The 56,103-nt window shown below is 64.8% G+C and carries 49 protein-coding genes, 6 tRNA genes and 2 rRNA genes (2 of these 57 cut by a window edge); 33 read left to right on the top strand and 24 right to left on the bottom strand.

Annotated elements, in window-relative coordinates:
• The 6 genes in view from ACX1NL_RS09875 to thrE are tightly spaced (at most 53 nt apart) and all read right to left on the bottom strand, a layout consistent with a single transcriptional unit that may run on beyond the window.
• Positions 1 to 527: the 5' portion of a CE1 family esterase gene (locus ACX1NL_RS09875; protein WP_458898048.1), read on the bottom strand. It extends 244 nt beyond the left edge of the window; 527 of the gene's 771 nt are visible here — the first part of the coding sequence; it begins with the start codon at positions 525 to 527; its stop codon lies beyond the left edge, outside the window.
• Complete coding sequence (locus ACX1NL_RS09870) at positions 509 to 1,204, bottom strand: trehalose-phosphatase (protein WP_301612945.1); 696 nt, start codon at positions 1,202 to 1,204, stop codon at positions 509 to 511. Before ACX1NL_RS09870 ends, ACX1NL_RS09875 begins: the two co-directional genes overlap by 19 nt.
• Positions 1,201 to 1,584 carry an META domain-containing protein gene (locus tag ACX1NL_RS09865; RefSeq protein ID WP_301612944.1) on the bottom strand — a complete coding sequence of 128 codons (384 nt, stop codon included), beginning with the start codon at positions 1,582 to 1,584 and terminating at the stop codon, positions 1,201 to 1,203. Before ACX1NL_RS09865 ends, ACX1NL_RS09870 begins: the two co-directional genes overlap by 4 nt.
• On the bottom strand, positions 1,581 to 2,858 hold the full coding sequence (locus ACX1NL_RS09860) for an alpha,alpha-trehalose-phosphate synthase (UDP-forming) (RefSeq protein WP_458898047.1): 1,278 nt from the start codon (positions 2,856 to 2,858) through the stop codon (positions 1,581 to 1,583). Before ACX1NL_RS09860 ends, ACX1NL_RS09865 begins: the two co-directional genes overlap by 4 nt.
• Positions 2,859 to 3,209, bottom strand: a complete 351-nt coding sequence (locus ACX1NL_RS09855; protein ID WP_458898046.1) for a hypothetical protein — start codon at positions 3,207 to 3,209, stop codon at positions 2,859 to 2,861.
• Between the two features lie 53 nt (positions 3,210 to 3,262).
• The gene (gene thrE / locus ACX1NL_RS09850) at positions 3,263 to 4,717 is read right to left on the bottom strand and encodes a threonine/serine exporter ThrE (RefSeq protein WP_458898045.1); all 1,455 of its coding nucleotides are present in this window, start codon (positions 4,715 to 4,717) and stop codon (positions 3,263 to 3,265) included.
• Positions 4,718 to 4,783: 66 nt separating this feature from the next.
• On the opposite strand from thrE, the gene ACX1NL_RS09845 reads away from it, so the two are divergent.
• From ACX1NL_RS09845 to ACX1NL_RS09835, 3 genes are all read left to right on the top strand, one after another.
• Positions 4,784 to 4,859, top strand: a tRNA-Thr gene (locus ACX1NL_RS09845).
• A 166-nt stretch (positions 4,860 to 5,025) separates the two neighbouring features.
• On the top strand, positions 5,026 to 5,733 hold the full coding sequence (locus ACX1NL_RS09840) for a response regulator transcription factor (RefSeq protein WP_301612940.1): 708 nt from the start codon (positions 5,026 to 5,028) through the stop codon (positions 5,731 to 5,733).
• A 4-nt stretch (positions 5,734 to 5,737) separates the two neighbouring features.
• Complete coding sequence (locus ACX1NL_RS09835; protein ID WP_458898044.1) at positions 5,738 to 7,114, top strand: sensor histidine kinase; 1,377 nt, start codon at positions 5,738 to 5,740, stop codon at positions 7,112 to 7,114.
• Here the strand turns inward: ACX1NL_RS09835 and ACX1NL_RS09830 are convergent.
• Positions 7,092 to 7,508, bottom strand: coding sequence for an HIT family protein (locus tag ACX1NL_RS09830; protein ID WP_458898043.1), 417 nt, complete (start codon positions 7,506 to 7,508; stop codon positions 7,092 to 7,094). The genes ACX1NL_RS09835 and ACX1NL_RS09830 overlap by 23 nt on opposite strands.
• 31 nt (positions 7,509 to 7,539) lie before the next feature.
• Between ACX1NL_RS09830 and purD the strand changes: the two genes are divergently transcribed.
• Positions 7,540 to 8,787: a phosphoribosylamine--glycine ligase gene (gene purD / locus ACX1NL_RS09825; protein ID WP_458898042.1), complete on the top strand. Its 1,248-nt coding sequence runs from the start codon at positions 7,540 to 7,542 to the stop codon at positions 8,785 to 8,787.
• Positions 8,787 to 10,220 (top strand): adenylosuccinate lyase, encoded by a 1,434-nt coding sequence (gene purB / locus ACX1NL_RS09820; protein ID WP_458898930.1) that lies wholly within the window; start codon positions 8,787 to 8,789, stop codon positions 10,218 to 10,220. The genes purD and purB overlap by 1 nt, the downstream gene beginning before the upstream one ends.
• On the opposite strand, the gene ACX1NL_RS09815 is transcribed toward purB, so the two are convergent.
• Positions 10,221 to 10,748: a hypothetical protein gene (locus ACX1NL_RS09815; protein ID WP_458898041.1), complete on the bottom strand. Its 528-nt coding sequence runs from the start codon at positions 10,746 to 10,748 to the stop codon at positions 10,221 to 10,223.
• Between the two features lie 19 nt (positions 10,749 to 10,767).
• Between ACX1NL_RS09815 and ACX1NL_RS09810 the strand changes: the two genes are divergently transcribed.
• Together ACX1NL_RS09810 and ACX1NL_RS09805 are read left to right on the top strand one after the other, a co-directional pair.
• Complete coding sequence (locus tag ACX1NL_RS09810) at positions 10,768 to 11,664, top strand: phosphoribosylaminoimidazolesuccinocarboxamide synthase (RefSeq protein WP_269951756.1); 897 nt, start codon at positions 10,768 to 10,770, stop codon at positions 11,662 to 11,664.
• Complete coding sequence (locus tag ACX1NL_RS09805) at positions 11,661 to 13,742, top strand: S9 family peptidase (RefSeq protein WP_458898040.1); 2,082 nt, start codon at positions 11,661 to 11,663, stop codon at positions 13,740 to 13,742. The genes ACX1NL_RS09810 and ACX1NL_RS09805 overlap by 4 nt, the downstream gene beginning before the upstream one ends.
• Here the strand turns inward: ACX1NL_RS09805 and ACX1NL_RS09800 are convergent.
• The gene (locus tag ACX1NL_RS09800; RefSeq protein ID WP_458898039.1) at positions 13,739 to 15,214 is read right to left on the bottom strand and encodes a DUF222 domain-containing protein; all 1,476 of its coding nucleotides are present in this window, start codon (positions 15,212 to 15,214) and stop codon (positions 13,739 to 13,741) included. The two genes, ACX1NL_RS09805 and ACX1NL_RS09800, sit on opposite strands and share 4 nt — an antisense overlap.
• A gap of 142 nt (positions 15,215 to 15,356) precedes the next feature.
• On the opposite strand from ACX1NL_RS09800, the gene ACX1NL_RS09795 reads away from it, so the two are divergent.
• Positions 15,357 to 16,031, top strand: a complete 675-nt coding sequence (locus ACX1NL_RS09795; protein ID WP_458898038.1) for a DUF2334 domain-containing protein — start codon at positions 15,357 to 15,359, stop codon at positions 16,029 to 16,031.
• Here the strand turns inward: ACX1NL_RS09795 and ACX1NL_RS09790 are convergent.
• From ACX1NL_RS09790 to ACX1NL_RS09770, 5 genes are all read right to left on the bottom strand, one after another.
• Positions 16,028 to 16,849, bottom strand: coding sequence for a metal ABC transporter permease (locus ACX1NL_RS09790; RefSeq protein WP_458898037.1), 822 nt, complete (start codon positions 16,847 to 16,849; stop codon positions 16,028 to 16,030). The genes ACX1NL_RS09795 and ACX1NL_RS09790 overlap by 4 nt on opposite strands.
• Complete coding sequence (locus ACX1NL_RS09785; protein WP_239307639.1) at positions 16,846 to 17,517, bottom strand: metal ABC transporter ATP-binding protein; 672 nt, start codon at positions 17,515 to 17,517, stop codon at positions 16,846 to 16,848. Before ACX1NL_RS09785 ends, ACX1NL_RS09790 begins: the two co-directional genes overlap by 4 nt.
• Positions 17,518 to 17,528: 11 nt before the next feature.
• Positions 17,529 to 18,431: a metal ABC transporter solute-binding protein, Zn/Mn family gene (locus ACX1NL_RS09780; RefSeq protein WP_458898036.1), complete on the bottom strand. Its 903-nt coding sequence runs from the start codon at positions 18,429 to 18,431 to the stop codon at positions 17,529 to 17,531.
• 109 nt (positions 18,432 to 18,540) lie between these two features.
• On the bottom strand, positions 18,541 to 19,140 hold the full coding sequence (locus ACX1NL_RS09775; protein WP_458898035.1) for a hypothetical protein: 600 nt from the start codon (positions 19,138 to 19,140) through the stop codon (positions 18,541 to 18,543).
• 46 nt (positions 19,141 to 19,186) lie between these two features.
• On the bottom strand, positions 19,187 to 22,522 hold the full coding sequence (locus ACX1NL_RS09770; RefSeq protein ID WP_458898034.1) for an ExeM/NucH family extracellular endonuclease: 3,336 nt from the start codon (positions 22,520 to 22,522) through the stop codon (positions 19,187 to 19,189).
• Between the two features lie 218 nt (positions 22,523 to 22,740).
• On the opposite strand from ACX1NL_RS09770, the gene purS reads away from it, so the two are divergent.
• Genes purS through purL form a run of 3 tightly spaced genes read left to right on the top strand, consistent with a single transcriptional unit; the run spans position 22,741 to position 25,926 of the window.
• The gene (gene purS, locus ACX1NL_RS09765; protein ID WP_074432067.1) at positions 22,741 to 22,971 is read left to right on the top strand and encodes a phosphoribosylformylglycinamidine synthase subunit PurS; all 231 of its coding nucleotides are present in this window, start codon (positions 22,741 to 22,743) and stop codon (positions 22,969 to 22,971) included.
• Complete coding sequence (gene purQ, locus ACX1NL_RS09760) at positions 22,968 to 23,642, top strand: phosphoribosylformylglycinamidine synthase subunit PurQ (protein ID WP_458898033.1); 675 nt, start codon at positions 22,968 to 22,970, stop codon at positions 23,640 to 23,642. The genes purS and purQ overlap by 4 nt, the downstream gene beginning before the upstream one ends.
• 7 nt (positions 23,643 to 23,649) lie before the next feature.
• Complete coding sequence (gene purL, locus ACX1NL_RS09755) at positions 23,650 to 25,926, top strand: phosphoribosylformylglycinamidine synthase subunit PurL (RefSeq protein WP_458898032.1); 2,277 nt, start codon at positions 23,650 to 23,652, stop codon at positions 25,924 to 25,926.
• Between the two features lie 95 nt (positions 25,927 to 26,021).
• On the opposite strand, the gene ACX1NL_RS09750 is transcribed toward purL, so the two are convergent.
• Entirely contained in the window at positions 26,022 to 27,029 is a 1,008-nt protein-coding gene (locus ACX1NL_RS09750; RefSeq protein ID WP_458898031.1) for an acyl-CoA thioesterase, read from the bottom strand.
• A gap of 24 nt (positions 27,030 to 27,053) precedes the next feature.
• On the opposite strand from ACX1NL_RS09750, the gene ACX1NL_RS09745 reads away from it, so the two are divergent.
• The 3 genes from ACX1NL_RS09745 to purM are packed head-to-tail and all read left to right on the top strand — an operon-like array spanning position 27,054 to position 30,035.
• A complete protein-coding gene (locus tag ACX1NL_RS09745; RefSeq protein ID WP_458898030.1) occupies positions 27,054 to 27,434 on the top strand; it encodes a sterol carrier family protein in 381 nt (126 codons plus the stop codon).
• A 24-nt stretch (positions 27,435 to 27,458) separates the two neighbouring features.
• Positions 27,459 to 28,967 carry an amidophosphoribosyltransferase gene (gene purF, locus ACX1NL_RS09740; protein WP_458898029.1) on the top strand — a complete coding sequence of 503 codons (1,509 nt, stop codon included), beginning with the start codon at positions 27,459 to 27,461 and terminating at the stop codon, positions 28,965 to 28,967.
• Positions 28,968 to 30,035, top strand: a complete 1,068-nt coding sequence (gene purM / locus ACX1NL_RS09735; protein WP_458898028.1) for a phosphoribosylformylglycinamidine cyclo-ligase — start codon at positions 28,968 to 28,970, stop codon at positions 30,033 to 30,035.
• Between the two features lie 51 nt (positions 30,036 to 30,086).
• Here purM and ACX1NL_RS09730 read toward each other — a convergent pair whose 3' ends face one another.
• Both ACX1NL_RS09730 and ygfZ read right to left on the bottom strand, forming a co-directional pair.
• Entirely contained in the window at positions 30,087 to 30,287 is a 201-nt protein-coding gene (locus tag ACX1NL_RS09730; RefSeq protein WP_181889030.1) for a DUF3073 domain-containing protein, read from the bottom strand.
• 131 nt (positions 30,288 to 30,418) lie between these two features.
• Positions 30,419 to 31,471 carry a CAF17-like 4Fe-4S cluster assembly/insertion protein YgfZ gene (gene ygfZ, locus ACX1NL_RS09725; RefSeq protein ID WP_458898027.1) on the bottom strand — a complete coding sequence of 351 codons (1,053 nt, stop codon included), beginning with the start codon at positions 31,469 to 31,471 and terminating at the stop codon, positions 30,419 to 30,421.
• 22 nt (positions 31,472 to 31,493) lie between these two features.
• On the opposite strand from ygfZ, the gene ACX1NL_RS09720 reads away from it, so the two are divergent.
• A complete protein-coding gene (locus ACX1NL_RS09720) occupies positions 31,494 to 32,390 on the top strand; it encodes an aminodeoxychorismate lyase (RefSeq protein ID WP_448238864.1) in 897 nt (298 codons plus the stop codon).
• On the opposite strand, the gene ACX1NL_RS09715 is transcribed toward ACX1NL_RS09720, so the two are convergent.
• Together ACX1NL_RS09715 and ACX1NL_RS09710 are read right to left on the bottom strand one after the other, a co-directional pair.
• Positions 32,387 to 33,028, bottom strand: a complete 642-nt coding sequence (locus tag ACX1NL_RS09715; RefSeq protein ID WP_458898026.1) for a heme-binding beta-barrel domain-containing protein — start codon at positions 33,026 to 33,028, stop codon at positions 32,387 to 32,389. The genes ACX1NL_RS09720 and ACX1NL_RS09715 overlap by 4 nt on opposite strands.
• Complete coding sequence (locus ACX1NL_RS09710; protein WP_458898025.1) at positions 33,021 to 33,746, bottom strand: LmeA family phospholipid-binding protein; 726 nt, start codon at positions 33,744 to 33,746, stop codon at positions 33,021 to 33,023. Before ACX1NL_RS09710 ends, ACX1NL_RS09715 begins: the two co-directional genes overlap by 8 nt.
• A 34-nt stretch (positions 33,747 to 33,780) precedes the next feature.
• On the opposite strand from ACX1NL_RS09710, the gene mshD reads away from it, so the two are divergent.
• From mshD to pstB, 5 genes are all read left to right on the top strand, one after another.
• Positions 33,781 to 34,653: a mycothiol synthase gene (mshD, locus tag ACX1NL_RS09705; protein WP_458898024.1), complete on the top strand. Its 873-nt coding sequence runs from the start codon at positions 33,781 to 33,783 to the stop codon at positions 34,651 to 34,653.
• Positions 34,654 to 34,817: 164 nt separating this feature from the next.
• The gene (pstS, locus tag ACX1NL_RS09700; RefSeq protein ID WP_458898023.1) at positions 34,818 to 35,969 is read left to right on the top strand and encodes a phosphate ABC transporter substrate-binding protein PstS; all 1,152 of its coding nucleotides are present in this window, start codon (positions 34,818 to 34,820) and stop codon (positions 35,967 to 35,969) included.
• 152 nt (positions 35,970 to 36,121) lie between these two features.
• Entirely contained in the window at positions 36,122 to 37,192 is a 1,071-nt protein-coding gene (gene pstC, locus ACX1NL_RS09695) for a phosphate ABC transporter permease subunit PstC (RefSeq protein ID WP_458898022.1), read from the top strand.
• A 142-nt stretch (positions 37,193 to 37,334) separates the two neighbouring features.
• On the top strand, positions 37,335 to 38,162 hold the full coding sequence (pstA, locus tag ACX1NL_RS09690; RefSeq protein WP_236883535.1) for a phosphate ABC transporter permease PstA: 828 nt from the start codon (positions 37,335 to 37,337) through the stop codon (positions 38,160 to 38,162).
• A gap of 37 nt (positions 38,163 to 38,199) precedes the next feature.
• A complete protein-coding gene (gene pstB / locus ACX1NL_RS09685) occupies positions 38,200 to 38,976 on the top strand; it encodes a phosphate ABC transporter ATP-binding protein PstB (protein WP_181889021.1) in 777 nt (258 codons plus the stop codon).
• 68 nt (positions 38,977 to 39,044) lie between these two features.
• Here pstB and ACX1NL_RS09680 read toward each other — a convergent pair whose 3' ends face one another.
• Together ACX1NL_RS09680 and dusB are read right to left on the bottom strand one after the other, a co-directional pair.
• On the bottom strand, positions 39,045 to 39,785 hold the full coding sequence (locus tag ACX1NL_RS09680; protein WP_458898021.1) for a phosphate signaling complex PhoU family protein: 741 nt from the start codon (positions 39,783 to 39,785) through the stop codon (positions 39,045 to 39,047).
• A gap of 19 nt (positions 39,786 to 39,804) precedes the next feature.
• Complete coding sequence (dusB, locus tag ACX1NL_RS09675; RefSeq protein WP_239307577.1) at positions 39,805 to 40,965, bottom strand: tRNA dihydrouridine synthase DusB; 1,161 nt, start codon at positions 40,963 to 40,965, stop codon at positions 39,805 to 39,807.
• Positions 40,966 to 41,154: 189 nt separating this feature from the next.
• Between dusB and ACX1NL_RS09670 the strand changes: the two genes are divergently transcribed.
• From ACX1NL_RS09670 to zupT, 3 genes are all read left to right on the top strand, one after another.
• Positions 41,155 to 42,663, top strand: a complete 1,509-nt coding sequence (locus ACX1NL_RS09670; RefSeq protein ID WP_458898020.1) for an acetyl-CoA hydrolase/transferase family protein — start codon at positions 41,155 to 41,157, stop codon at positions 42,661 to 42,663.
• 52 nt (positions 42,664 to 42,715) lie between these two features.
• A tRNA-Lys gene (locus ACX1NL_RS09665) sits at positions 42,716 to 42,788 on the top strand.
• Between the two features lie 75 nt (positions 42,789 to 42,863).
• Positions 42,864 to 43,628: a zinc transporter ZupT gene (zupT, locus tag ACX1NL_RS09660; protein ID WP_239357418.1), complete on the top strand. Its 765-nt coding sequence runs from the start codon at positions 42,864 to 42,866 to the stop codon at positions 43,626 to 43,628.
• 3 nt (positions 43,629 to 43,631) lie between these two features.
• On the opposite strand, the gene ACX1NL_RS09655 is transcribed toward zupT, so the two are convergent.
• Positions 43,632 to 44,219 carry a CG0192 family protein gene (locus ACX1NL_RS09655; protein WP_458898019.1) on the bottom strand — a complete coding sequence of 196 codons (588 nt, stop codon included), beginning with the start codon at positions 44,217 to 44,219 and terminating at the stop codon, positions 43,632 to 43,634.
• A gap of 74 nt (positions 44,220 to 44,293) precedes the next feature.
• Between ACX1NL_RS09655 and ACX1NL_RS09650 the strand changes: the two genes are divergently transcribed.
• The 6 genes from ACX1NL_RS09650 (at position 44,294) to ACX1NL_RS09625 (ending at position 47,467) form a co-directional block, all read left to right on the top strand.
• Positions 44,294 to 44,366 (top strand) — tRNA-Glu (locus ACX1NL_RS09650).
• 1 nt (position 44,367) lies between these two features.
• Positions 44,368 to 44,444, top strand: a tRNA-Asp gene (locus ACX1NL_RS09645).
• A 55-nt stretch (positions 44,445 to 44,499) separates the two neighbouring features.
• On the top strand, positions 44,500 to 46,857 hold the full coding sequence (locus ACX1NL_RS09640) for an ATP-binding cassette domain-containing protein (RefSeq protein ID WP_458898018.1): 2,358 nt from the start codon (positions 44,500 to 44,502) through the stop codon (positions 46,855 to 46,857).
• A gap of 84 nt (positions 46,858 to 46,941) precedes the next feature.
• Positions 46,942 to 47,015: transfer RNA gene (locus ACX1NL_RS09635), tRNA-Asp, on the top strand.
• A 28-nt stretch (positions 47,016 to 47,043) separates the two neighbouring features.
• Positions 47,044 to 47,116, top strand: a tRNA-Phe gene (locus tag ACX1NL_RS09630).
• Positions 47,117 to 47,176: 60 nt separating this feature from the next.
• Positions 47,177 to 47,467 (top strand): GNAT family N-acetyltransferase, encoded by a 291-nt coding sequence (locus tag ACX1NL_RS09625; RefSeq protein WP_181889015.1) that lies wholly within the window; start codon positions 47,177 to 47,179, stop codon positions 47,465 to 47,467.
• Here the strand turns inward: ACX1NL_RS09625 and epsC are convergent, their stop codons facing one another.
• Both epsC and cysK read right to left on the bottom strand, forming a co-directional pair.
• Positions 47,468 to 48,067, bottom strand: a complete 600-nt coding sequence (gene epsC, locus ACX1NL_RS09620) for a serine O-acetyltransferase EpsC (RefSeq protein WP_269512178.1) — start codon at positions 48,065 to 48,067, stop codon at positions 47,468 to 47,470. It abuts the gene before it with no gap.
• Positions 48,068 to 48,409: 342 nt separating this feature from the next.
• Entirely contained in the window at positions 48,410 to 49,351 is a 942-nt protein-coding gene (gene cysK, locus ACX1NL_RS09615; RefSeq protein WP_458898017.1) for a cysteine synthase A, read from the bottom strand.
• Positions 49,352 to 49,618: 267 nt separating this feature from the next.
• On the opposite strand from cysK, the gene ramA reads away from it, so the two are divergent.
• The 4 genes from ramA to ACX1NL_RS09595 form a co-directional block, all read left to right on the top strand.
• Entirely contained in the window at positions 49,619 to 50,461 is an 843-nt protein-coding gene (ramA, locus tag ACX1NL_RS09610) for an acetate metabolism transcriptional regulator RamA (protein WP_181889639.1), read from the top strand.
• A gap of 44 nt (positions 50,462 to 50,505) precedes the next feature.
• Positions 50,506 to 51,756, top strand: a complete 1,251-nt coding sequence (murA, locus tag ACX1NL_RS09605) for a UDP-N-acetylglucosamine 1-carboxyvinyltransferase (RefSeq protein ID WP_239307584.1) — start codon at positions 50,506 to 50,508, stop codon at positions 51,754 to 51,756.
• A gap of 543 nt (positions 51,757 to 52,299) precedes the next feature.
• A 16S ribosomal RNA gene (locus ACX1NL_RS09600) occupies positions 52,300 to 53,817 on the top strand.
• A 404-nt stretch (positions 53,818 to 54,221) separates the two neighbouring features.
• Positions 54,222 to 56,103 (top strand): 23S ribosomal RNA (locus ACX1NL_RS09595); it runs 1,201 nt beyond the window's last position.
• Together the 16S and 23S rRNA genes form the textbook arrangement of a ribosomal RNA operon.

Here is a 56,103-nt window from a genome sequence, read left to right as displayed (position 1 = left end):
GGTCCTCGGTTGTTGCCGCCGATGCCGGCCACGCCGCCGTCGTAAGGCACGAGCTTGTCTTCTGTGCCCTGGACGGCCAGAAGCTTCGTCGGCTGGTAGTTGTCGGCGGTGGTCAGGGTGTTGTCCTCGGTTGGCATCGACGCACCGAAGGTGGCGGCGCCGGTGAGCAGCCCTGGGGCGTCGTAAAGCAGACGCATAATCATTTGCCCACCGTTGGAAAAACCGCAGCCGATCACCGTGTCGGCGCTGTAGTGATCGACGAGTTTCGTGAGGAAGCCGACGTCGTCGATGCGCATGCGGCGCGCATCCTCGCTGAAGCCCGCGCGCAGGTCGTTGAAGTGGTGCTTGATGCCGTCCGGGTAGACCACAGTGGGGCCGAGGCCCTCGAAGGTGCGGTCCGTGAAGTTGCGCAGCACGTTGCCGGACTGCAGCGAGCCGTGGAGAACCAGAAGGAGGGCGTCGGCGTTCCCCGGGATTTCAATCCAGCGGCGCTCGTGGCCCTGGTGGACTAGCGCGTGGCGCTCCATGCTTCCCTTTCGTCGGCGAGTTGGGTGAGCAATTGTGCCATGGCGTCGACATTTGGGACTCGGCGGGTGGCCCGCGATGGCTTTGTTCCAACTTTGATGCCGAGGTCGTGTTCCTCGAGCACCGCCATCGCGTGCTCGTCCGTGTCGTCGTCGCCGGCGAAAATGGTGCGGTCAAATGCCTGCTTGTAGGCGTTGAGCCAGGTGCCCTTCGTGATCTCCACCGCGGAAAACTCCACCACGTTGTGGCCCTGGGTTTTCGGCCGGCCTTGCGTGTCGATGGCGTTCGCCGCGGCGAGGATGGCTTTGGCTGCGGTTGGGTTTTGTACCTTCGCCACGTGGAGGACGCGCTGGTACGGCTTGACCTCCACGTAGGCGCCGTCGGTGGCGAGGGCGTTGAGCCGTTGCTCGATGTGGTCGAGGTAGGCGCGGTCTTGGTCTTCGAGTTGTGGCCCCGGCTCCGCGCCGTGGGAGCCGATGATTGTTACTGGGAGGTCCGCCGGAAGGACCTGCTTGATGCCCTCAATGTGCCGGCCGGTGAGGATGGCCACCTCGGTGTCGCGGATGGCTGCGAGGCGGCGGATGGCGGCCTCTGATTGTGGGTGGATGCGGACCGCGTACGGGTCCGGGTTGAGCTCGGCGAGGGTGCCGTCGAAATCCAGGCAGACGAGGAGCCTCATCGCATCAGCCTTATCGTTTCGCCGGATTCTGCGACGAGGATCATCTCGAAGTCGGCGGGGTGGGAGACCTGGAAGGATGTGCCTTCGGTGAGCAGTTGTGTGAGCTGGTCGTGAGTGTGGCGGGCCCAGCCGGAGCAATCGCCCGGGTCGCTGAGTTTGAGGTCGGTCAGCGTGATGGTGTCTTCGCCCTCGAACGAGCCGGACACGTCAGAGCAGCCGGTGGTGCCGGTGAACCTTTGGTCGTCGATACGCACGCGCGCCACCGAGGCCTCAGTGGCGGGCTGGTCCTCGCTGGTGCGCAGCGAGACAACTTGCCACGTCGGTGCCGGCGCGCAGGCTGCCAGGGCGAATAGCGGCAGGATTGTTAGAGCGCGCTTCACAGCTCCTCCAGGAAAGATTTCGCCCACGCGGCCACATCGTGCTCCATCACCCAGTCATGCATGTGGCGCATGCGCGCCGGATCCGGGTCGGTGGCCGCGAGGATCGCCTCCTTGATGGATTCCAGGTCAAACGGGTTGCACAAATACGCCTGGTTGAGTTCCACGGCGGCGCCCGCGAACTCGGAGAGCACCAACGCGCCGTCCGCGTCCGGGTGGGCCGCCACATACTCCTTCGCCACCAGATTCATGCCGTCCTTGAACGGGGTGACCAGCATGATGTCCGCGGCCGCGTAAAAGGTGCCCAGCTGCTCCTTCGGGACGCTGCGGTGCACATAATGCACGACCGGACGGCCCACCTCGCCGAAGCGGCCGTTGATGCGCCCGATGGCCTCCTCGACCTGCTTGCGGGTGGTGCGGTAATGCTCGATGCGCTCGCGCGACGGGGTCGCGATCTGGATAAACGCGATGTCGTCGAGCTTGCCCTCCTCCAACAGTGACTCGATGGCCAGCAGGCGCTGCAGGATCCCCTTCGTGTAGTCCAGGCGGTCCACGCCGAGCAGCACGTGCTTCGGGCTGCCGACGGCGTCGCGTAACGCTTTGACCTGGTGCTGTGTCGCGGTTGCGATCTCCCCCGAATCGATGGAGATAGGGAATGTGCCGGTGCGGATGTCGTCGGTGAGCAGGCGGAAGTTGTCCTCGTCGGTATGGCGCTGGAAACCGATCAGGTCGCAGCCCTTCAGCCCCTCGAGGATCTCGTCGCGCCACGGCAGCTGCTGGAACAACGCCGGGGCGGGGAAGGGGATGTGCAGGAAGAAACCGATGGTCACGTCCGGGCGGAGCGCCTTGAGCATCCCCGGCACGAGCTGGAGCTGGTAGTCCTGCACCCACACCGTGGCATCTTTGGCGGCGGCCTTCGCGGTCGCCTCCGCGAACTTGCGGTTGACCTCGACGTAGCTGTCCCACCAGGCCTGGTTGTACTCCGGCTGGACAATCAGGTCGTGGTAAAGCGGCCACAGCGCAGAGTTGGAAAAGCCCTCGTAGAAGCCCTCGAAATCATCCTGGTCCAGGGTGACAGGCAGAAGGGAAATGCCGCCGAACTCGAACGGCTCGAGCGTTTCGCCGATGTTGCCGGGCCACCCCACCCAGCAGCCCTCGCGGGCGCGCAAGACCGGGGCGAGGGCAGCGACAAGGCCACCCGGGGAGACTTCGTAGTGGTCTCCCACTTTGTCCACCGGCAGGCGGTTCGCCACGACGACGAACTCGTTGTCCCCCATTTAGGCCTTCTTGGCAGTCTTCTTCGTCGACTTCTTGGTGGCCTTCTTGGTGGTCTTCTTCTTCGTAGCCTTCTTCTTGGTCGACTTTTTCTTGGTGGCCTTCTTTTTAGTCGCCTTCTTCTTGGTGGCCTTCTTCGGTGCCTCCTCCTCAGCCTCCTGTTCCAGCTCCTCGACGTACCGCTTGTACACGAAGCCCTTCGGGGCAACCCCCAGCATGGACATCAGCGTTACGCCGTCCAGGAAATCTTCGGCGTAGGTTGCCACGATCCGACGGGCACCCGAAGCCGTCTGCTCCTCAACAGCGTGCATCGCCTCGGCGGTAGGGCGCGAATCAGTGATCTTGGGTGGCACTACGGTCTCCTCCTAGCATCAGGCGTCAAGGGTTTTCATCCTACGCGATGAACTTATCTGCGTCGCCGCACCCTGAGCAGCTGCTCGAACGTGAAGCGGCCAGCGCGTTTGAACGCTTGGTACGGCACATACAGCTGCGGCCGGCGGATGCGGCGGGCGACCCACTCACCGAACACCACACCCGCGGCCAAAGCCATGCAGGTGCCGATGGCGGTGAACAAGTTCATCATGCCCAGCAGCATCTGTTCGTTCATCAACGCGTACATGCCGCGGTAGATCCACGAGCCGGGCAGGAACGGTGTCACACCCGCCACGGCCGTGATCACCGGGTTGATCAAGAACCGGCGGGAAATCAGGCCGCCGACGAGACCCACCACGATCGCACATGCCGCGGTGGCCGACAGCCTGCCCAGGCCCAACGGAGTGAGCAGGATGTAGTAGCAGGCGGAGCCGAGCGCGGCGGTGACAAACGACAAAATGATCGCCGCGCGCTCCGCGAAACAGCACACCGCAAACGCCGCCGCGGCCATCCCGCCGCCAACCACGGTGAGCAGGGCGTTCGAGTACGCGGCGCTGCCGGGTAGAAGCTCGATCGGCGGCAGCGGCATGCCTACCATCTCCGAGACCGCCACGCCGCTGGCCACGCCAGCCACGATGCCGCCGGTGTTCAGCATGGCCGAGAAGAAGCGGGCGGAGGCGTTTAAGGGCGAGCCGGTGACGCCGTCGAGAAGCGATTGCACAAGCGTCAGACCCGCGAGTAGCACGATGATGCCCGTCGCGATGAGCTGGCTGGGCACAATTGTGTGTCCGATCGACGCGGAGAAGTCGTACGTGATCGCCGCGGGGACGGTGGCGAGGAAGCCGCCGATGACGTTGTGGAAAAACGCGGGCAGGCCGCCGCGCGAGAGCAGCTTGTTGAAGCCCATGATGAGGAACGCCGTCAGGCCGCCGACGGCCATCATTAGTAGGTCGCCGCCCAACAGCATGGCCACGAAGAACCCCATCACCGTCCAGCCAGCGAGGTTGCGGGTGTTGCGGTGGGGGATCGGGGAGGTGTCGATGTCGTTGAGGATGCGTTCGGCCATCTCCGGCGGGGTCGCGCCGGAACGGATCGAGCGGATCAGGCGGTCCACTTCCTGCAGCTTGTGGTAGTTCTCGCTGATCATCGTGACCACGCGGAAGACGTTCACCGGGGTGCGCTGATCCACGCCGATGATCGTGTTGAGCGTGATCGTGTTCACCGTGATCGACACATGCACGTAGTGCAAGCCGTACGAGGAACACACCGTATGGATCTGCTTCGCCGCATCCGCAGACGTCGTCGCGTTCGCAATGAGGATCTCCCCGATGCGCGCCGCAATGTTCATCACCGCCGCGACCTCGGCGGGATCTGCCAGGTTAATGGGCGCGAGGACGGACGGCGGCGGGGACGTGCGGGCCTCGTCAATCGTTGCCACGCGCTGCCGCGAGCCGGAGATCCTGTCCCACAATGAGTTACCTTCTGCCACACGCTCACACTATCGGTTGGCCGGTTGTGTCGCAGGTGCGGGGCGTGTGTAAGATTTTGCTGCACTGCTGGAGTGGCGCAATTGGTAGCGCAACGGTCTTGTAAACCGTAGGTTGCGGGTTCAAGTCCCGTCTCCAGCTCCAATTCTTTTTGTGGGGCTTGTTGTCGGGGAGCCATTTCGGGGGAAGTCCGCGAGAGCCATTCAGTGGACGTACAGGAAACGTGCAGACTTGTGCGGTTTAATCGCTCTATCTTGTTGGCAACGCAGAAATTGCCGCTGAAATGGCAACGAAACGGAAAGTGATTGACATGGCAGACAACTCGCAGAACCTGAAGGTGCTCGTCGTCGACGACGAACCGAACATCGTGGAGCTGTTAACTGTTTCCCTGAAGTTCCAAGGGTTCGAGGTGGAGACCGCAAACTCCGGTGCCGCAGCCATCGAACTCGCGCATTCCTGGAAACCGGACGCCTACATCCTCGACGTGATGATGCCGGAGATGGACGGCTTCGAGCTGCTGAGCAAGCTGCGCGCCGAAGGCTTGGACGCGCCGGTGCTCTTCCTCACCGCCAAGGACGCGGTGGAAGACCGCATCCACGGCCTGACCATCGGCGCGGACGACTACGTGACCAAGCCGTTCTCCCTCGAAGAGGTGATCACCCGCCTGCGCGTGATCCTGCGCCGCGGCAACGTCAGCGAGGACGCCAACGAAGACACCACCCTGCGTTACGCGGACCTGACGCTCAACGACGACACCCACGAGGTGACCAAGGCCGGCGAGATCGTGGAACTGTCGCCCACCGAGTTCAACCTGCTGCGCTACCTCATGCTCAACGCTGAGGTCGTGGTGTCCAAGGCGAAGATCCTGGACAACGTGTGGCACTACGACTTCGGCGGCGACGGCAACGTGGTCGAGTCCTACATCTCGTATCTGCGCCGCAAGGTCGACACCGGCGACGTGCAGCTGATCCACACCGTCCGCGGCGTCGGCTACGTGCTGCGCACCCCGCGCCAGTAGTGCCATGCCGTATTCGGTGTTGACGGCGCCGTCGAAAAAGCCGCTCAAGCGACAGCTTGTGTCGGTGGTGATGGCGGCAGCCACGATCGGCATCGCGCTGAGCTCGGTGCTGATCTACTTTGTCATGCGCCACTTCCTGTTCGACCGCGCAGACGACCAGCTGCGCGAAGGCATGGCAACGTGGGCGCAGCAAACCCCCGCCTGGCAGTTCAATATCCTGAGCCTGCCCAGCGAGTTCAACCAGGCAACGTTGTACCCCGGCCACGACCAACTCGTGCCGCGCAGAGGATCGTTGAACCCGCCGGACTACTCGCAGGTAGAGCGTCTGGACCACCCAACCACCATCCCGTCCGTGAGTGACAAGGCCCAAGGCGTGAAGTGGCGGGCGATGGCGCACCAGCAGTCCGACGGCACTGTGCAGTACGTGGCCAAGTCGCTGGAAACCGAGGCGAAGATGCTACGTGCGCTCGCCTGGGTGGAAGCCGGGGTTGGTGTTTTGGCGCTGTTCGGCATCGGCGTGGCCGCGAACTACATGGTGGCCCGTGCGCTGGCGCCGCTGAAGATCGTGGAGAACACGGCGTTGGCGATTGCGAACGGCGAGACGGACAGCCGTGTGCCCGCCTGGCCGCGCGAAACGGAAGTGGGCAGTCTGTCCTACGCCATGAACACGATGGTGTCCAAGCTGCAGGACTCCCTGGATAACGCCCGCACCCAAGAGGAACAGATGCGCCGCTTTGTCGGGGATGCCTCGCACGAGCTGCGCACACCTCTGACCAGCGTGCGAGGGTACACCGAGCTGTACCGCAAAGGCATGGCGAACGACCCGGACATGGTTCTGGGAAAGATCGACGAAGAGTCCGCCCGCATGCAGCTGCTGGTGGAGGACCTGCTGGCGCTCACCCGCGCCGAAGGCGCGCGCCTAGAGAAGAAACCGATGGACGTGCTGGAGTGGGTGCTGTCCGCAAAGAGCACCGTCGACGCCGCGTTCCCGGACCGCTCCGTGGAGGTCATCACGGACACCCCGGACATCGCGCAGGTCAACGGCGACCCGGACCGGCTGCACCAGGTGCTGGTGAACCTGATCACCAACGCCTACAAGCACGCGGGCCCGGACGCGGAGGTCACCGTGACCATCCGCAAGAACCTCGACCGCGTCGTCATCGACGTCGCCGACAACGGCTGCGGCATGGAGGCCAAGGACGCGGAGCACATCTTCGAGCGCTTCTACCGCGCCGACAGTTCCCGCAACCGCGCCACCGGCGGCTCCGGGCTGGGCCTGGCCATCACCAAGTCCCTCATCGAGGCGCACGACGGCACGGTGAAGGTGGTCACTGCGCCGGGCGAGGGCTCGACGTTTACTATTTCGCTTCCTGCGCTTTAAGGGCTTCTCGGATGGTTTCCGCGGCGGCGTCCATCTTCTCTGCGTCGGTCTCGTCGTGACGCATCGCGGTCGACAGCGTGTAGCCCGACATGTCGTTGGCGGGGAAGACGTGGATGTGTGCGTGCGGCACCTCGAAGCCGGCGATGAGGTAGCCGGCGCGCTCCGCGTTGAACTTCTCCACGATCACCTTGCCGATTTTCTGGGCGACCTCGTTCATGTGCGCCCACAGGTCCGCCGGGATGTCGGTCCACTTGTCGATCTCCTCCACCGGCACAACCAGCGTGTGGCCGTAGGCGACCGGCTCGATGGTGAGGAAGGCGGCGACGGTGTCGTCCTGGTACACGATCCTGCCCGGGATGTCGCCTGCGATGATCTTGCTGAATACGGTGCTCATGCTTCTCGACGCTACCGGTAAATTGGGGCGCATGCGCATCCTTGTCATCGGCTCGGGCGGCCGCGAACACGCCCTACTCAACGCAATGCAAGGCCACGATCTCACGGTCGCACCGGGTAACGCGGGCATGTCCCGCCTAGCGACGGTACGGCCCGTCGACGTTTCCTCCCCCCAGGCCATCGTGGAGCTAGCCCGCGAGATCGACGCGGAGCTTGTGGTGATCGGCCCGGAGGTGCCCCTGGTGGCGGGCGCGGCGGACGCGCTCATCGAGGCGGGTGTGCCGGTGTTCGGTCCGACGAAGGCCGCGGCGCAGCTCGAGGGATCCAAGGCGTTCGCCAAGGACGTGATGGCGGCGGCGGCGGTGCCCACCGCGTCGGCAAAGCGCGTCGAGAAGCCTGAGGGTGTTGAGGCCGCGCTGGACGAGTACGGCCCGCGCTACGTGGTGAAGGACGACGGCCTGGCGGGCGGCAAGGGCGTGGTGGTCACCGAGGACCGCGCCGAGGCGAAAGCGCACGCGGAGGCGGTGATCGGGGCTGGCAACCCGGTGCTGTTCGAGTCCTTCCTGGAAGGCCCCGAGGTTTCACTGTTCTGCCTGGTGGACGGCGAGACGGTGGTGCCGCTGCTGGCCGCCCAGGACCACAAGCGCGCTTACGACAATGACGAGGGCCCCAACACCGGCGGTATGGGCGCCTACGCGCCGCTGCCGTGGCTGCCGGAGGACGGGGTGCAGACCATCGTGGATGCGATTGCGCGCCCGGTGGCGGAAGAGATGGTGCGCCGCGGGACCCCGTACCAGGGCCTGCTGTACGTCGGCGCCGCATGGGGCCCGGAAGGCCCGGCGGTGGTGGAGTTCAACGCCCGCTTCGGCGACCCCGAAACTCAGGCCGTGCTGTCGCTACTGGAGACCCCGCTGGCGGACGTGCTGCTCGCCGTCGCGGAGGGCCGCCTGGACGAGGTCGGGGAACTGCAGTGGCGCGACGGGTTCGCCGCCATGGTGGTGCTGGCCGCCGAGGGCTACCCGCAGGCCGCCAAGACCGGTGGGGTTGTCACCGGCGAGGCGCTGGACGATCCTGCGCGGGTGCTGCACGCCGGCACCGCGTTGGAGGACGGCGAGTATGTTGCCTCCGGCGGCCGCGTGCTCGGCGTCGTCGGGCTGGGCGCGACGCTCGAGGAAGCCGTGGCTGAGGCGTACGAGGTCATTGCTGGGATTGAGCTTCCCGGGGCGTTCTACCGCAAGGACATCGCCCGCCCCGCGATCGAAGGGGCGATCTCCCTATGATGAAAGCCGTGAAGCCGAATAACGCGAATGTTCTGAGTAACCGTTACGCCTCCCCGGAGATGGCCACCCTGTGGGCCCCGGAGCACAAGATCATCCTGGAGCGCCAGCTCTGGATCGCGGTGCTGAAGGCGCAGCAGGAGCTCGGCGTTGCCGTGGAACCGGGAGCGATCGAGGACTACGAGAAGGTCATCGACCAGGTGGACCTGGAGTCCATCGCCTCCCGGGAGAAGATCACCCGCCACGACGTGAAGGCGCGCATCGAGGAGTTCAACGCGCTTGCCGGTCACGAGGAAATCCACAAGGGCATGACCTCGCGCGACCTGACCGAGAACGTGGAGCAGCTCCAGGTGCGCCGCGCCCTCGAGCTCACCCGCGACAAGGCGATCGCGCTGCTGAAGGCCGTGGGCAACCGCGCCGGCGAGTACAAGTCCCTGGTCATGGCGGGCCGCTCCCACAACGTGGCGGCGCAGGCGACCACCCTGGGCAAGCGCTTCGCCTCCGCCGCCGACGAGATCCTGGTCGCGGTGGAGCGCATCGAGGAGCTGCTGGAACGGTACCCGCTGCGCGGCATCAAGGGCCCGATGGGCACCGCGCAGGACATGCTCGACCTGATGGGCGGCGACGAGGAGAAGCTTTCCCGCCTCGAGCAGGGCATCGCGGACGGGCTCGGCTTTGACCGCGTGTTTGATTCGGTGGGGCAGGTCTACCCGCGCTCCCTCGACTTCGACGTCGTGTCCTCGCTGGTGCAGCTGGGCGCGGGCCCGTCCTCGCTGGCCACGACCATTAGGCTCATGGCCGGCAACGAGACCGTCACCGAGGGCTTCAAGGAAGGCCAGGTGGGCTCGTCCGCCATGCCGCACAAGATGAACGCGCGCTCCTGCGAACGTGTCGGCGGCTTCCAGGTGATCCTGCGCGGCTACCTCACGATGGTGGCGGATTTGTCCGGCCAGCAGTGGAACGAGGGCGACGTGTTCTGCTCCGTGGTGCGCCGCGTGGCGCTGCCGGACGCGTTCTTCGCCATCGACGGCCAGCTGGAGACCATGCTCACCGTGCTCGACGAGTTCGGCGCCTTCCCGGCCATGATCAACCGCGAACTGGACCGCTACCTGCCTTTCCTGGCCACCACCCGCATCCTCATGGCGTCCGTGCGCGCCGGCGTGGGCCGCGAGACGGCGCACGAGGTGATCAAGGAAAACGCCGTCGCCATGGCGCTGGACATGCGCGAGCGCGGCGCGGAGCAAAACCTGGTGGAGCGCCTCGCGGACGACGATCGCCTGCCGCTGGATCAGGCCCAGTTGGAGGAGTCGCTTTCGGATCGCCACGCCTTCATCGGCGCGGCCGAGTCCCAGGTGGACCGGGTGCTCGCGAGGGTGCAAAAGCTTGTCGACGCGCATCCGCAGGCCGCCGCCTACACCCCGGGCGACATCCTGTAGCTACTTCCAGGTCAAGGTGGTGTCGCGGCTCTTCAGCTCGACGCCGCGGCCGATGATCCCTGGGTCGGCGCTGCCCGCCCAGGAGGCCACATAGCCGGTGTAGGTGCGGTTTTCCTCCAGCTCGCCGGTGTAGCCGGTGATGTCCCAGTCGCCGCAGTAATTCGGGTCGGCCACGTTGGCGGCCAGGGGGCCGTCGATAGGCAAAAGCTCCGGCAAGGCGACCGTGACATCCATGGGGAACTCGCCGATGGCAACCGGGGTGAAGCTGACCGGGAAGCACACGATGGAGCGGGCGTGTTCGGCGCTGCGGGGCGCGCGGGTGGTGGTGGGCTTGTCCACCGTGACTTCCCACTGCACCGGCACGTGGTAGCGCACGTCCTCGGTGACGATCTTGCCGGTCTGCCCGAAACGGAACGTGGCGCCGTCGCGCGAAGGATAGAAATCCGGCATCTCTCCGCTGAACTCCGAAGGTGCGGTGCACGCTGCGAGAATAAGCGGGAGGAGGACAACGGTAGCGCGGTTTTTCACGGCGCATATACTAGCGCGCATGCGTCCAGAGCTTTCAGATTACTCACACATCTCCGGCGGCAAGGTTCGCGAGATCTACGAGGTGGATGAGCAGACCCTGCTCATGGTCGCGACAGACCGCATCTCCGCCTTCGACTTCTCCCTCGAACCGGCGATCCCGGACAAGGGGCGGATCCTCACCGCCACCTCCATGTTCTTCTTCGACCTGCTTTCCGACGTGCCGAATCACCTCGCCGGCCCGATCGACGACGAGCGCATCCCCGAAGACGTCCTCGGCCGCGCCATGGTGGTGAAGAAGCTGGATATGGTGCCGTTCGAGTGCGTGGCCCGCGGCTACCTCACCGGCTCCGGCAAGAAGGAGTACGACGCCACCGGCCGCATCTGCGGTGTGAAGCTGCCCGAGGGGCTGACCGAGGCGTCCAAGCTGGACGAGCCGATCTTCACCCCCGCCACCAAAGCCGAGCAGGGCGACCACGACATCAACGTCACCTTCGAGCACATGGCAGGAAAACTCGGCGCGGACCTCGCCGAGCGCCTGCGGGACGCCACGCTCGAGGTGTACCGCCGCGCCGCCGACTACGCGGAGACCACGGGCATCATCCTCGCCGACACCAAGCTCGAGTTCGGCCTGGACGAAAACGGCGAGCTCGTGCTCGCCGACGAAGTGCTCACGCCGGATTCTTCCCGCTACTGGCCAGCCGACAGCTACGAAGAAGGTCGCAGCCAGCCCAGCTTTGACAAGCAGTACGTGCGCAACTGGCTCACCGGCCCGAAGTCCGGCTGGGACCAGGAGGAAGGCACCACGCCGCCGGAGCTGCCCGGCTCCGTCGTGGAAGCCACCCGCGACCGCTACATCGAGGCGTACGAGCGGCTTTCCGGCCGCCGCTTCTCCGAGTGGCCGGGGGAGCATGCATGATCCCACCCGTAGCTGACAAACGCCCGATTGTCCGCACGTTCCACGGCCGCGAGTTCGTGGACAACTACGAGTGGCTGCGCGACAAGGACAATCCGGAAGTCCTGGCGCACCTGGAGGCGGAGAACGCGTACACGTCTGAGCGTACTTCCGCCTGGTCCGGGCTGGTGGACGACGTCTACGGCGAGATCAAGTCCCGCGTCAAAGAGACCGACATGTCCGTGCCGCAGCGCCAGGGCAACTGGTGGTACTACGGCCGCACCATCGAAGGCAAGGACTACGGCATCTCCTGCCGCATCCCCACCGCGGAAGACCCGTGGACCCCGCCCGAAGTCACCGAGGACATGCCGGGCGAGCAGGTGCTTCTCGACGTCAACGAGCTCGCCGACGGGCACGAGTTCTTCTCGCTCGGGGCATCGTCCGTGTCCACCTCGGGCCGCCTGCTCGCGTACTCCTTCGACACCGAGGGCAACGAGCGCTTCACCCTGCGGATCAAGAATTTGGATACCGGCGAACTGCTCGACGACGAGCTCGAAGGCATCTTCTACGGCGCGACCTGGGCGGGCGAGAACTACCTGTTCTACGTCCGCTGCGACGACGCCTGGCGGCCCCACCAAATCTGGCGCCACAAGCTGGGCACGCCCGCTGCCGAAGACGTGCTGGTGTACGAGGAGACGGACGAGAAGTTCGGTGTCGGCGTGGGCGCGGACCGTGCCGAGCGGTTCCTCATGATCATCGCGTCGTCCTCGCTGACCTCCGAGTACCGCGTGCTCGACATGGCGGATCCCACCGGCGAGTTCCAGGTGCTGTGGGAGCGCGAGGCCGGCATCGAGTACCACCCGGACTTCTGCGTCGTCGACGGCGAAGAGCAGTGGGTGGTCACGCACAACGCCCACGGAGCGAACTTTTGCGTCGCGACAACACCCGTCGGCGCTGTGCCTCCCCTGCGGGAACTGCCCGTGCTGGTGGAGCACTCCGAAACCGTGCGCGTCGAGGCGATCGACACCTACCGCGACTTCATGCTCATGGCCTACAGGCGCGGCGGGATCCCGCGGCTGGCCGTGGCGTCGCTCGACAGCGGTTTCGGCGAGTTCAAGGAGCTGGAATTCTCCGAGGAGCTCTACACCGTCGGCCTCGGCGGCAACCCGGAGTGGGACGCCCCGGTGGTGCGCATTGGCTACTCCTCCTACACCCAGCCCTCGCAGGTGCTGGACTACACAGTCGCGACTGGCGAGCTGACCCTGCTGAAGGAAAAAGAGATCGAGGGCGGCTACAACCCGGACGAGTACGAGGCCTTCCGCGAGTGGGCAACCGCCCCGGACGGGGAACGGGTGCCGATCTCGGTGGTGCGCCGCAAGGGCGTCGAAGGCCCCGCGCCCGCGCTGCTGTACGGATACGGCTCGTATGAGGCATCCACGGACCCCGGGTTTTCGGTGGCGCGGCTGAGTCTGCTCGACCGCGGCATGGTGTGGGTGTGCGCCCACGTTCGCGGCGGCGGCGAGATGGGCCGCGCGTGGTACGACAACGGCAAAATGCTGCACAAAACCAACACCTTCACGGACTTCATCGCGTGCGCCGACCGCGTCGTGGAGCTGGGCCTGACCACCCCCAAGCAGTTGGTGGCCGAGGGCGGCTCCGCCGGTGGGCTGCTCATGGGCGCTGTGGCGAACATGGCGCCGGAGAAGTTCGCCGGCATCCTCGCGATCGTGCCGTTCGTGGACCCGCTGACCTCCATCCTCAAACCCGAGCTGCCGCTGACGGTGGGGGAGTGGGAAGAGTGGGGCGACCCGTACCACGACCCCGAGGTGTACGACTACATGGCGACATACGCCCCGTACGAGAACATCTCCGCGCAGGATTACCCGGACATTCTCGCGGTTACGAGCTTGAACGACACCCGCGTGCTCTACGTCGAGCCCGCGAAGTGGGTGGCCAAACTGCGCGAGGTGAGCACCGCGGGCGAGATCCTGCTGAAGACGGAAATGTCCGCAGGGCACGGCGGCGTGTCCGGCCGCTACGCCAAGTGGAAGCAGACCGCGTTCGAGTACGCGTGGACGCTGGTGAAGGCCGGGGCGGTTTAACCGTCCGGTTCGAATAGGGCAGGGTCCGGCGGGCGGTTGTGGTTGCCGCCGTGCCGTGACCTCGCCTTCTTAGCAAGCCTCTGACCAGGCGAATTGCGGTACTGGTAGGTGGTTGTGTGCCTGGGTGGGTCCCCGTTGGCGGGGTGGTAGTGCACATCGCCGGTGTCGGGGTCCCGGCCGAAGTGGCCCTTGTTCCCGGCACCGTCTTTGTTGTCGTTGTTGCACATGTGGTGCTCGCGGCACAGCAGCACCAGGTTTTCGATGCTGGTGAGCCCGCCGCTGAGGTAGGAATCCAGGTGGTGGGCCTCGAGCTCGACGCCCGGCTTGGTGCAGCCGTTCCAGGCGCACACGCCCTGCATGGCCAGCAACACGAGCTTTTGCTCCACGGAGGCCAGGCGGGTGCGGCCGAGGGATAGCGGGACGCCGGTGGCCGAGTCGAGCTGGAGGATGAAGCTGTCCCCGGCAAGCCCCAAACGCACAATGTCGAGCGGGGTCAGCGACACCGAGGTGTTGGTGGGGAACTCGGTGAAGGCGTCCGCCTCCAAAAGGTCGTCGAGGGTCAGCGAGATCACCACCGTGCCCACGCCGCCCCGGGACTTCGTGGCAGCGTCGCCGTAGCGGTCGAGCACGTTCATGAGCTGGTCGAGTCGGCGCTGGTGTTTGCGCCGGCTGTCCCGCTTTGCGGCGTCCTCGCCCTCCATGTTGGACCCCATGTGGTCGCCGGCGGCGAGGCAGGCCTCCAGCTTCGCCCGTGACGCGGCGTCGAGGTAGCCACTGAAAGGGGAGCCGCCGTCCGCGTCCGGTTCCCCGAGCCAGATGCCGCGCTTCTTCCACGCGGCGAGGGGGTCCTTCTCGCCGTCGTAGTCGCGTCCGCGCTTGTTGGCGCGCTTGACCTGGTCGCGGACGAACTTCCGGAGTTCTTCGGCGGTGAGGGACTCGGCCGCCTCCATCGCTTCGGCCAGGATCTCCTGGTAGCCGGGGTTGGCGTGCTCGTTGAGGTCTTTCAGCGCGTCGGTGATGATGCGCTTCTTCTCCGCGTTGGCCTTCTCGGCAGCTCGTCGCGCCCGCTCCTGCGCCTCGCGCGCCTTCTTGCGGCGCGCTTCCGCCTCCTGCTCCTTGCGTTCGCGGTCTTCTTTGTTTTCGCTCGGCTCCGGCTCAGGCACCTCGGGTTCGCCGTAGAGCTTCTTGCCCTGCTCCAGGAGCGCGAATGCTTCTCGACGGGACAAGCCCAAGCTCCGTGTCAGATACTCCACGGCGTGGTTCGCGCCGACGAGGGCGCCGGCGCCGTCCCGGTCGCAGAGGAAGGCGAACGCGACGTCCGCGTTGGACAGCAACGGCAGGCAGGCGTGGAGGCGCTCCATGGCCACGTGGGTGGAGGCGAGGTGGAGGGAGTCCGGTTCCCGCATGACGTCGGCAAGCGACCTTAGCCCGGCGACGATTTGGTTGACCGCTTGGTCTAGCACTGCACTCATCTGGAGCACCTCCTTTCTTTGCACTTGGCTACGCATAGTAGAACCCCGTCCGACACGGCCCCGACAACGTAGAACACGTGTGCGAACAGCGCGAGAAAATTTCACCCGGCGCAGACTGTCTGCGTGTGCGATAATTTCCCCTATGCCTGGGCGCGTGCTTGTCTCCATTTCCTCCATCTTCGACGCGACGTTGGAGGACGTCACCAGTATGGTGCGCGACCTGGACCGCGAGGGGATGCCGGTTTCACTGCTGGTTGCGCCCCACATTGACAAAAAGTGGCATCTGGCCAAGGACGACGGCACCCGCGCCTGGCTCACCGAGCAGCTCGAAAGCCGCGCCCTCATGCTCAACGGCTTCGATCAGCCGGTGCAGGGAAGGCGCAGCGAGTTTGCCAGTTTGGGCGAGCACGAGGCGAGGCTTCGTCTCAAAGGCGCTACGCGTCAGATGTCGGCGCTCGGTTTCGACTTGGATATGTTCGCGCCGCCGCGCTGGCGCATGTCGGACGGCACGTTAAAGGTGCTCGACGAGTTCGGTTTTACCGTCGCTGCCTCCACGAAGGGCATCTACCGGCTTGAACGAGGCGAGTTCTCGCAGGCCCGCAACCTGTCGGTGGGCGAGGGGTACGGCGCCGCGAAGTGGTGGCGCCGCAACGTGATCAAGGCCGCCGAGCGCGGCGCGGAGAAGGGCAACACGATCCGTTTGTCGGTCTCCGGGCGCGAGTTGGGGCAGAAGAAGGTGCGCCGCGACTTCCTCGCAGCCGCCGCAGCGGCGGTAGGCAAGGGCGCGACACCGGCGGACTACCGGGAGTACCGCTAGTTGCCCCGCACCCTGCCGACCACCCGGCAAACCAGGTAAATCCCGAACGAGATAAAGGCCACGAACACGCTCACCGGCATACCTGGGGCGAGCGAAAGCACCATCCCGCCTACGGCCGCGACTTCCGCGAACACGATGGACAGCACCACCGCAAGCTTCGGGTTCGCCGTCACCTGAGCGGCGGACGCCCCCGGGGTGATCAGCAGCGACATCACCAGCAACGCCCCGACGATCTGCACTGACTGGGCCGACGCGATGCCCACGAGTACCGCGAACACCAGCGCCATCGTGCGCACGGGAACGCCGCACGCGGCGGCCATCACGGGGTCTGCGGAGGAGAACAGCAGCGGCCGCCACAGGACCAGCACGGCGCCTGCAACCAGCACCGTTGTGCCTGCCAGCAGCATCACGTTCTGCGCCGACACACCAACAATCTGGCCGGTCAGCAGCGCCAGCGCCCGGTTCGAATTCCCTGGATACAGGTGGATGAACAGCACGGACAAGGCCATGCCGAAGCTCATGGCCACACCTACCGCGGAATCCTGCTGGCCCTTCAGCCCCAGCGCCGCCAGCACCAGGGCAGCGACCACCGCGCCCGCCACGGCACCGAAGCCGACGTTCAGCCCGAAAAGCAGCGCCGCGGAGGCGCCCATGAGCGCGAGCTCCGAGGTCGCGTGCACCGAAAATGACATCTGGCGCAGCACGATCAGCGGTGCCATCACCCCGGACAGCACTCCCAGAAGCGCGCACGCCACAAGCGTCGTCTGCACAAAGTCCTGGCTGAGCAGGTACGAAGTGTCTGCTAAAAACGCACTCACAGGACCACCATCCGTCCGTCAACTTCCACGACGTCCACGCGGGTGCCGTAGAGCTCGCTGAGCACCTCGGAGCGCATGACTTCGGAAACGCTGCCCACCACGTGGCCTTCCGGGCCGAGGTAGAGCACTCGGTCCACAACGCCCATCACCGGGTTGATCGAGTGCGTTACGCACACCACGGCCGCGGGGTGCTCGGCGAGGCGCTGCACGGTGTCGCGTGCGCGGGCGGGGTCGAGGGAGAGCAGGGGCTCGTCGCAAAGCAAAAGCTCCGGGTTTTGTGAAAACGCCTGCGCCTGACGGATGAGCTGCTGCTGGCCGCCGGAAAGCACCCCGACGCGGCGCTCGGAAAAACCTTGCGCCTCCACAGAAGCCAATTGCCTATCGACGTCCTCCGGTCTCGCCCGCCTTCCCATCGCCAACGCAACAAGGTCGCGCCCGCGCACCGGCAAGTCCTTCGGAAACATGTGCTGCTGCGGGATGAAGCCGATCTGCCCGTGGACTTTTGCTTGCCCAGAAGTGAGCTTGCGCGTGCCCATCAGCGTGCCCAGCAGGGTGGATTTGCCCACGCCGTTTGGGCCGAGCACCGCGATGAATTCGCCGGGCTCGACGGTGAGGGTGAGGTCGCGCCAGAGTGGTTCGACGGCGGCGCTGCGAAGCTCAGCGATCAAATTGGCAATTCCTAGTGGTGGTGGCCGGTCGGCTCAGCGTGGGCTGCGATGTCGGTGATCTGACCCACGATCTCCTCGAAGTAGTCCAGGAAATTCTGGCCGGCCGGGGGCGTCTCCCGAATTTCAACAACGGGAACATTATGCGCCTTCGCCGCATCCGCCAACCGCTGGGTGGCGCTGTTGGTGCTCTGCGGGTTCACAAACAGCATGTCCAGCTCGCCGCGCTCGATCTGCTCCAGGAACGCCGCAACCGCCGCCGCGGAAGGCTCCTGGTGGTTCAGGCTGGCCTTGATGTATTCCTCGGGCGTGATGTCGTGCAGCTCCGTGCCCCACACCAGGCCGGCCGCGATCGTCTCAGTCATGCCGATGTGCACGTGCGGCACCGCGTTGAGCTTGGATTGGATGTCGCCGATGCGCTGCTTGACGTCTGACGCGTCCCCGCCGGTGCGATCCGCAATGTCCTCTGCGACCTGCAGTACCTTCTCCGGCGCGAACCAGGCGTGCTCGAGCTCGTCCAGGGATTCGGGCATGTGCGCGTGCGCGTGGTCGTGGTCGTGGGCCTCGTGCTCGTTGAGAAGCGGGATTGCGTAGATGATGCGGTCCTGCTCAGCGGCAGTGTAGAGCGCGGAGTCGTACGCGCCGCCGTTTGCCACGACGGTGTCCGCTTCCTTGATGCGCGAGAGGTCCTTCGCGGACGGCTCGTAGTGGTGCGGATCCACCGCATCACCGGTGATGATCGCGTCCACGTCCTCGCCCGTGACCGCCGAGGCCACGTCCGCCCAGACGTTGGTGGTGGCGATCATGTCGCTGCCGCTTGCATCATTGCTTTCCGACGAGCATCCGGCCAGCACCGAACCCGCAAGAGCAGTTGCCGCAATCGCGGCCAGGGGAGAGGGGAGAAAACGATTTCGCATAGGGGATATCCAACCATTATTGGAAACTGTTTTCAATGCAGTAAGCCCCGCCCCGGAAAAGTTTCCGGGACGGGGCTATCGCTGAAGGCTGTGCGGCCTTGCCTGGGGGCTATTTAGAGGAACCGCCCTCGGTGGAGCACAGCGTGGCCAGCGTGGCAATCGCCGCGATTGCGAGCGCCGCGCCAGCGATCGGGGCAGCCTTGTCCATCGGGACCGGCAGCTGCTCGCCAATCTTGTTGAGCTGCTCCTTCACCGGAGCCAGCGCCGGAACATCCGCGGTGGCGGCCAGACCCAGCGGGATCAGCGCCAGCAGCGGCAGCGCCATGATGCCCACGGACGGCAGGCAGCGGTCGCTCGCACTGGAACCCTCGCCAGCCGGGGCGTTGGCGCCGTCGGCGCCCTTCTCGCCCTTTTCGCCGTCCTTGCCCGGCTTGCCGTCCTTGCCATCCTTGCCGTCAGTACCGTCAGCGCCTACGACGCGGCCCAGGTTCTGGGTCTCGCCGTCGGTGTAGGTGGCGATCAGCTCGCCGTCCTCGTTGACCTCCAGGTTCGTGATGCCGCGGCCGTTCTCGCCGTCCTTGCCCGGCTTGCCGTCTTGGCCGTCCTTGCCGTCGGTTGCGTCAGCGGTGACCTTGCCCAGGTCCACAGTCTCGCCGTCGGAGTAGGTGACCATCAGGTGGCCTTCGTCGTTGACCTCGAAGGACTTCACGCCACGGCCGTCCTTGCCATCCTGGCCATCGACGCCGTCCTTGCCGTCAGTGCCGTTCTTGCCTGCGGCGCCGGTGTCGCCCTTGTCGCCCTTGTCGCCCTTCGGGCCCTGTTCGCCGTTCTTGCCTGCGGCGCCGGTGTCGCCCTTGTCGCCCTTGTCGCCCTTCGGGCCCTGTTCGCCGTTCTTGCCTGCGGCGCCGGTGTCCGCCGTCCTTGCCGGTGTCGCCCTTGTCGCCCTTGTTCTTGCCTGCGCCCTGTTCGCCGGTGTCGCCCTTGTCGCCCTTGTCGCCCTTCGGGCCCTGTTCGCCGTTCTTGCCTGCGGCGCCGGTGTCGCCCTTGTCGCCCTTGTCGCCCTTCGGGCCCTGTTCGCCGTTCTTGCCTGCGGCGCCGGTGTCACCCTTGTCGCCCTTGTCGCCCTTCGGGCCCTGCTCGCCGTCCTCGCCGTCGGCACCCTTGACCCCGCCGAGGTTCTCAGTGTCACCGTTGTCGTAGGTGACGACGAGTTCACCGTCGTTGTTGATTTCTGCCTTGACGATGTAGCGCGGCTTCTCCTCCTCAGCCTTCGGCTTCACGTTCACAATGACCTTCACATGATCCACGGACTCGTCCGGGTAGGTGACGGTGATCTCACCCTCCTGGTCGTCGCCGACAGTGTCGGTGTTCGCAGGCTTGGTCCACTCGAACTTCGTGCCTTCCGGCAGCTGATCAGCGTCCTTCACCGTGTTCTTCGCATCTGGTAGAGCGTCGCCTTGGGTGACAGTGACGGCCTCGCTTGCCTCCGGAGCAAACTTGTCGGCATCCTTCTCATCGAGCTTGGTGCCGAAACCAACCTTGACCGGATCGTGGTCGGAGGAACGGAACGGGTTGCCGTAGCCGTAGATCGGGTTGTCGCCGTCGCCGAAGAAATCCTGGGCGTTGTAGTTGCGGCGCGAGTACTCAAACGCTGCCGACTCGTCGCCGTTGATGTTCCAGACAGTGGAGTCCTTCACAAGCTCCATTGCGGCTGCGTTTGCGAGGACATGGTCGAGGGTGCCCAGCTGGCCGTCAAACTGGTAGGAAGCCTGGTCGTAGTCCTTCTCGGACTCGACGATGTTGAAACCGCCATCGACCAGCGCGGTGATTGCGTCTTCCTTGGTGTACGCATTGAAGTCGCCCACAAGGAAGGTCGGCAGGTCAGCCCAATCTTTCTGTTCGCCGAGGTGCTTCAGCAGAGCCTTGGACTGCTCTGCGCGGATACGAGCATTGTTGCCTTGGCCGTCGCCGGTGTCTTCGTCGCCCTTGGCGACAGAACCCTTGGACTTGAAATGGTTGACTACAGCCACGAAGTTCTTGTCTTCGTCGTTGCCGACAGTGTCGAACTCTTGGGCCAGCGGTTGGCGGGCAGTCTTTGTGAATGCGTCATCATCAAAAATGATGGATTCGCCGACCGGCTTCACCTTCGCCGGCTGGTAGATGAAGGCGACACGGATGAAGTCTTCGTCAGTACCCAGCTTCTGCGGGGACTTCACAAGATCCCACTTGCCCGGCTCCTTTGCGTTAAGCGCATCGACAAGGTTCTGCAGAGCCTCGTCGCGCTTGGCGACGTCGCCGGTCACGCTAGCGGTGTTCTCAATTTCGGACAGGCCGAGCACGTCGGTGTCCAGCTTGTTGATGGCGGTGACGATCTTTGCCTGCTGGTCCTTGAACGCGTTCTGCGAGAATGCACCGCGAATGTTGCAGTTCTTGGCGCCGACGGGCTTACCATAAATGTCGTTGTACGCCTTGCAGCCGGAGACGTCCTTGCCCAAGGTGGAGAAGTAGTTCAGCACATTGAAGAAACCAATGGAGTAGTCGCCAGCGACGTTGTCAATGTCGTCGTACGCGTCTGCGCGTGAATCCTCCCACGTGATGGGCAGCTCCGCTGCTACATTCTTGCCGGTGATCGGCGTCAGCGGCTGGAGACGCCAGTATTCGTATGAGAAGTCGACGACCACAGGGGTCTGGAACTGGACTTGATCGCCGGTGCGGATTGACTTAATACCATTGTCGGAAGTGACCAAGTACGGCAGTGGTGTCTGCTTATCGGTGCGGAAGTAATTCGCGTTTCGACCATCGTCGACGTGAACGACCTCAGCGTCTTGCTTATCTTGAAGCGCGTTGGCTTCGCTACCAGGAGAAACAATATCGGTGGGAGTGCGGTGAGCCGTATCGCCAGGCGCCAAACCGATATCGCCAGTGTTATTCAGTGTGTAGTTGTTTGTCACCGTATAAGGACCAGTGATGTTCACGAGCATGCCCTCGTAAGACTCCCTGGCGTCATCCCCAGCGGGAAGAGACTCAAGCGAGATCGGCGCAGGGTCTTTAAAATCTGCGTCTTTCTCAATCACCTGCCACTTCGCGTCGCGAAGCTGGGTCGTCGACATGCGGTCGGAGACCGTGTCCTTTTTGACTTTCCAAGTTGCTGTGTATTCGTCTGCGGTACCCGCAATTTCGAGGAAGTCACCGATTTCCGGGTACGCACTCTCTGCGACGCGGCCCATGTAAACGAATATGCCGTCAGAGGCGTCGCCTTTCTGCTTCGGCGAACCACCTGTTCCAGGGGTCTGGATGTAGAAACCGCGCTTGCTGCCGTCAGAAGAGTAGACCGCAGTAACAACGCCACGTGTGGTTACATTCTTCCCTTTAAACGGAGACGTGTGGCCGGTGCCCTGAATCTCAGCGATCGGGGTGATCTCACCCGGCTGCGGCTGCTCAGGCTGAGGCGTTGGATCTGTCGGATCGTCCGGGGTGGGGTCAACGGGAGTCTCGCCAGCGTTGCCCGAGTTCTGCGGTGTCGGCGCGTCAACGGTGAAGTCATCCGCGTTGTTGTCGGTGTCGACACCGACGGTCTTGCGCTGGATGGACGTGGCGTTTGACGTCCCCTTGGCAGGGGACGTCTCGGCCTCTTTGGCGGTTGTGCCCCAGCCGACTAGGTCTGCTATCTGGCCGTTGTTGTCAATCAGTTCGGCGATTGCGGTCTTTGCACCGAAGTTGAACGAACCAACAAGGTCAGCCTTCGGGAGATCCTGCGACTTTTCGTTGCCTTGGCTGTCCCCCTGGATGAGGAAGAAGCCCTTCGCGGGGACCTTTCCCGAGAGCTTAACGGTGTTACCGGTATTTCCGTTTGCGGCCTTTTGGTTAAGCTTCCAACCGCTGATGTCAATCTCAGCGTCGGTCGGGTTGTAAAGCTCAACGAAATCGTTGTTGAACTTGCCGCCTGCGTTGCCGCCACCGCCGTACACCTCGTTGATGACGACGTTGGAGCCGTCCACCGCTGCATTGGCAGTCGGTGCGACGACGGAGACGGTACCTGCTGCCAGCGCGATTGCGAACGCGGCGCCGAGGCTCTTGCGGGGAGTGGACATGGTTACCTTTCGGAAACTCAGGGGGAGACGGTTGATGGCAAGAACAAACTAGCCGTCTTTCTCAGTCTCAGCTTGGCGAGAAGTTAGGTTTTTCCAAGAATTCACCATCCGTTCACTTTTTCCCGGTCAGCAAGGGTTTCGGGCCGTGTCGGGGTGTCCGATATACTGACGCGCGTACCGCAAAGGTCGTTCAACCTCCCGAAACGTGAAGGATTCTCATGGCACGAGTCGTCGTTAATGTCATGCCCAAGGCCGAAATTCTTGACCCGCAGGGTCAGGCGGTGCTCCGCGCACTGGGCCGGATCGGAGTCGAGGGGGTGACCGACGTCCGCCAGGGCAAGCGCTTTGAAATTGAGGTGGATGATTCGGTCTCCGACGCCGAGCTGCAGCGCATGGCTGAAACGCTGCTGACCAACACCGTTATCGAGGACTTCGAGGTTGTGCGATGAGCGCAACTATCGGAGTCATTACTTTTCCGGGCACGCTTGACGACGTTGACGCGCTGCGCGCCGTCCGTCTCGCCGGTGCTGAGCCGCGCCAGCTCTGGCACGCCGACTATGACCTCACCGGCGTGGACGCGGTTGTTGTCCCGGGTGGCTTCTCCTACGGCGATTACCTGCGCTCCGGCGCGATCGCCGCGCAGGCGCCGATGATGGCCGCCGTGGTGGAGGCTGCGAAGAAGGGGATGCCTGTGCTCGGCATTTGCAACGGCTTCCAGATCCTCACCGAGACTGGCCTGCTGCCGGGCGCGCTGACCCGCAACCAGGGCCTGAACTTCCACTGCGTGGACACCTACCTCGAGGTGGAAAACACCTCCACCGCGTGGACCAGCCAGCTCGGCGAGCGCATCTATGTCCCCGCCAAGCACGGCGAAGGTCGTTTTCAGGCCGCCCCGGAGACCATTGAGGCGCTGGAGAAGGAAGGCCGTGTGGTGTTCCGCTACACGGACAACTTCAACGGCTCCATCAACGGCATCGCCGGCGTGACCAATGAGACCGGCCGCGTGGTCGGCCTCATGCCGCACCCTGAGCACGCCATTGAGACGCTGACCGGCCCGTCCACGGACGGTCTCGGCCTGTTCACTTCCGCCATCGACGCGATTTCGAAGATCGGAGCGTAGACCCGAAATGACCGTGCACAACGACACCGTCGACAACGCCTTCGGCACCCCGGAGCTCGAGCAGCCGTACGCCGAGCTGGGGCTGAAGGACGACGAGTACGCCAAGATCAAGGCCATTCTGGGCCGCAGGCCTACCGACGCGGAGCTGACGCTGTACTCCGTGATGTGGTCCGAGCACTGCTCCTACAAGTCCTCCAAGACGCACCTGCGCTACTTCGGCCAGACCATGACCGAGGAGATGGCGTCGAAGATCCTCGCTGGCATCGGCGAGAACGCCGGCGTGGTGGACATCGGCGGCGGCGACGCGGTGACCTTCCGCGTGGAAAGCCACAACCACCCCTCCTTCGTGGAGCCGTACCAGGGCGCGGCCACCGGCGTCGGCGGCATCGTCCGCGACATCATGGCCATGGGCGCGCGCCCGATCGCCGTGATGGACCAGCTGCGCTTCGGGCCTATCGACGCTGAAGACACCAAACGTGTCCTACCGGGCGTGGTCCACGGCATCGGCGGCTACGGCAACTGCCTGGGCCTGCCCAACATCGGCGGCGAGACTGTCTTCGACCCGGCGTACACCGGCAACCCGCTGGTCAACGCGCTGTGCGTGGGCACGCTGAAGGTGGAAGACCTCCACCTGGCGTTCGCCTCCGGCACCGGCAACAAGGTCATTCTGTTCGGCTCCCGCACCGGCCTCGACGGCATCGGCGGCGTGTCCGTGCTGGGCTCCGCCACCTTCGAGGAGGGCGAGGAGCGCAAGCTGCCGGCCGTGCAGGTGGGCGACCCGTTCGCGGAGAAGGTCCTCATCGAGTGCTGCCTCGAGCTCTACGCCGCCGGCGTGGTCGAAGGTATCCAGGACCTCGGCGGCGGCGGCCTGTCCTGCGCCACCTCCGAGCTCGCGGCGTCCGGCGACGGCGGCATGACCGTCAACCTGGACAACGTCCCGCTACGCGCGGAGAACATGTCCGCCGCGGAGATCCTCGCCTCCGAGTCCCAGGAGCGCATGTGCGCGGTTGTGGCACCGGAGGACGTGGATAAGTTCATGGAGATCTGCGCCAAGTGGGACGTGCTCGCGTCCGTCATCGGCGAGGTCACCTCGGACGCGGACCGCCTTCAGGTGTTCCACAACGGCGAGCTCGTGGTGGACGCCCCGCCGTCAACTATCGACGAGGGCCCGGTCTACGAGCGTCCCTACGCGCGTCCGGATTGGCTGGATGGTGTGCAGGCCGGAGGTGACGTCGAGAAGCAAAGCGACATCAAGGACGCATGGCTGAAGATGGTCGCATCGCCCGCGCTGTGCTCCCGCGACTTCATCACCGAGCAGTACGACCGCTACGTGCGCGGCAACACCGTGCAGGCCAAGTACGCCAACTCCGGCGTGCTGCGCATCAACGAGGAAACCAACCGTGGCGTGGCCGTCTCCGCAGACGCGTCGGGCCGCTACACCTACCTCGACCCGAACATGGGCGCGCGCCTCGCGCTGGCGGAGGCGTACCGCAACGTCGCCGTCACCGGCGCCACCCCGGTCGCCGTGACCAACTGCCTCAACTTCGGCTCCCCGGAAAACCCGGATGTGATGTGGCAGTTCCGCGAGGCAGTGCACGGGCTTGCCGACGGCTCCGCTGAGCTATCCATCCCGGTCTCCGGCGGCAACGTGTCCTTCTACAACCAGACCGGCGAGACGCCGATCCTGCCCACCCCCGTGGTCGGCGTGCTTGGCGTGATGGAGGACGTGGAGCAGGCCATCCCGCACGCGCTGCCGTCCGCGGACGAGCAGTACACCCTGATTCTGCTGGGCGAGACCAAGGACGAGTTCGGCGGCTCCGTGTGGCAGGACATCTCCGGCGCGGGCCTGGCCGGCCTGCCGCCGCAGGTGGACCTGGCCAACGAGGCGCGCCTGGCGGAGTTCTTCGCCGGCAACGCCGCAGGCATCGCGGCCGCGCACGACCTGTCCGAGGGTGGCCTGTCCCAGGCGGTGTTCGAGCTGCTGCTCGGCTCCGACAAGGGCGCGGAGTTGAACCTGGAGGGCGTGCACGCAGACGCGTTCACCGCGCTGTTCTCCGAGTCCGCCTCCCGCGTCCTGGTCGCCGTGACCAGCGACCGTGCAGAGGCCGCCGTGGAGCGCGCGACCGCGGCGAGCATCCCGGTCGCCGTGCTGGGCGAGACCACCAACGACGGCGTGCTGCGCGTCGCTGGCGAGGGGGTCCAGATGCTGGAGCTCGCCGGTGCGTGGGCTGCGACCATGCCGTCGCACTTCGCGGCCGCAACGGCGCCGAACGCGGCGGTCTAGCGGCCTAGCGCTCTAGCGCGACCACCAATAAAGCGTTTGGGGAATGTGGCAATTATTTGCCACATTCCCCAAACGCTTATACGGGTGCGAAAAACTTAGGACGTGCGCTGCACCGGCGGCAGCGGCTTGACCAGCGGAACCGGCTCGTACTGCCCGCGCAGATCCTTGAGCGTCTGGGTGTGCTCCCAGAGGCGCTGGTCCTCCTCGGTGACCGGGGTGAACTTGCGCGCCGGCAGGGGGTTGCCGTCGATGTCGATGCCGATGTAGGTGAACGTGGCGTGGATGGCGTCCTTCAGGTTGTCCCGCCCGCCGCGCGGGTCGCCGGCGCGCAGGTGCACCGACGTGTGGATGGAGCGGGAGTCGGTGCGGGTGATGCGCGCGTCCACCTCGATCAGGTCGCCGATGTGCACCGGGTGGTAGAAGCGGATGCCGCCGGCGTAGACCGCCACGGTGCGCTCGCCGGACCACTCCATGGTGCAGGCCAGGCCGGCCTCGTCGATCCATTCCATGGCGGTGCCGCCGTGGACGTTGCCGCCCCAGTTCACGTCGGTGGGCTTAGCCATGAAGCGGTGCACGATGCGCGGCGCGGTGGAGTCGTCGGTGTAGGTCTGCGCCTCCATTTCTTTCTCGATCGCCTTGCGCAGACCAATGCGCGACTCGGCGGCCTCGGCGACGCGGCGCTCCTCGTCGTCAGTCGGCACAAACGACGGCACCGCCATGGACTTGCCGGTGTCCGGGTCCTTGGCCACGAAGACCACCAGGCAGTCGCAGGCGCGGGTGAACACGCCCTCGCGGGGGTCGGCGGAGAGCACCTCGTTGACGATGTGCATGGAGGACCGCCCGGTCATGGCGATGCGGGAGCGCACCTCCACGATGTGGCCCGAGGGGATGGGGCGGGTGAAGTGGATGTGGCCGACGTACGCGGTGACGCAGTAGGTGGCGGACCACTGCGCGGCGCAGGCGTACGCTGCCTTATCGATCCACTCCAGCACGCGCCCGCCGGAGACACCTTGTGCGCCGTGGTGCAGCACGTCGGTGGGGGAGGCCATGAATCGCAGGGTCACGGACGGGGAGCGCTCGGCGGCGACGGGGGTATTCGGCATGGGGCCACCTTAATATGGTGTGTCATGGTGCAGAAACAAGACCCGGCGCTGACACGTGAGGCGATCCAGCAGGTGGCTGGGTGGCTGGAGGGTGGGGCAGCGGAGCCGTCGAGAAGCGAGCTTGCAAATGCTTGCAGGCGCACCGCGCGCACCCTCGCCGAAGAGCTCCCGGGCCACTCGGTGGAGCTGCGCGTGCCGCCGTTTGTGGCGGTGCAGTGCGTCGAGGGCCCGCGGCACACGCGAGGCACCCCGCCGAACGTGGTGGAGATGAAGCCGGAGACCTGGCTGCGGCTGGCCACCGGGCTGGCCAGCTTCGACGAGGAGCTTGAGCGGGGGACTATCGACGCCTCCGGGTCCCGCGCCGCCGAGATTGCCGCCGGTCTTCCCGTGATTGCGCTGCGCTGAGTGGACTCGGATACAGTGAGGGGCGTGTTTACGGAGAGCCCTAAACCAAGTCAGGACTTCGATATCGACAGCGACACCCCGCGCGACGAGTGCGGCGTGTTCGGCGTCTGGGCGCCGGGCGAGGACGTGGCCAAGCTGAGCTACTTCGGCCTGTTCGCGCTGCAGCACCGCGGCCAGGAAGGCGCCGGCATCGCGGTGGGAGACGCGGACAAGCTGGTGGTGTTCAAGGACACCGGTCTGGTCAGCCAGGTCTTCGACGAACCCGCACTGGAGGCGCTGCAGGGCGACGTGGCGATCGGCCACACCCGCTACTCCACGGCCGGGGGCAACTCGTGGGAGAACGTCCAGCCGATGTTCCGCACCTCGCCCAACGGCACCGACATCGCGCTGGCGCACAACGGCAACCTGGTCAACTACGTGGAGTTGCAGAACGAGGCGATTGCGAAGAAGCTCATTTCTCCTGCCGGGGTGAACGGCCAGGGCTCGTCCTCGGACACCGCGGTGGTTTCTGCGTTGCTGGCCGATCTGGTCACCGAGGGCAAGACGCTTCTCGACGCCGCACGTGAACTCCTGCCCCGCGTCAAAGGCGCCTTCTGCTTCATGGTCACCGACGGCCACACGTTGTACGCGGCGCGCGACCCGCACGGCGTGCGCCCGCTGTCGTTGGGCCGCCTCGACGGCGGCTGGGTGGTTGCCTCCGAGACCTGCGCTTTGGACATCGTCGGCGCCTCGTTCGTGCGCGATATCGAGCCGGGCGAGATGGTCGCCATCGACGAGTCCGGCGTGCACTCTGAGCGCTTTGCCGAGACCCCGAAGGCGCACTGCGTGTTCGAGTACGTCTACGTGGCGCGGCCCGATTCCGTCATCGACGGCCAGACCGTCAACGCCTCTCGCATCGAGATCGGCCGCCGCCTGTCCAAGGTGAGCCCAGTGGAGGCGGACCTGGTCATGCCCGTGCCGGAATCCGGCACGCCAGCCGCGATCGGCTACGCGGAGGCGTCCGGCATCCCGTTCAAGCAGGGCATGATGAAAAACGCCTACGTGGGCCGCACGTTCATCCAGCCCTCCGACACGCTGCGACAGCTGGGCCTGCGCTTAAAGCTCAACCCGGTGCGCGAAGTCATCGAGGGCAAGAAGCTCGTGGTGGTGGACGATTCCATCGTGCGCGGCAACACGCAGCGCAAGCTCATCCGCATGCTGCGGGAGGCGGGCGCGGCGGAGGTGCACGTGCGCATCGCCTCGCCACCGGTGAAGTGGCCGTGCTTCTACGGCATCGACTTCGCCAGCCCGGGCGAGCTGATCGCCAACCATGGCCGCACCGACAACGACGAGGCGGTCGCCGAGTCCATCCGCACGATGATCGGGGCGGATTCGCTGGCATTCGTGCCCATCGACGACATGATCGCCGCCTCGAACCAGCCCAAGGAAAACCTCTGCGCGGCCTGCTTCACCGGCGATTACCCACTGGGCCTGCCGGAGGGCAACCCCAACGCCGACCTTGTCCGACGCATCCAGAAAGGTGCAGAAGCCTAAATGAGTACTGAACAGAATCCGGTTTCCTACGAAGCCGCCGGCGTGTCCATCGAGGCCGGCGACAAGGCCGTGGAACTTTTCGCCCCGCACGCCAAGCGCGCAACCCGCCCGGAGGTCCGCGGCGGACTGGGCGGCTTCGCCGGCCTGTTTGCCCTGGGCAAGTACAAGGAACCGCTGCTGGCCGCAGGCTCCGACGGCGTGGGCACCAAGCTCGCCGTGGCGCAGGCCATGGACAAGCACGACACCATCGGCATCGACCTGGTGGCCATGTGCGTGGACGACCTGGTCGTCTGCGGCGCCGAGCCACTGTTCCTGCAGGACTACATCGCCATCGGCAAGGTCGTGCCCGAAAAGGTCGCAGAGATCGTCTCCGGCATCGCCGAGGGCTGCGTCCAGGCCGGCTGCGCGCTGCTCGGCGGCGAGACCGCTGAGCACCCGGGCGTGATGGACCCGGACGAGTACGACGTCTCCGCCACCGCCGTCGGCGTTGTCGAGGCGGCCGAGCTGCTCGGCCCGGACAAGGTCCGCGAGGGCGACGCCATCATCGCCATGGCGTCCTCCGGCCTGCATTCCAACGGCTACTCTCTGGCCCGCCACGTGCTGCTGGACCGCGCCGGGCTGCCCCTGGACGCGGAGATGGAGGAGCTGGGCCGCACTCTCGGCGAGGAGCTGCTTGAGCCGACCCGCATCTACGCTCTGGACTGCCTGGCGTTGGCCGCAGAGTGCGAGGTGCACACGTTCTGCCACGTCACCGGCGGCGGCCTGGCCGGCAACATGGAGCGCATCATCCCCGAGGGGCTAGTGGCGGAGATGCGCCGCACCACCTGGACGCCGGGACCGATCTTCCGCACCATCAAGTCCGTCGGCCAGGTGCCGGACGAGGAGATGGAGAAGACGTTCAACATGGGCGTCGGCATGGTTGCCGTGGTCAGCCCGGAGGACCGGGACCGCGCCCTGGCCATCCTGGCGGCGCGCCACATCGACGCGTGGGATCTCGGCGAGGTCCGCGCTGCGGGCGAGGGCGAAACTGCCCGCGCCGTGCTCACTGGCTCGCACCCGCAGTACTAGGAATACGTAAAAGCACCCCGGTAAGGGGTGCTTTTTCATTGAGGTGGTGGACTAGCGGTCGTCGTCCTCGTCGTCCCAGTCCGCGTACTCCGCGTACTGGTCGTCCACCTCTGCCTCGTCGTCGTCCCAGCTGCGTCGCGGGGCCTGGCCTGCAAGCTCTCGCTGCAGGGAATCCAGGTCCATTTCAGGAGTGTTGTACTTCAGCTGGCGAGCAACCTTGGTCTGCTTGGCTTTTGCGCGTCCGCGGCCCATGGCGTGACCCCCTTGAGGTGGTTCTTGGGCGGCCTTCAAAAGAGGCGGCCTCATACTTATTTACGATATTTTCCTGTAGGACACTATAGCTTGCACTCAGAAAAAATGCGCTTTGGGGGTCTGAACAGCTTTTATAGCTGGCTCTCAGGTCCGCGCCTCAGCCTATCGACGGCCCGGCGTCCCGCGTGGTCGCCCTCATCCGCAGGCAGGGACGACTGGTCCACCGACGCCGCCGTGCCGCCGATGTCCAGCGGTGCCTGCAGCGCCGAACGCTTCACCAGGGCGAGGGCGACCGGTCCTTCGTCCGCGTCGTGCACCACGGTGCCGAGCCTGCCCACCTTGCGCCCGCCGGCGGTGATCTCTGCGCCGCTCTCCGGCTCGGACGGGGCGGAGCCGTCCAGCTGCAGCTTGACCAGCAGCCTGGGGGAGCGGCCCAGGTTCTCCACGCGCGCGACGGTTTCCTGCCCGCGGTAGCAGCCCTTATCCAGGTGGACGGCGCGGATAGCGTCGCCGCGGTTGATCAGGTTCGGTGCCTCGTGCGGGATGGACTTCTCGTCCAAATCGGCGCGCGTTTCCGGCTCGCCGGCGGCGACGCGGAAGGCGGTAAAGGCCATCAGCCCCGCGAGGGGAAACTGGTCCGCGACCTCGGCAATCCGGGCCTTCGGCACCGCGATGTCGGTCCGGCCGATCCCGCCCCAGCCGTCCAGGCGGCGGGTGAACACCTGGCCCAAGTCCGGCTGCGCCACCGGGCCCAGGATGGTCAGCACCGCCAGGTCCGGCTCCTCGATGGTCACCTCAGACCAGAACACCATCTTGCGCAGGAAGTCCACGAAGGTTTCGCGCTGGTAGGAGGGCAGGTCGAAGTAGTAGGCGCCGTCGGCCACTGCCACGTCCGCGTGGTGCAGGATGCGGCCCTGCGCGTCCAGGTCCAGGGCGGCAGCGGCGAAGCCGTCGGCGGCGTCATCCAGCTTCTGCGAGAGCAGGTTGTTGAGGAATGTCGGCGCGTCCGGCCCGGAGACGGCCACGACGGCGCGGTGGGAACGGTCCACCAGCGTCGGCTCGGTGATGCGCTGCTCCACCAGGGGGTTGCCGTAGTGCCAGGGGACCCCTTTGGCGTCGAGAAGCGAGGCCCCGGGCAGCTCCTGTGCGCCGGGACGTGTCAAAAGCTCCGATGCGTAACCCATGGGCGCCTATCATAGGGCCACTATGGTTTTTCCCCAGCTAACGCCCGCGCCCGTGATCTACCTGGTGGAGCCGTTCGGCGGCTCGGTGCGGCGTCAGAACCCGAACATGCCGCACGTGTTCTGGGACGACGCGGCCGTCACACGCGGCGACGGCATCTTCGAGTCCATCCTCGTGCGCGGGGGTGAACCGCTCAACCTGGGCAAGCACCTGAAGCGCTTCGCGCGCTCCGCGAAACTTTTGGGCCTGCCGGAGCCGGGCCGGGAGCACTGGATTCGCGCGACCGAGGAGGCCGTGGCCGACTACTGCCAGGAGCGCGGGGATGCCGCAGACATCGAGGCGAAGGTTACTTGGACCATGACCCGCGGGCGCGAAACCACCGGGGTGCCCACCGCCTGGATCACGGTGCGGCCGCTGCCGGAGAACGTGCTGCGCCAGCGCGAACGCGGGGTGAGCGTGCTGACCACCCCGCGCGGCTACGCCATCGACTTGGACGTGCCGTGGATGCGCGACGGCGCGAAAACGCTGAACTACGCGCTGACCATGGCGGCCCTGCGCTGGGCGGGGGAGCAGGGCGCGGACGACATCATCTACATCGACCCGGAGACCGGGCGCGTGCTCGAAGGCGCGACGTCGAGCGTGCTCATGGTGAAAAAGGGCGGCCGCCTGCGCACCCCGGCCCCGGGCGCGGGCGTGATGGCCGGCACCACCCAGGCCGCCGTCTTCGAGCACGCGGAAAAGCTCGGCTGGAAGTGCAAGGCCAAGGACATCTACTTGGGCGAGCTGCTGAAAGCCGAGTCCGTCTGGCTGGTCAGCTCCACCCGCATCGCCGCGCGCGTGAAGCGTCTCGACGGCGAAAAGCTGCCCGCCCCCGACAACGCCGCGGAGATCAGGCAGCTCATTGAAGACGCGGTAGCTTAGCCCGCCACGCGCTTCAGCTCGGCGGACATGTAGGGCACCATCTCGCCGTCGACGGCACGCTCGTCCACCCAGCCCAGGTTGTTGTTGGGCATCAGGCCGTAGAGGCGCTTGCCTGGGCCGTGGGCCGCCGGGCCGGTCTCCGTGGCGATGGTGGAGGCGCTGGTGAGCTGCCACGCGCGCTCGTTGACCAGGCCGCCGTACATGATTTCCACCAAACCGCGGGAGTTCGTCAGCGTCACCTCAATCTCGTCCTTGAGCGAGATGCGCCAGAAACCCACCTCGCGCTGGTCCGCGCCGGTGGCGTTGCCCTCGGAATCCAGGCGCCAGATGCGGGACTCGAAGCGCAGGTAGTTCTCGCCGTCGTGGGAGATAACCAGCTGCTGGCCGAAGGCGTACTCATCGCCCTCCGGGTCGGACGGGTCGTTGGCCTGGCCGGAGCCGGTCCACACGCCGACGAGTGGCAGCAGGGCCAGCAGGCCGTCGTGAAGCGAGGGGCCGTAGCGCAGGTTTGCGGTGTCCGCCGCGAGCGGCATGTCCTCGAAGCCCAGCTCCGGGATGTTGCGGTGCGCGGTGTTCTTGGACTGCTCCGCCGCGAGGTTCACGGCGTCGTTGCCGTTGAGCTTGTTTTCATCAGTCATGCTGCCCCAGCCTAGACGCTCCCGCCAACGGCTCCAGATCCGCCGGCTCCACCACGGTGTTTACCCGGTCGCGGGACAGCTCGAGCGAGCCCCCGCGAAGCTGCACCAGGTCCGCGGGCCCGCCGAGCGGCAGCTCCCGGGTGTCCAGGTCGAGACTGAATCCGTCCAGCACGGCCTGTTCGTCGCCGTCCGCGACGTCGAGGAGCTGACTCGGCCGCATGCGGAATGTGCCGTCGACAAGCCGCAGCGTCACCACCACGGTGGCGGGCTCGCGCGCGCCGGGCGCGGTGCCGGTCAGGCGCGCCTCGCTGGCCACGCCGCCGGTGGGGGAGATGTCGTAGGGGTTGGCCATGTCCAGGTCCGTGATGCCCAGCAGCTCGCCGAAGCCCACGCCGTCGAGCCGGATGCGGCGGCGCACCAGGCGGGCGTCCGCGCCGACGACTTCGCCGCGCAGCGCATCCGAAGGCGTGTCCAGCTTGAGGTTGAACATTTCCACGCTCACCGTGCCCACCCCGGGGCCGGGGATGTCCGCGTCGGTGCGCTTCACGGTGACGCGCGGGACGCGGCCTGAGATGCCCGACCACACAAAGGGCACGGCGCTGACCTCCGCCTCCACGCCTTCGCGCGCGAGGTCGTGCTCCACGTGCGAGGCCAGCGCGGTATCCGCGAGCCCGAGGGCGGCGACGAGTACCGCCGCGACCACGACCGCTTTCTTCACCGCGCCCTCCTTCCTGCACGTAGCCTTGGGAGCCATGACTGCCGATATCCTAAGCGCCCACCTGCCCGGCGACCGCGTGCGACCCTTGCTCGAGGCCGCCGAAACCCACGACGGCATCGCCGCCTTCTCCGAAAGCTTTGTGCAGGGGCTTGACGACGATCGCCTCCGCCACGCCCACTTCCTGGCCGAGCGCGACGGCGAGGTCGTCGCCTGCGCGGGGCTGGCGGAGGACGGCTCATCCGAGCTGGTCGTGCACCCGCAGCGCCGCCGCGAAGGTATCGGCGAAGCGCTGGCGCGCACAGTTCGTGCCGAAAACCCTGACGCCGGGCTGTGGGCGCACGGCAACCTTGCGGGGGCGAAGGCGCTCGCGGCGAAACTGGGGCTCGAGGTAGTCCGGGAGCTGCTGGTGATGGGGATTTCCGCCGACGAAATCCCTAAAAGTGGGCCCGAGCTGCCGGAGGGGTTCGAGGCCCTGGACTACGTGGGGGCGGTGGAGCGTTGGGGACGGGACGCCGTCGAGAAGCAATGGCTCGCCGTGAACAACGACGCGTTTTCCTGGCACCCGGAACAGGGAGGCTGGGACGTGGAGCGGTTGCACCGCGCGATGGAGGCTGAGTGGTTCGACCCGGCGGGTGTGCAGCTGCTGTACGAAGGCGAACAGTTGGCTGGGTTCCACTGGACCAAGCGCCACCCTGATGGGACGGGTGAGGTGTATGTGGTTGGGCTTGCCTCAGAGCATCGGGGGGAGGGAATGGGGGGACCATTGATGCAGATGGGGTTGGCGCACCTTGTCCAGGGTGGATCCCCGCAGGTCATCCTCTATGTTGAGGCAGACAATGAGCCCGCTGTGAAGCGCTATACGCAGCTCGGCTTCAAAGTTGATGAAAGTCACGTTGTCTACCGGTAGCCTGGCTTTTACCTGCGGAAACGTTGTGATGGGCGGGAGTTCACCAGTTATTCACTTAACTGGCTACCGGCCATTAACCAGGGTTCCGTAGGTTTGCACTCGTGAGTAATCGGACAGTTGTTCCGACACTCGAAACTGACCCGTTAGCACCGGAAAGGTATCCCGTGATCCGTAACTTCAAGCGCACCGCAGCAATCGCTGGCGTCGTTGCCCTCTCTTCCGCTTCCCTCGTCGCTTGCGGCGACTCCGAGGACAACGCAGCTACCGACGCTGTTGAGTCCGCAACCGAGGCCGTGTCCTCCGACGACAAGGACAGCAAGGACAGCGACTCGAAGTCCGGCGACTACGAGCTCTCCGGCCAGGAGGGCACCCTCGTCGCAGAGGGCGCTTCCTCCCAGCAGAACGCGATGGACTACTTCGCGTCCGTCTACGCATCCGAGGTTCCGGGTGCTCAGCTGGCCTACACCCCGTCCGGCTCCGGCGCTGGCCAGAAGAACTTCATCGCCAACCAGGCTGTCTTCGCTGGCTCCGACTCCCCGCTGAAGGACGATCAGGTCCAGGCAGCCGCTGACCGCTGCGGCGGCAACGAGGCATGGCACCTGCCGTTCGTCATCGGCCCGGTCGCAATCGCCTACAACCTGGACGGCGTGGACGAGCTGAACCTGACCGTCGACAACATCGTCGAGATCTTCCAGGGCGTCATCACCACCTGGAACGACCCGAAGATCGCCGAGAACAACGAGGGCGTCGAGCTCCCGGACGCTCCGATCAACGTCTTCTACCGCTCCGACGAGTCCGGCACCTCCGACAACTTCCAGAAGTTCCTGGCTGCCGCTTCCGACGGCAAGTGGGAGTCCACCGGCAAGGCATTCCCGAACGCTGTGGGCACCGGCGCCAACGGCTCCTCCGGTGTGGCACAGGAGGTCAACGCAACCGAGGGTGCAATCACCTACGTTGAGGCTGGCTTCGCTGACAAGAAGGCCAACATCGACTTCGGTGGCGGCCCGGTTGAGCTGACCGACGAGGCTGTTGAGAAGACCCTGGACGGCCTCGAGTTCAAGACCGAGGGCCACAACATGGTCGTCGACTCTGACAAGCTGTTCAAGACCAACGCTGCTGGCGCATACCCGCTGGTTCTGACCACCTACGAGATCGTCTGCTCCGCCGGCTACGACGAGGCAACCTCCAAGATGGTCAAGGACTTCCTCAACGTTGCCCTGGACAGCCAGGACGAGGAGCTCGCTGCTGAGGGCTTCATCCCGGTCAAGGGTGCACACGCTGAGCGCCTGCGCGAGGCTATCAACGCCATCAAGTAATTGCTGGCAACCGGCTACTGCGGTCTGAGGCCGCAGTAGGCAGATAGACCCCCTCAGATTCCGATCTTTGGGGGTCTCTCTATGCGGAGAAGTGGAGCGCAAGCCCCAGTTTCCGCCGCCCACAACGATTCATCTTCGAAGGATTCGAGCATATGGCTGCTAACGATCACCTCGACCGCGGAGCAGGACCCGCGAACACCACTGATCCTGTAATCCAGAACTCAACGGGCGCCACCCTGACAAAAGGCGACGGCGGAAACACCCCGGTAGCGGACAACGCAAGCAAAGGCTCCGGCGTGAAGCGCCCGGGCGACCGCGTTTTCGAGTTCCTCTCCACCGCCTCCGCGACGCTGATCACTGTGCTGGTCGCGGCGATCGGTATCTTCCTGCTCATCCAGGCCCTCCCGCCGCTGATGCGTAACGACCGCGGCTTGATCGGCTTCCTCACCTACGGTGGCGGCTGGCAGACGGCGAACCTGGACGCAATGAAATTCGGTATCCCGAACCTGTTCTTCTCCACGGTGACCATCTCGCTGATCGCGCTGGTCATCGCGATGCCTATCGCCCTCGGCGTGTCACTGTTCCTGTCCAACTACTGCCCGCCGAAGCTGGTCCGCCCGCTGGGCACCCTGGTGGACATGCTCGCCGCCGTGCCGTCCATCGTCTACGGCCTGTGGGGCGCGCAGGTGCTCGGCCCGCTGCTGGGCGACTTCTACAAGTGGGTCAACAGCTGGGGCGGCGACTTCTTCCTGTTCGCCACCTACCAGAACTCCCCGCCGTTCTCCACGGCCCGCAACATGATGACCGGCGGCATCGTCCTGGCCATCATGATCCTGCCGATCATCGCCGCAACCGCCCGCGAGATCTTCGTGCAGACCCCTCCGGGCCAGATCGAGTCGGCACTGGCTCTCGGCGCCACCCGCTGGGAAGTCATCCGCATGACCGTGATCCCGTTCGGTATGTCCGGCTTCATCGCCGGTTCCATGCTCGGCCTCGGCCGCGCGCTGGGTGAGACCATGGCGCTGTACATGGCTGTGGCACCGGCGAACGCCTTCCGCGGCTCGCTGTTCGACGGCGGCACCACCTTCGCCACTGCGATCGCCAACGCCGCCGCAGAGTTCAACAACCCGGTCTCCGCAGGCGCGTACATCGCCGCCGGCCTGGTGCTGTTCCTGCTGACCTTCATCGTCAACTCGATCGCCCGCGCGATCGTTAACAAGTAAGGAGCGGAAAGCAGATATGTCTACTGCAGTACCGAACAACGGCTCCTCCCAGGTAGCAACCAAGAACTCCGCTCCGGCGCGTCGTAAAGGTGAAAGCCCGTTCACCGACATCGCCGCAAGCCGCAAGACCACCAACTCGATCATGGGCGGCCTGATGTGGCTGTGCATGATCCTCGCCCTGATCCCGCTGCTCTGGCTGCTCATCACCGTGGTCTCCCGCGGCCTGGGCGCCGTGATCGACCCGGCCTGGTGGACCCAGGACATGGTGGGCGTGCGCTCCTCCAAGCCGGGCGGCGGCGCACTCCACGCCATCGCCGGCACGCTGATGCAGACGCTGGTCGCGTCGCTGTTTTCCATCCCGATCGGCATCTTCACCGCGATCTACCTGGTGGAGTACTCCAACGGCAACAGGCTGGGCAAGCTGACCACCTTCATGGTGGACATCCTCTCCGGTGTGCCGTCCATCGTCGCCGCGCTGTTCGTCTACGCCCTGTGGATCACCATCCTGGGCCAGCAGCGTTCCGGCTTCGCAGTGTCCCTGTCGCTGATCCTGCTCATGATCCCGGTTGTGGTCCGCAACACCGAGGAGATGCTGCGCGTGGTTCCGATGGACCTGCGCGAGGCGTCCTACGCACTGGGTGTTCCGAAGTGGAAGACCATCATGCGCATCGTGCTGCCGACGGCACTGTCCGGCATCGTCACCGGCGTCATGCTCGCCATCGCCCGCGTGATGGGCGAGTCCGCCCCGGTGCTGATCCTCGTCGGCTCCACCCCGACCACGAACTGGTTCAACATGTTTGACAAGCCGCAGTCCTCGCTGCCGCTGTTCATGCTGGACATGTGGAAGTCCGGTGCGACCGGCCCGGCAAACGACCGACTCTGGGGAGCGGCGCTGACGCTCGTGATCCTCGTTGTCACCCTGAACCTGCTCGCTCGATTCGTGGCGAAGCGCTACTCGGTCAAGAAGTAACCCACCCGCGTTCCCACCCATCCCAGGAGAAACCCAGATGTCTACCAAGCTCGAACTCAACGACGTCAACATCTACTACGGCGACTTCCACGCCGTGCAGAACGTCAACATGCAGATCCCGTCCAAGGCCGTGACCGCCTTCATCGGCCCGTCCGGCTGCGGCAAGTCCACCGTGCTGCGCACCCTGAACCGCATGCACGAGGTCATCCCCGGCGCATCCGTGAAGGGCGAGATCCTCCTTGACGGCAACGACATTTACGGCAAGAACGTCGACCCGGTTGCCGTGCGCAACACCATCGGCATGGTGTTCCAGAAGGCCAACCCGTTCCCGACCATGTCCATCGAGGACAACGTCGTCGCGGGCCTGCGCCTGTCCGGCGAGAAGGACAAGAAGAAGCTCAAGGAAGTTGCCGAGCAGTCCCTGCGCGGCGCGAACCTGTGGGAAGAGGTCAAGGACCGCCTGGACAAGCCGGGCGGCGGCCTTTCCGGCGGTCAGCAGCAGCGTCTGTGCATCGCGCGCGCGATCGCTGTGCGCCCGGAGGTCCTGCTCATGGACGAGCCCTGCTCCGCCCTGGACCCGATTTCCACCCTCGCCGTGGAGGACCTCATCCACGAGCTGAAGAACGAGTACACCATCGTCATCGTGACCCACAACATGCAGCAGGCTGCGCGTGTGTCCGACAAGACCGCCTTCTTCTCCCTCGAGGCCACCGGTAAGCCGGGCCACCTGGTGGAGTTCAACGACACCACCACCATCTTCGAGAACCCGGAGCAGAAGGAGACCGAGGACTACATCTCCGGCCGCTTCGGCTAAAGCATTCTGCTTTTCGACGCGCCCCTTCGGTGCCCCACGCACCGCAAGGGGCGCCGCCCTTTTTGGACCTACTTCCGTTTGCGGAACTTGCGCTCGATGGTGGCGAACTTCTTCACCGGGTCGTAGTCCACCTCGTCGCGCTGCTGCACGTATGCCTCGGGCTTGAGCCCGGTGATGAGGAAGACCATGCGCCGGGCGACGCTGACGCAGCGGTCGGCGTAGCGCTCGTAGTAGCGCGCCAGCATGGACACGTCCACGGCTTCCCGGTTGGTGTATTGCCAATCCTTGTCGGTGACAAGGGCGCTGAGGTAAGCCTTCATGTCGTCCACGCCCTCGTCGATAGTGTGCAGCTCTACGGCGGCGTCGGCGTCGGGCTCGCCGAGCAGCTTGCGGGTGGCGGCGCCCATTTCGTGGACGAGGCGGGCGAGCTCTTGCACGTAGCCGTGCAGCGGTTCGGGGTAGACGGGGGAGGGGTGGCGCTGCCGGGCCAACAGCGCGATGTTCTTCGCCAGCGACCCCATGCGTTCGAAACTTTCTACGATGTAGATCGCGGAGATCACCTGGCGCAGGTCGTAGGCGACGGGGCTGTGCAGCGCGAGCAGGCTCATGCTGCGTTCCTCGCAGCGCTGGCTGATCTCTTTGAGCCCGTCCGTGGCCGTCAGGGCGGCTTCGGCGTCCTCCAGGGATTGCTCCAAGAGCGCGGCCGTGGCGTGTTCCATGACTTCGCGCACGGAGTCGCACATCTCGAGGACGTCCTCGTTAAAGGCCTGGAGATGTTCTCTGTACACGGTGCGAAGCATGGGCTTCATGCTACGCATGCTGGCGGGTTTACCCGCCGTTATTTTCAATTTCGGCGCCTTCGGGAACGGTGTCGTCTTCGGGGTCGTCCAGCCACCCCTCGGGCAGTGCGATCTTGCCGGCGGAGCCCTGGCGCCCGCGGGCGTCGTCGGCGTGCTGGGCCATCTCGTCCGAGTCGGCGATGGGCGCCAGACGCTCCTTCAGCTCTGCCAGGGAGCTGACCTGGGCCAACGATTTGCGGAACTCGCCGCCGACGGGGAAGCCGCGCAGGTACCAGCCGGTGTGTTTGCGGATGTCGCGGCAGGCGTGCTCTTCGCCGTCGTGGGCGGCCAGCAGCTCCGCGTGGCGGTAGATGATGCCGGCAACTTGGCCGAGCGTCGGCTCCGGCGGGATCTCCTCGCCGCGCAGTTGGGCGCCGAGTTGGGCGAACAGCCAGGGCCTGCCCAGGCACCCGCGGCCGACTTCCACGCCGTGGCAGCCGGTTCGTTCCATCATTTTCGCGGCGTCGTCGGCGGCGAAGATGTCGCCGTTGCCGATGACGGGTACGCCGGTGCCGTCCATGTGCTCGACCAGGCGGCCGATCTCGTCCCAGTGGGCCTCGCCCGAGTAGCGCTCCGCGCCGGTGCGGGCGTGCAGGGCCACTGCGGCGGCTCCTGCCTCGGCGGCGATGCGGCCCGCGTCGAGGTGGGTGTGGTGCTCGTCATCGATGCCGATGCGGAACTTCACCGTGATCGGGATGCCGGAGCCTTCGGCGGCGCGCACGGCGGCGTCGACGATGTTGCCGTACAGGCGGCGCTTGTACGGGATGGCGCAGCCGCCGCCCTTGCGGGTGACCTTGGGCACCGGGCAGCCGAAGTTCATGTCCACGTGGTCGGCGATGTCTTCGTCCACGATCATGCGCACTGCCTCGTAGGTGAACTTGGGGTCCACGGTGTACAGCTGCATCGACCGCGGGGTTTCCACGTCGGCGAAGGTGGTCATGTGCAGGGTTTTCTGGTTGCGGGCCACCATGGCGCGCGCCGTGATCATCTCGCAGACGTACAAGCCCGAGGAGGTGCCGGTGAGCTCTTCTTCAATCTCGCGGCACAGCACGCGAAACGGCATGTTTGTCACCCCGGCCATCGGCGCGAGGATGACGGGGGAGCTCAAGTCAATGCCGCCGATTGTCAGGGCGGGGGCAACTGCAGTCATAGTGCCGCCCATTCTTCCCGTGCACTACGTGTCCCGTCCAATCGTCGGGTTTACGCCCGTTCGGGGGTACGGAGCCGTCGCTAAGCACTTGCTTTTCGACGAGCTCCGCCCGAATCCTGGCAGTGGGGCGTACGTCACAATATGGTGGGAAATGTTATATACCCGCACGAAACGATTTGAGGGAGCATCATGAGCGACCGCATTGCAAGCGCCAAGCTGCGCGACAAGGTCATGTCCGCCGAAGAGGCTGTCCAGTTTGTCAACCACGGCGACAAGGTCGGCACCTCCGGCTTCACCGGCGCCGGCTACCCCAAGGCTATGCCTGCCGCCATCGCGGAGAAGGCGAAGGCCGCCCATGAGAAGGGCCAGGACTTCTCCATCGACATGTACACCGGCGCCTCCACCGCACCGGAGTGCGACGGTGTGCTCGCCGAGGCCGGTGCGCTGCGCTACCGCATGCCGTACCAGTCCGACCCGACCATGCGTAACAAGATCAACGCCGGCGAGATGAAGTTCCAGGACATCCACCTGTCGCACTCCGGCATGATGGTTGAGCAGGGCTTCTTCGGCGAGGTCAACCTGGCCATCGTGGAAGCGGTGCGCATCACCGAGGACGGCAACATCGTCCCGTCCTCCTCGGTGGGCAACTCCGTGGAGTTCCTCAACGCCGCCAAGAAGATCATCATCGAGGTCAACTCCTGGCAGTCCGAGGAGCTCGAGGGTATGCACGACATCTGGACCGTGCCGCCGCTGCCGAACCGCATCCCGATCCCGATCACCAAGTGCGGCGACCGCATCGGCACCACTTACATCGAGATCGACCCGGAGAAGGTCGTCGCCGTCATTGAGACGAACGACCCGGACCGCAACGCCCCGTTCAAGGCGCCGGACGAGATCTCCGAGCAGATCGCCGGCAACTTCCTCGACTTCCTGGAGAACGAGGTCAAGGCCGGCCGCCTGGCGTACGACGGCTACGTTATGCAGTCCGGCGTGGGCAACGTCCCCAACGCCGTGATGGCGGGCCTGATGGACTCCAAGTTCGAGAACATCCAGGCCTACACCGAGGTGATCCAGGACGGCATGGTCGACCTGATCGACGCCGGCAAGATGACCGTGGCGTCCGCAACGTCGTTCTCCCTGTCGCCGGAGTACGCGGAGAAGATGAACAACGAGGCCTCGCGCTACCGCGAGTCCATCATCCTGCGCCCGCAGTCCATCTCCAACCACCCGGAGGTCATCCGCCGCACCGGCCTGATCGCGTCCAACGGCATGATCGAGGCGGACATCTACGGCAACGCCAACTCCACCCACATCAACGGCTCCCGTCTGATGAACGCCCTGGGCGGCTCCGGCGACTTCACCCGCAACGCCTACATCTCCTCCTTCATCTCCCCGTCGGTGGCGAAAGACGGCGCGATTTCCGCAATCGTCCCGTTCGCGTCCCACATCGACCACAACGAGCACGACGCAATGGTCTTCATCACCGAGTACGGCGTGGCCGACCTGCGCGGCCTGGCCCCGCGCGACCGCGTGGCCAAGATGATCTCCATCGCCCACCCGTCGTACCGCCCGCTGCTGGAGGAGTACGTCGAGCTCGCTTCCAAGTGCAAGTACCAGGCAACCCCGCACGATCTGCGCCACGCCTTCGACTTCCACCTGCGCATGGAAGAGACCGGCACGATGATGAAGCAGGACTAACCCTGCCCCGATTTCCGGGCTAATGGTCCCAGGGGCTACCATTAGCCCCCGCGGGCCTTTAGCTCAGCTGGTAGAGCTACGGACTTTTAATCCGCAGGTCGCGGGTTCGATCCCCGCAGGGCCCACCTTCAACCCCCGTCGCTATATTGCGGCGGGGGTTTGTTGCATCCAGGGGCGGCTGGGCGGGCTAGAGTTGCCGCATGAACTTCGGCCTTGCGTTCGGTCTGTCGCTGTTCGCCGGTTTGTCTACCGGCCTCGGCGGCCTGCTTGTGGCGCTCAAGCGCAACCCCAGTGACAAGTTTCTCGCTGCTTCGCTGGGATTTTCCGCCGGCGTGATGGTCTACATCTCGCTGGTGGAGCTGCTGCCGGAGGGGGTCGCCTCGCTCGGGGGCGACGACAGGGCGCAGCTGTGGGGCACCGTCGCGTTCTTCGCGGGCATCGCTGTGATCGCGTTGATCGACAGGTTTGTGCCCGACGACATCAACCCGCACGAAGACCCTTCGGGCGGAAAGACCATGCGCAACGTCGGCGTGGTCACCGGCTTAGCCATCGCGGTGCACAACTTCCCGGAGGGCTTCGCCTCGTTCATCGCGGCGCTGGAAAACCCGGCGCTGGGGCTTCCGATTGCCATCGCGATCGCCATCCACAACATCCCGGAAGGCGTGGCGGTGGCCGTGCCGCTGCGCCAGGCCACAGGGAAGAAGTGGAAGGCCGCCGGCTGGGCCACGCTGTCTGGTTTGGCCGAGCCGTTGGGCGCACTGATCGGGTTTGTGCTGCTTCGCCCCTTCCTGGGCCCGGAGACGCTCGGCGTGGCCTACGCCGCCATCGCCGGGATCATGGTGTTTGTCAGCCTGGACAAGCTTTTGCCCACGGCAATTCATACCGGCCGCCACCACACCGCGATCTACGGACTCATCGCGGGTATGGCCGTCATGGCGGCCAGCCTGCTCATTCTGCCGGGCTAAGGCCTACTTCCAGACCTCGAGGCGTATGAGGATCACGCCGTCGTCCGCGCGCACGAGCGCGAGGTCTTCCGGCTCCGCCACCTGCGCGTCCAGCACTTCGCGGGTGATGCGCAGCTGGTAGCGCTGCTTTTCGCCGTCGATGTCCACTGAGCCGATGCTGGTGTACTCGTTGTGGTCCTCAATCTCCGCCGCACTGACCGCCACGTCGGGGGTCTGGCCCGTGCCGCGTACCGCGAAGATCGGTGCGCCGTTGCTGAAAGACGCGCCCTCGCCGCCGGAAAGTATCGTCTGGATCAGCTCGCGCACAGCCACCGGATCCGTGGTCAGCGGCGCCACGGAGCGGGCGCCGAGGACGGAATGGTTCATGGGCGTGAGCTCGTCGTCAAGCTTGGCTCCCGCGTCGCGGTAGGAGACACCGAACTGCCGCAGCGCGCCGTTGACATCGCGGCCGATAAGGACTTCGATGCCCACCTCGCCGTCGCGGTCCACCTCACGGTAGGAACCGAGGGATTCAACGATGGGGGAGTGCGCGGAAAGGAGTTCATCTTTTGTCGGGGACAGGGTCGCGTCGTAGATGATTGCTTCAGCCATGTAGGCCACTGTAGTGCTCGTTTGGTTGCTGCGAAGGCTGTGTCGTATGATTCAACGGCTGTCTTTGATGACAGGCCCCCATCGTCTAGAGGCCTAGGACTCCGCCCTTTCACGGCGGCAACACGGGTTCGAATCCCGTTGGGGGTACGGCCCTGTGGCGCAGTTGGTTAGCGCGCCGCCCTGTCACGGCGGAGGTCGCGGGTTCAAGTCCCGTCAGGGTCGCCATTAGCTCGAGGTACGCCACGAGCCTTTTGCTTTGCGACGGCTACGCTTGGCACCCGTGAAGAACAAGGCTGACGCCCACGACGTAATCGTTGTTACCGGCGCGAACGAGAACAACCTGCGGGACGTCTCTGTCACGATCCCGAAACGCCGCCTCACCGTGTTCGCCGGCGTGTCCGGGTCCGGCAAGTCCTCGCTGGTCTTCGACACCGTTGCTGCCGAGTCGCAGCGCCTGATTAACGAGACGTACTCGTCCTTCGTCCAGGGCTTCATGCCGTCGATGGCCCGGCCGGACGTGGTCGGGCTCGAAGGCGTGACCGCGGCGATCGTGGTGGACCAGTCCGCACTTGGCGCGAACGTGCGCTCCACGGTCGGCACCGCCACGGACGTCACGCCGATGCTGCGCGTGCTGTTTTCGCGCATCGCGGAGCCGCGCGCCGGCGGGCCGGGCGCGTACTCCTTCAACGTCCCCAGCGTGACCGGCGGCGGCGCGATCAAGGACGCGACCGGCAAGAAGAAGGTGGTGAAGAACTTCACCCGCACCGGCGGCATGTGCCCGGAGTGCGCCGGCACCGGCCGCGCGAGTAGGTTCGACGAGGCGCAGGTGGTCGACAACTCGCTGTCCATCGATGACGGCGCCATCCTCGCGCCCGGCTACAAGCCCGGCTCCTGGCAGTTCCGCGCCTACGCCGAAGCCGGGAAGTTCCCCACCGACGTGCCCGTCGGCAAGTTCACGGCCGAGCAGCGCCACGCTCTGCTCTACGGCGAGCCGGAAAAGGTGCAGTACTTGGGCTTCAACACCACCTACCAGGGTCTCATCCCGCGCCTGGAGGCCTCGCTGCTGAGCAAGGAAAAAGAGGGCCTGCAAAAAGCCGCCCGCGAGTTTGTGGACCGCGCCGTGACCCAGGTGGATTGCCCCGCCTGCCACGGCACCCGGCTGGCGCAGCACGCGCTGGAGTCGAAGATCAACGGCAAGAACATCGCTGAGCTGTGCGCCATGGAGGTCGAGGACCTGGCGGAGTGGTTCGAGGGCGTGGACGCGCCGGGCGTGGCGCCGCTGGTGGCGTCCATACGCGAGGCGCTGGCGAACTTTGTCGCCATCGGGCTGGGCTACATCGCGCTGGATAGGCCGAGCTCGACGCTGTCCGGCGGCGAGTCGCAGCGTGTGAAGATGATCCGGCACTTGGGCTCAGCGCTTTCGGACGTCACCTACGTCTTCGACGAGCCCACCGCGGGCCTGCATGCCGCCGACATCGATCGCCTCAACGGCCTGCTCACCGCGCTGCGGGACAAGGGCAACACCGTGCTCGTGGTGGAGCACCGCCCGCAGACCATCGAGGCCGCGGACCACGTCATCGAGCTCGGCCCCGGCGCGGGCACCGAAGGCGGCGAGATCGTCTTCGAGGGCACCGTTGCGGAGCTGCGCGAGGCTGGCACGCGCACAGGCGAGAGCCTGAAGCTCGGCGTCGAGCTCAAGGAGGACCCGCGCGAGCCCGTCGATTGGCTCAAGGTGCGCGGGGCGAGCGAGAACAACCTCGCCAGCATCGACGTGGACATCCCCACTGGCGTGCTCACCGCAGTGACGGGTGTGGCGGGTTCCGGCAAGTCCTCCCTGCTTCGCGCGTTGCAGGATTCCGCGCTGCTGGAAGACGCGGTGTGGGTGGACCAGGCCCCCATCTCCGGCTCGCGGCGCTCCAACCCCGCCACGTACACCGGCGCGCTGGACTCGATCCGCAAGGCGTTTGCGAAGGCGTCGGGGGAGCCGTCCTCGCTGTTCTCCCCGAACTCGGCCGGGGCCTGCCCGCACTGCAAGGGCGCGGGCGTGGTTTACGTGGACCTCGGCGTGATGCAGGGCGTGGACGTGCCCTGCGAGGTCTGCGAGGGTAAGCGTTTCAGCGACGCCGTGCTGGTGCACACCCTCGGCGGCAAGAACATCGCCGAGGTGCTGTCCATGCCGGCGGAGGAGGCGCAGCCCTACCTGAAGGAGAACAAGGTCAACGCGGCCGCCAAGATGTGCGGGCACCTTATCGACGTCGGGCTGGGCTACGTCACCCTCGGCCAGCCGCTGACAACCCTGTCCGGCGGCGAGCGCCAACGCCTCAAGCTCGCGGCGAGCCTGAAAAAGACCGCGTCCGCCTACGTGCTCGACGAGCCCACTACCGGCCTGCACCTCACCGACACCGCGCGCCTGGTGGACCTGTTCGACCGGCTAGTGGACGCCGGCGCGACCGTGATCGTGGTGGAGCACAACCTAGCGCTGGTGTCTCGCGCCGACTACGTCATCGACCTGGGCCCCGGGGCCGGCTCCGCGGGTGGGCAGGTGGTGGATGCGGGCACGGTGCGGCAGCTCGTCGATAGGCATGAAAGCACCGGGTCCGAAACCGGGAGATACCTCTCACACGCTGGCGATTTGTAGCCGTATGAGGGTGCTGTGTAATGTATCAACTCGTGCAAGCGACAGTGTGAAACGCACTCGAGCGGCACGAAAATAACAGAATATGGCCCTGTGGCGCAGTTGGTTAGCGCGCCGCCCTGTCACGGCGGAGGTCGCGGGTTCAAGTCCCGTCAGGGTCGCTGAATTGCTTGGCAAACGAGTAGTTCCGGCCAGATAGCTCAGTTGGTAGAGCACACGCCTGAAAAGTGTGGGGTCGCCAGTTCGATCCTGGCTCTGGCCACACTCCCGAAAACCCCTTCCGCAGCGACGCGGAAGGGGTTTCACATATATAGTCGGCCGCATGTCTGAAAACCCGGAAGTATCCGTGCGCAAGAATGAAACGGACGGCCAGTACGAAATCCTCGTCGGCGAAGAAGTCGCCGGCTTTGCCACCTACGCCGACGCGAACGGCGTGCGCGACCTGCCGCACACCGTGGTGGACCCCAAGTTCCGCGGCCAGGGCCTGTCCAAGCCGCTGATCCAGGCAGCGCTTGACGACGCCCGCGCCGACGGCATGCAGGTCACCCCGTCCTGCCCCGCGGTGGAGCGCTACATCGAGCAGAACCCGCAGTACCGGGACCTGCTCGCCTAACTAGATGATGTAGCTGCCCGGATCGACGTAGCTGTCGGGGTCTACGAGCTTGATGCACTCGTCCGTCTTGCGCGGGCGGGTCTTCGCCGGGATGCCGACAGCGATGGAGTTTTCCGGCACGTCCTTGGTCACCACGGCGTTCGCGCCGACGGCGGAGCCGGCGCCGATGGTCACTGGGCCCAGCACCTTGGCGCCGGCGCCGATGGTGACGTTGTCGCCGATGGTGGGGTGGCGCTTCGTCTGCGTGAGCACCTGACCGCCCAGGGTCACACCGTGGTAGAGCATGACACCGTCGCCGATCTCCGCGGTCTCGCCGATGACGATGCCCATGCCGTGGTCGATGAAGAACCTGCGGCCGATCGTCGCGCCGGGGTGGATCTCAATGCCGGTGAAGAACCGGTTCAACTGCGCCAGGATGCGCGCCGGCCCCTTCCAGTCCCGCTCCCACATGGCGTGGCAGATGCGGTGCACCCAGATGGCGTGCAGGCCTGAGTACACGACAGCGTTTTCGACGTCGCCGCGCGCGGCCGGGTCGTGCTCGCGCGCGTTTGCCAGGTCCTCGCGGACGGTGGAAATTACCTTTGCGGCCAGGGAAAGCATGGGGCGCAGTGTACCAAGCGGTTCATTTTTTGTGGGGATAAAGATTCCCCCGGGGTCATGGGTGGTCCGACCAGCCCTGCCCAGCCCGTCAGAACCGGTCCGGCGCAGATGGTGAATTTCAAGTGGTGAATCCGTGCCTGAAATCCGGATTTTCACCATCTGCCGTTCACCATCTGCCGTTCGCGCGAAGAAACCGGCTACCTACAACCGGCTACCAGCCGAGTTTTCGACGGGTAGCCGGTTGTAGGTAGCCGGTTTGCGGGTTTCGGGCCCCGCCAGCCCCGGCGCCGATCGGGTCGGGGCCGGGGGAGGGGCGGTAGCTCGTCGCTAAGCAAAAAGTGCTTAGTCGCGGATGTCCTCGTACAGGACGGTGGAGACGTAGCGCTCGCCGAAGTCCGGGATGATGACCACGATGGTCTTGCCCGCGTTCTCCTCGCGTGCAGCCAGCTCCAGCGCCGCCTTGACGTTCGCACCAGCGGAGATGCCGCCGAGGATGGCGTCCTTGACCGCGAGCTCGCGGGAGGTGGACACGGCGTCCTCGTTGGTCACCGCGATGATCTCGTCCACGACGTTGCGGTCCAGGGTGCCCGGGATGAAGTTCGCGCCCAGGCCCTGGATCTTGTGCGGGCCAGCCTCGCCCTTGGACAGCAGCGGGGACGCAGCCGGCTCGACGGCCACGTTCTTGACCTCGGACTTCTGCTCCTTGAGGTACTTGCCGGCGCCCGAGATGGTGCCGCCGGTGCCCACGCCCGCGACGAGGATGTCCACGTCACCGTCGGTGTCCTCCCAGATCTCCGGGCCGGTGGTGGCGTAGTGGATCTTCGGGTTGGCCTCGTTCTCGAACTGGCGGGCCAGAATTGCGCCCTCGTTCTGCTCGACCAGCTCGTTGGCCTTCTCCACGGCACCCTTCATGCCGGCAGCGCCCGGAGTGAGCACGATCTCTGCGCCGTAGGCGCGCAGCAGCACGCGGCGCTCGTTGGACATGGTCTCCGGCATAGTCAGGATGACCTTGTAGCCCTTCGCCGCACCCGCGAGTGCGAGCGCAATGCCGGTGTTGCCGGAGGTGGCCTCAATGATGGTGCCGCCCGGCTTCAGGTCGCCGGAAGCCTCTGCAGCCTCGATGATGGCCTTGCCGATGCGGTCCTTGACGGAGTTGGCCGGGTTGTAGAACTCCAGCTTGGCCAGCACGCGGGCCTTGGAGCCGTTGGCCTCGGTGATGTCGGTCAGCTCGACGAGCGGGGTGCCGCCGATGAGGTCGAGAACGTTGCTTGCGATCTTCGCCATGAGAGATTGCCTCCTGGGTTGATTGAGTTTGTTTAAGGCTCAGCATACACCCCGAACTAGACCGGGTGGTTTGTCTTGTGTGTACCGGATGGTTCGGACCGGCGTTTTGGGTGCCGTGGAAGCGTTGAATCAAGCGCCGTTCGAGCGGGGCTAAGTTTGGCTACCCCCGTTCGCGCGATATGATCACGATTGTTTTTGAGTCCTGTTCGGATTCGGGTGTTCCCCAAACGGGTGCCCCCGGAACGGTGGAAGGCGACACGTATGACGATGGATGCGCAGCGCATCAAGGACGACGATGACGCGATCCGTGCTGCACTGACCGCGTTGAAGACCGCAACCGGAATTCCAGTTGCCATGTACGGCACTCTCCTGTCGGACAACCGGATCCAAATCACCCAGTGGATCGGCCTGCGTACCCCGGCGCTGCAGAACCTCAGCGTCGCCGAGGGGGCTGGCGTGGGCGGCAGGGTCGTGTCCACCCGCCGCGCAGTGGGCATCGCCGACTACACGCGAGCGTCCGTGATCTCCCACGAGTACGACCAGCAGATCCAGGACGAGGGCCTGCACTCCGTCGTGGCCGTGCCGGTGATCGTGCAGCGTGAGATTCGGGGCGTGTTGTACGTCGGCGTGCACTCGCCTGTGCGTCTGGGCGACAAGGTCATCGAGGAAGTCGCCATGACCGCGCGCACCCTCGAGCAGGAGCTCGCCGTCAACGCGGCGCTGCGCTCTTCCGACGGCGGGGACCGCGCCGGCGCCAAGACCGGTCGCGCGATGAACGGCGCCGAGTGGGAGCAGGTGCGCGCCACCCACTCCAAGCTGCGCATGCTGACCAACCGTGTGGAGGACGAGAAGCTGCGCAAAGAGCTCGAGCAGCTCTGTGAGCAGCTGGTCTCCCCGGTGGCCGTGAAGCAGACCACCAAGCTGTCCGCTCGCGAGCTCGACGTGCTCGCATGCGTGGCGCTCGGCCACACCAACGTGGAGGCCGCCGCCGAGATGGGCATCGGCGCGGAGACCGTGAAGTCCTACCTGCGCAGCGTGATGCGCAAACTCGGTGCTCACACCAGGTATGAAGCGGTCAACGCCGCGCGTCGCATCGGCGCTCTGCCGTAGGCAATTGCTTATCGACGTCCCTCCGGTTCTGTACTGTGGCGGACGTGAAAGAACGGTTTTTGGTTTCAGGCGGCGCCCGGCTTGCGGGCGAAGTTCGCGTCGACGGCGCCAAGAACAGCGTGCTCAAACTGATGGCCGCGGCCCTTCTGGCCGAAGGCACCACCACGCTGCGCAACTGCCCCCGGATCCTGGACGTTCCGCTGATGCGCGACGTCCTGGTCGGGCTGGGCTGCGAGGTGGACATCGAAGGCGATGTGGTGCGCATCCACACCCCGGCCGAGGTGTCCCCGCACGCGGACTTTGACGCGGTGCGCCAGTTCCGCGCATCCGTTGCAGTGCTCGGGCCGTTGGTCGCCCGCTGCACCGAGGCGTACGTGGCGCTCCCGGGCGGCGACGCCATCGGGTCGCGCCCGCTGGACATGCACCAGTCCGGCCTGGAGAAGCTGGGCGCGACCACCCACATCGAGCACGGCGCGGTGGTGGCGCGGGCAGACAAGCTCACCGGTGCCTCCATCAAGCTGGACTTTCCGTCCGTGGGTGCGACGGAGAACATCGTCACCGCGGCGGTGCTTGCGGACGGCCGCACCGTGCTTGACAACGCCGCGCGCGAGCCGGAGATCGTGGACCTGTGTTCCATGCTCAATTCCATGGGCGCGCGCATCGAAGGCGCGGGCACGTCCACCATCACCGTCGATGGTGTGGATTCGCTCTCGCCGACGGAGCACACGGTGGTCGGCGACCGCATCGTCGCCGGTACCTGGGCGTACGCCGCGGCCATGACCCAGGGCGACATCACCGTCACCGGCGCCGCCCCCGGGCATCTGCACCTGGCGCTGTCGAAGCTGAAGCTCGCCGGCGCCAACGTGGAGACCTACGACAACGGGTTCCGCGTGCGCATGGACCAGCGTCCCCGCGCCGTGGACTACCAGACCTTGCCGTACCCCGGCTTTCCGACGGACCTGCAGCCCATGGCAATCGCGCTGGCGACGATTGCCGACGGCGTATCCGTGATCACCGAGAACGTCTTTGAGGCCCGCTTCCGGTTTGTGGACGAGATGCTGCGCCTGGGCGCCGACGCCAACGTGGACGGCCACCATGTCATGCTGCGTGGAGTGGACAACCTGTCGTCCACCGACGTGTGGTCCTCCGACATCCGCGCCGGCGCCGGCCTCGTGCTCGCCGGCCTGGTCGCGGACGGTGTGACCACCGTGCACGAGGTGCACCACATCGACCGCGGCTACCCGGCCTTTGTCGAGCAGTTAAACGCGCTTGGTGCACATGTAGAACGCGCATAAAACCCGCGTTGTGCTGCGGGTTTGTGTTGTGCGTGGGGTGTGTGTAACTTATATCGAGTCAGCGAGACCGACAACGCCCCGCTGGAGAGTGAGATTCTTTCCGGTTTGTGTGGCGGGCAGGAAAACAATCGCTGGCGGATTCCAAAGTCACTTGAGGCTGGTCCACTGTTGTGTGGGTTGGTTTGGGTGTGCTGGTGTTGTTTGAGAACTCGATAGTGTGCCAATGTACTTTTGTTGCGTGGGTGTGTTCGCCTGCCTCGTTTTGTGCACTGTGTGGTGTGTGCCCTGTTTGGGTGTGTGCCGGTGGTGGCGTGGTTGAATTCCAATGATGGATCGCGTCATCTGTTTGGTTCGGTGTGCGTGGGGTGTGGTTGAACATGTTTCACGTATATTTTTTGGCCAGCCTCCTTTTTGCCCCGTCGGGTTGGGGGTTGGTTGTTGAACCTTTGTAATTTTTGGATTTTGCCAGTCCAGCACTTTGTGTTGGTTGGTTTGTTTTTGGTTGGGTTTGGGCTTTTCACGGCCTGTTTCTTTCTGAAACTTTTTGTGGAGAGTTTGATCCTGGCTCAGGATGAACGCTGGCGGCGTGCTTAACACATGCAAGTCGAACGGAAAGGCTCCTGCTTGCAGGGGTACTCGAGTGGCGAACGGGTGAGTAACACGTGGGTGATCTGCCCTGCACTTCGGGATAAGCCTGGGAAACTGGGTCTAATACCGGATAGGACGATGGTTTGGATGCCATTGTGGAAAGTTTTTTCGGTGTGGGATGAGCTCGCGGCCTATCAGCTTGTTGGTGGGGTAATGGCCTACCAAGGCGTCGACGGGTAGCCGGCCTGAGAGGGTGTACGGCCACATTGGGACTGAGATACGGCCCAGACTCCTACGGGAGGCAGCAGTGGGGAATATTGCACAATGGGCGCAAGCCTGATGCAGCGACGCCGCGTGGGGGATGACGGCCTTCGGGTTGTAAACTCCTTTCGCTAGGGACGAAGCGCAAGTGACGGTACCTGGAGAAGAAGCACCGGCTAACTACGTGCCAGCAGCCGCGGTAATACGTAGGGTGCGAGCGTTGTCCGGAATTACTGGGCGTAAAGAGCTCGTAGGTGGTTTGTCGCGTCGTTTGTGTAAGCCCGCAGCTTAACTGCGGGACTGCAGGCGATACGGGCATAACTTGAGTGCTGTAGGGGAGACTGGAATTCCTGGTGTAGCGGTGGAATGCGCAGATATCAGGAGGAACACCGATGGCGAAGGCAGGTCTCTGGGCAGTAACTGACGCTGAGGAGCGAAAGCATGGGTAGCGAACAGGATTAGATACCCTGGTAGTCCATGCCGTAAACGGTGGGCGCTAGGTGTGAGTCCCTTCCACGGGGTTCGTGCCGTAGCTAACGCATTAAGCGCCCCGCCTGGGGAGTACGGCCGCAAGGCTAAAACTCAAAGGAATTGACGGGGGCCCGCACAAGCGGCGGAGCATGTGGATTAATTCGATGCAACGCGAAGAACCTTACCTGGGCTTGACATACACCAGACCGGGCCAGAGATGGTCTTTCCCTTTGTGGTTGGTGTACAGGTGGTGCATGGTTGTCGTCAGCTCGTGTCGTGAGATGTTGGGTTAAGTCCCGCAACGAGCGCAACCCTTGTCTTATGTTGCCAGCACGTTATGGTGGGGACTCGTGAGAGACTGCCGGGGTTAACTCGGAGGAAGGTGGGGATGACGTCAAATCATCATGCCCCTTATGTCCAGGGCTTCACACATGCTACAATGGTCGGTACAACGCGTCTGCGAGCCTGTGAGGGTGAGCTAATCGCTGTAAAGCCGGTCGTAGTTCGGATTGGGGTCTGCAACTCGACCCCATGAAGTCGGAGTCGCTAGTAATCGCAGATCAGCAACGCTGCGGTGAATACGTTCCCGGGCCTTGTACACACCGCCCGTCACGTCATGAAAGTTGGTAACACCCGAAGCCAGTGGCCTGTCACAAGGAGCTGTCGAAGGTGGGATCGGCGATTGGGACGAAGTCGTAACAAGGTAGCCGTACCGGAAGGTGCGGCTGGATCACCTCCTTTCTAAGGAGCTTTTATTTTGTGCCCGCAGTTGTGGGTCATTGTTTGTGTGGTTGAGTCGCCGAGTGTGCGACTGCCACGGAAGTATTTTTGCCGGGTGGAGACACACCTTCAAGGTCATGGTGGCATCGTCTGGATGGTGGTGCGGCTGGCCTGTGAAGGGGTTGTGCGCTCACGTGGTGCCTGGTGGGTGGATGCATCCGGTTTGCGTGACAAAAGAGTATGCGTTGGTGCACTGTTGGGTGTCTGGGGCAGCACAAGGTTGTTCCTGTTGGGCCCTTGCGTGGATCGGCCACTGTGTTGTGGTTGGTTGTGTGTGGGGGTTGTGTTGTGTGAGAACTGTATAGTGGACGCGAGTATCTTTCTTTTTTGTGTTTTGGTGTTTGTACCTTGATTGTTTGTGTGTCCGTGTGTTTTGTTACGGGCGTATGGTGGATGCCTTGGCATGCTGAGCCGATGAAGGACGTGTGAGGCTGCGTTATGCCTCGGGGAGTTGCCAACAAAGCGTTGATCCGAGGATGTCCGAATGGGGAAACCCAGCACCAGTTGTGTGGTGTTACCCGCAGGTGAATACATAGTCTGTGTGGGGGTTGACGCGGGGAAGTGAAACATCTCAGTACCCGTAGGAGAAGAAAACAATTGTGATTCCGTGTGTAGTGGCGAGCGATAGCGGATGAGGCTAAACCGTGTGCGTGTGATACCTGGCAGGGGTTGCGTGTGCGGTGTTGTGGGGCGCAAATGGTGCAGGCTGTCAACTGCACGCGCAATGCATATACATCAGCGGAAGCATCTGGGATGGTGCGCCGGAGTAGGTGAAAAGTCCTGTACGTGAAGGTGTGTGTGGTTGTGTTGTTTGTGTTTTTCCCCGAGTAGCAGCGGGCTCGTGGAATCTGCTGTGAATCTGCCGGGACCACCCGGTAAGCCTAAATACTCAGTGTGACCGATAGTGAATTAAGTACCGTGAGGGAATGGTGAAAAGTACCCCGGGAGGGGAGTGAAAGAGTTCCTGAAACCATGCGCTTACAATCCGTCAGAGCACCGTTTGTGTGTGATGGCGTGCCTTTTGAAGAATGAGCCTGCGAGTCAGCGGCATGTCGCGAGGTTAACCCGATTGTGGGGTAGTCGTAGCGAAAGCGAATCCGAATAGGGTGGCAAGTGGCATGTCCTGGACCCGAAGCGGGGTGATCTACCCATGGCCAGTGTGAAGCAGCTGTAAGAGGTTGTGGAGGCGCGAACCCACTTAGGTTGAAAACTGAGGGGATGAGCTGTGGGTAGGGGTGAAAGGCCAATCAAACTCCGTGATAGCTGGTTCTCCCCGAAATGCATTTAGGTGCAGCGTGATGTGAGCTTGCCGGAGGTAGAGCTACTGGTTGGTTGAGCGGGACTATCATCTTAGCGACGTCAGCCAAACTCCGAATACCGGTGAAGTGGTGCATTGCAGTGAGACTGTGGGGGATAAGCTTCATAGTCGAGAGGGAAACAGCCCAGATCGCCGGTTAAGGCCCCTAAGGGTGTGCTAAGTGGAAAAGGATGTGGGATCGCGAAGACAGCCAGGAGGTTGGCTTAGAAGCAGCCATCCTTGAAAGAGTGCGTAATAGCTCACTGGTCGAGTGGTTCCGCGCCGACAATGTAGTGGGGCTCAAGCACACCGCCGAAGCCGCGGCAACAGTTTTCTGTTGGGTAGGGGAGCGTCGTGTGTGGGGTGAAGCCGTACCGGAAGGAGCGGTGGACTGCATGCGAGTGAGAATGCAGGCATGAGTAACGAATGGCAAGTGAGAATCTTGCCCGCCGGATGACTAAGGGTTCCTGGGTCAAGTTCGTCTTCCCAGGGTGAGTCGGGTCCTAAGGCGAGGCCGACAGGCGTAGTCGATGGTTAACGGGTTGATATTCCCGTACCCGTATATGCGCGCCCAGTATCGAAGCGGTGATACTAACCACCCTGACCCGCCGACCGTTGCCATCCTTTTCGGATGGTTGGTTGGTGGTGATGCGTGGGGCCTGATCCGTTGTAGGTCAGTGATGGGGTGACGCAGTGAGGTAGCCGAGCCGCTGATTGGATTGCGGTGCAAGCGTGTGGCACGACACCATGGTAAATCCTGGTGTTTTTTGTGTGAGGCGTGATGCGTAGCCCATAGTTGGGTGATGTTGGTGATCCTGGACTGCCGAGAAAAGCCTCTAGCGATGTGCGTATACGGCCCGTACCCATAACCGACACAGGTGGTCAGGTAGAAAATACTCAGGCGAGCGGGTGAACTGTGGTTAAGGAACTCGGCAAAATGCCCCCGTAAC

It is taken from the genome of Corynebacterium sp. CQ3829_602738, assembly GCF_054478435.1.
This window is presented reverse-complemented; position numbering and strand designations above follow the sequence as displayed.

Excerpts from the sequence above, each read along its gene's own strand:
- ACX1NL_RS09805 (WP_458898040.1), top strand. The coding sequence starts at position 11,661 with ATGATCCCACCCGTAGCTGACAAACGCCCGATTGTCCGCACGTTCCAC.
- purD (WP_458898042.1), top strand. The coding sequence starts at position 7,540 with ATGCGCATCCTTGTCATCGGCTCGGGCGGCCGCGAACACGCCCTACTC.
- pstA (WP_236883535.1), top strand. The coding sequence starts at position 37,335 with ATGGGCGGCCTGATGTGGCTGTGCATGATCCTCGCCCTGATCCCGCTG.
- ACX1NL_RS09655 (WP_458898019.1), bottom strand. The coding sequence starts at position 44,219 with ATGGCTGAAGCAATCATCTACGACGCGACCCTGTCCCCGACAAAAGAT.
- dusB (WP_239307577.1), bottom strand. The coding sequence starts at position 40,965 with ATGACTGCAGTTGCCCCCGCCCTGACAATCGGCGGCATTGACTTGAGC.
- ACX1NL_RS09625 (WP_181889015.1), top strand. The coding sequence starts at position 47,177 with ATGTCTGAAAACCCGGAAGTATCCGTGCGCAAGAATGAAACGGACGGC.
- ACX1NL_RS09715 (WP_458898026.1), bottom strand. The coding sequence starts at position 33,028 with ATGACTGATGAAAACAAGCTCAACGGCAACGACGCCGTGAACCTCGCG.
- purQ (WP_458898033.1), top strand. The coding sequence starts at position 22,968 with ATGAGCGCAACTATCGGAGTCATTACTTTTCCGGGCACGCTTGACGAC.
- ACX1NL_RS09800 (WP_458898039.1), bottom strand. The coding sequence starts at position 15,214 with ATGAGTGCAGTGCTAGACCAAGCGGTCAACCAAATCGTCGCCGGGCTA.
- ACX1NL_RS09745 (WP_458898030.1), top strand. The coding sequence starts at position 27,054 with ATGGTGCAGAAACAAGACCCGGCGCTGACACGTGAGGCGATCCAGCAG.
- mshD (WP_458898024.1), top strand. The coding sequence starts at position 33,781 with ATGACTGCCGATATCCTAAGCGCCCACCTGCCCGGCGACCGCGTGCGA.
- pstB (WP_181889021.1), top strand. The coding sequence starts at position 38,200 with ATGTCTACCAAGCTCGAACTCAACGACGTCAACATCTACTACGGCGAC.
- purM (WP_458898028.1), top strand. The coding sequence starts at position 28,968 with ATGAGTACTGAACAGAATCCGGTTTCCTACGAAGCCGCCGGCGTGTCC.
- ACX1NL_RS09840 (WP_301612940.1), top strand. The coding sequence starts at position 5,026 with ATGGCAGACAACTCGCAGAACCTGAAGGTGCTCGTCGTCGACGACGAA.
- cysK (WP_458898017.1), bottom strand. The coding sequence starts at position 49,351 with ATGGCGAAGATCGCAAGCAACGTTCTCGACCTCATCGGCGGCACCCCG.
- ygfZ (WP_458898027.1), bottom strand. The coding sequence starts at position 31,471 with ATGGGTTACGCATCGGAGCTTTTGACACGTCCCGGCGCACAGGAGCTG.
- epsC (WP_269512178.1), bottom strand. The coding sequence starts at position 48,067 with ATGCTTTCCCTGGCCGCAAAGGTAATTTCCACCGTCCGCGAGGACCTG.
- ACX1NL_RS09770 (WP_458898034.1), bottom strand. The coding sequence starts at position 22,522 with ATGTCCACTCCCCGCAAGAGCCTCGGCGCCGCGTTCGCAATCGCGCTG.
- ACX1NL_RS09730 (WP_181889030.1), bottom strand. The coding sequence starts at position 30,287 with ATGGGCCGCGGACGCGCAAAAGCCAAGCAGACCAAGGTTGCTCGCCAG.
- purS (WP_074432067.1), top strand. The coding sequence starts at position 22,741 with ATGGCACGAGTCGTCGTTAATGTCATGCCCAAGGCCGAAATTCTTGAC.
- ACX1NL_RS09680 (WP_458898021.1), bottom strand. The coding sequence starts at position 39,785 with ATGAAGCCCATGCTTCGCACCGTGTACAGAGAACATCTCCAGGCCTTT.
- ACX1NL_RS09870 (WP_301612945.1), bottom strand. The coding sequence starts at position 1,204 with ATGAGGCTCCTCGTCTGCCTGGATTTCGACGGCACCCTCGCCGAGCTC.
- purL (WP_458898032.1), top strand. The coding sequence starts at position 23,650 with ATGACCGTGCACAACGACACCGTCGACAACGCCTTCGGCACCCCGGAG.
- zupT (WP_239357418.1), top strand. The coding sequence starts at position 42,864 with ATGAACTTCGGCCTTGCGTTCGGTCTGTCGCTGTTCGCCGGTTTGTCT.
- ACX1NL_RS09830 (WP_458898043.1), bottom strand. The coding sequence starts at position 7,508 with ATGAGCACCGTATTCAGCAAGATCATCGCAGGCGACATCCCGGGCAGG.
- ACX1NL_RS09795 (WP_458898038.1), top strand. The coding sequence starts at position 15,357 with ATGCCTGGGCGCGTGCTTGTCTCCATTTCCTCCATCTTCGACGCGACG.
- purB (WP_458898930.1), top strand. The coding sequence starts at position 8,787 with ATGAAAGCCGTGAAGCCGAATAACGCGAATGTTCTGAGTAACCGTTAC.
- ACX1NL_RS09835 (WP_458898044.1), top strand. The coding sequence starts at position 5,738 with ATGCCGTATTCGGTGTTGACGGCGCCGTCGAAAAAGCCGCTCAAGCGA.
- ramA (WP_181889639.1), top strand. The coding sequence starts at position 49,619 with ATGGATGCGCAGCGCATCAAGGACGACGATGACGCGATCCGTGCTGCA.
- ACX1NL_RS09670 (WP_458898020.1), top strand. The coding sequence starts at position 41,155 with ATGAGCGACCGCATTGCAAGCGCCAAGCTGCGCGACAAGGTCATGTCC.
- ACX1NL_RS09860 (WP_458898047.1), bottom strand. The coding sequence starts at position 2,858 with ATGGGGGACAACGAGTTCGTCGTCGTGGCGAACCGCCTGCCGGTGGAC.
- ACX1NL_RS09720 (WP_448238864.1), top strand. The coding sequence starts at position 31,494 with ATGGTTTTTCCCCAGCTAACGCCCGCGCCCGTGATCTACCTGGTGGAG.
- ACX1NL_RS09810 (WP_269951756.1), top strand. The coding sequence starts at position 10,768 with ATGCGTCCAGAGCTTTCAGATTACTCACACATCTCCGGCGGCAAGGTT.
- pstC (WP_458898022.1), top strand. The coding sequence starts at position 36,122 with ATGGCTGCTAACGATCACCTCGACCGCGGAGCAGGACCCGCGAACACC.
- ACX1NL_RS09780 (WP_458898036.1), bottom strand. The coding sequence starts at position 18,431 with ATGCGAAATCGTTTTCTCCCCTCTCCCCTGGCCGCGATTGCGGCAACT.
- ACX1NL_RS09750 (WP_458898031.1), bottom strand. The coding sequence starts at position 27,029 with ATGCCGAATACCCCCGTCGCCGCCGAGCGCTCCCCGTCCGTGACCCTG.